This is a genomic window from Proteiniphilum sp. UBA5463 (assembly GCF_002427225.1).
Classification (GTDB): domain Bacteria; phylum Bacteroidota; class Bacteroidia; order Bacteroidales; family Dysgonomonadaceae; genus Proteiniphilum; species Proteiniphilum propionicum.
The window spans coordinates 166,976-223,976 of record NZ_DIQL01000056.1 but is presented as its reverse complement, the minus strand read 5'-3'; the positions used below and the strand labels follow the sequence as shown (position 1 = coordinate 223,976).

Genomic DNA, 57,001 nt, shown 5'->3' with positions numbered 1-57,001 from the left:
GCTAATTTTAAACCCTTGCTCGTCTTATTTTTTTGCTTTCTTTGCCACAGTTTAAACTTGTGAATGAATAAAATGCCTCATCAAGCCCGAATGCTTTAACAATGATAATCTTCTATAAGATCTCAATGGTACCAAGTGTTTCATTACAAGCATGCCGGAACCTTACTTTGCATTGGAGTAGTATACAAGATAAATAATGGTTTAGCTGCTTGATAGGGCCTCGCAAGTTATTAATTATTTCTCATTTTGGAGAGAAAATGGTTACTTTGCATAAACAAAACAACTAAATTGTTGTTATCAATTATCGGATGTGTTATCCGGTGATTTTAAACCGGCTTAACCGGCCGACAAATAGATATCAGATATGCAAGAATTAGATCAAAATCAAATATTAACAGATTTAACCAATCAGGATTACAAATACGGATTCACTACTGATGTTGAGACTTTTGTAATTGAAAAGGGATTGAACGAAGACGTAGTACGACTGATTTCAATGAAAAAGGATGAGCCTGAGTGGCTTCTGGAGTTCCGGCTGAAAGCCTATAATCAATGGCTCAGCATGAAGATGCCTGAATGGGCACACCTGAAGATACCGAAGATTAATTATCAGGATATCATATATTATGCAGATCCTACCAATAAAAAAAGTCCGAAAAGCCTTGATGAGGTGGATCCTGAATTGTTGAATACCTTTGAACGTCTCGGTATACCGCTGGAAGAACAGAAGCAGCTGACCGGTGTTGCCGTGGATGCGGTTATGGACAGTGTTTCCATCAAAACCACTTTCAAAGAGGTACTTGCCGAAAAGGGGATAATTTTCAGCTCATTCAGCGAGGCAGTGAAACATCACCCCGATCTGGTTAAGAAATATATGGGAACAGTTGTTCCATACAAGGATAATTATTTCGCTGCTTTAAACTCGGCAGTGTTTAGCGATGGGTCTTTCGTTTATATACCCAAGGGAGTACGCTGCCCAATGGAACTTTCCACCTATTTCCGCATTAACACCGCCAACACGGGACAGTTTGAACGTACACTTATTGTTGCCGATGACGACTCATACGTGAGTTACCTTGAGGGTTGTACTGCCCCTATGCGCGACGAGAACCAGCTTCATGCCGCCATCGTGGAGATTATAGCTCTAGAAAATGCCGAAGTTAAATACTCAACCGTACAGAACTGGTATCCGGGTGATAAAAATGGTAAAGGCGGCGTTTATAATTTTGTGACAAAAAGGGGTATCTGCAAAGGGAACAATTCTAAGATCTCCTGGGCACAGGTAGAAACCGGATCGGCTATAACCTGGAAATACCCTTCATGCATTTTAGCCGGCGACAACTCTGTGGGTGAATTCTACTCTGTGGCTGTCACCAATAATTTCCAGCAGGCAGATACGGGAACAAAGATGATTCATCTGGGAAAAAACACACGTAGCCGAATTGTTTCAAAGGGAATCTCCGCGGGAAGCAGCCAGAACAGCTACAGGGGGCTGGTAAAGGTGGCCAAAAAAGCTGATAATGCACGTAACCACTCACAATGTGACAGCCTGTTGCTTACCGACCATTGCGGCGCTCACACTTTTCCTTACACTGATATTCAAAATCCTACAGCCATTCTGGAGCATGAAGCTACAACGTCAAAGATCAGTGAAGACCAGATCTTCTATTGCAACCAGCGAGGGCTGGGTGAAGAAGAAGCTGTAAGCCTGATAGTGAATGGATATGTAAAAGAGGTAGTTAACAAGCTCCCCATGGAATTTGCTGTAGAAGCACAGAAATTACTCGAGATAAGCCTGGAAGGCAGCGTAGGGTAAAGTCGGTGTTTTGTTATCACCAGTCGACAGGTTTTTTTCCGTGAGCTTGGAGGTAATCATTTGCCTTGCTGAAATGTTTATTACCAAAGAATCCCCGGTGAGCAGAAAGCGGCGAAGGATGTGGTGATTTTAAAATTAAATGTCTGTTCGCATCAATTGTAGCACCTTTTCTTTGCGCATAGGCACCCCAGAGAATGAATACCAGGTGATCACGGTCTTCAGCTAAATGCCTGATTACTGCATCGGTGAACTCTTCCCACCCTTTTCCCTGATGCGATCCGGCACGATGTGCCTGAACCGTTAGGGTTGCATTCAGCAGAAGTACCCCCTGCTTTGCCCATCGTTCCAGGTTTCCTGAACGGGGAACAGGTTTTCCCAGGTCGCTCTCTATCTCTTTATATATATTTATAAGTGACGGAGGTATTTGCACCCCATTGTTCACAGAAAAGCATAAACCGTGAGCCTGACCCGGTTCATGATAGGGATCTTGTCCAACAATTACCACTTTCACTTCGTTGAAAGGACAACTGTCAAAAGCGTTGAAAATCAATTTTGCGGGAGGATAAATTGTTTTGTTTGAATATTCATGCTTAACAAAATCTGTAAGTTTCTTGAAATAAGGTTTTTTAAATTCCTTATCGAGCTGATACTTCCAGCTCTGTTCCAATTTCACATCCATACTTTATTCATGATTTAAGTTTCTAAAATTATCCATCGAACAAGAGTTCAGCATAATCATAATCTGATAATTACAACATACTCAAGCATTCCTTGGGTAAATCAGAAAGTTCAGCTAAATAAGAAAAACACCCTTTTGCATCGCTTCTTTCCTCATTTCATGTGGCCATAAGCTAGCCTGTATTTCACCGATATGTGCTTTGCGAAGATAGTACATACACAAGCGAGATTGCCCGATTCCGCCTCCTATAGAGAGTGGGAGCTCATTGTTAATAAGTCTTTTGTGAAAATATAACGAAAGACGATCTTCTTTGCCACACAGCTTCAGCTGCTGCTTCAGCGATCTGGAATCAACACGGATACCCATTGAAGATAATTCAACAGCTTTCTCCAGAACCGGATTCCATACCAGCAGATCGCCATTGAGCCCGGGATAACCTTCTGCATTTAAAGTGCTCCAGTCGTCGTAATCAGGTGCCCGCCCGTCATGAGGCTCACCATTGGACAGCGGTGCTCCTATTCCAATCACAAATACGGCACCATACTCCTTTGTGATAGCGTCCTCTCTTTGCTTAACATCCATTTCGGGATACTTCTGTAGCAACTCTTCGGCGTTGATAAAGGTGATCCGAGCAGGAAGCTGCGGTTTGATTGCAGGAAACAGCTCATAAACAAGGTATTCAGTACGTAGCATTGCAGCATATATACGCCTGACTATCTGTTTCAGAAAATCCACAGTCCGGTCCTTTTCATTTATTACAAGCTCCCAATCCCATTGATCAACATAGAGCGAGTGCAGGTTATCGAGTTCTTCATCGGCACGGATAGCATTCATATCGGTATAGATACCGAACCCCTCTTCAATTTCATATTCGGCAAGGGTTAACCGTTTCCATTTTGCAAGAGAGTGCACTATCTCAGCGCTCTTGTCGCCCATATCCTTTATAGGAAAACGTACAGGCCGCTCCACACCGTTCAGGTCATCGTTTATACCTGTACCGCTTTCCACGAAAAGAGGAGCTGTTACCCGGCGCAAACGCAGTTCTGAAGCCAGATTGACCTGGAAAAAATCTTTAATATTCTTTATTCCCAACTCTGTCTGTTTCAGGTTCAGGAGCGGTTTGTAATCCTTAGGAATTTGCAATTTTGACATATTTAATTTACCGTGAGTTACAATTTTGAAAGTACAAAGATAAAGTTTTTATTCATTTTGTCAAATAAAAACCTTTTAAAAAGTGCATAATGATAGTTTTAAGGCTAAATTAAAAACAAATATTATCAAAATCATCTAATTTACAATCATTTTTCCCACTAACTCTTTTATGGAGGAGATATTGTGCCTGTCGAGATAGTTATTGATACCTTCCACAACTTTCACCGATACTGCAGGATCGATGAAATTGTATGTCCCTATTTGCACCGCAACAGCACCGGCAAGTATGAATTCAATAGCATCCTGCCAGTTACTGATCCCCCCAATGCCGATAATGGGAATTTTTACTGCATTAAAAACCTCCCACACCATACGCAACGCAATTGGTTTGATGCACGGGCCTGATAATCCCCCAGTGACTGTAGAAAGCTTGGGTTTTCTGCTCTCTATATCAATAGCCATTCCAAGAAAAGTGTTAACCAGCGACACTGCATCGGCACCTTCATCTTCTACCGAACGGGCAATCCCGGATATATCGGTAACGTTAGGCGACAACTTAACTATCAGCGTTTTAGGAAATACCTTACGTACCTCCCTGGTTACGTGTGCTGCTGAAACACATGATGTGCCAAACGCCATACCTCCCTCTTTCACGTTGGGGCAGGAGATATTCAGCTCGATGGCAGGCATCTTTTCCAGATCGGCGAGCTTCTCCGCACAAGCCACATAATCTTCAATAGACGAACCCGATACGTTAACGATCATATGGGTATTGTACTCCTTGATAACCGGATAAAGATGTTCAACAAAATAGTCCACACCTTTATTCTGAAGCCCTACCGAATTGAGCATGCCCGATGAAGTTTCGGCCATTCTGGGGTAATCATTACCCTCACGGGGCTCAAGTGTTGTTCCTTTCACGAAGATTCCTCCAAGCCGCCCCAAATCAATAAAATCGGCATATTCCGTACCATAACCAAACGTACCGGAAGCAGTCATTACCGGATTTTTAAGCTTTAAATCTCCTATTTGTACCTCTAATCTAGCCATGTGAGTTCTTTTATGTTAAAAACAGGCCCTTCTGTGCAGGCACATACGTTTCCTTTTATAGTTTTTTCAATGCAGCATAGACAAGCTCCAAATCCGCATGCCATAAGATTCTCAAGTGAAGCTTCGCATCCTATGCCTTTATCGTGCGCATATCGTGCAACTGCCATCATCATTGGCTTGGGACCGCAGGTGTAGATAAAATCATACTGCTTCTCCTGCAACAGTGAGTGACTGGTTACAAATCCTTTCTCTCCCAGTGAACCATCTTCAGTTGTAAAGTAAACTGTGCCATAACGTTCAAAATCTGCTCTCTGCAAAATATCTTTTTCTGTACGACCTCCCAGTAAAAAAGATGGTTTAAATCCATTTTCTTTCATTTTTTTACCTAAAAAAAGCAGTGGTGCCGTACCTACCCCTCCACCTACAAGCAGATATTGCCCTTTCTTCAAGGGCATGGTAAATGAGTTTCCCAAAGGGTATATCATGTTTATGGTTCCGCCTGGTTTCGTTTCACATATCTTCCCTGTTCCCTCACCTGCTTTTTGTATAAGAAGCCAAATCTCGTTCTTTTCAATATCTACCAGGTTGATTGATATCGGCCTCCTTAAAAAGACTCGTGGTGAACTATCGACCAGAATCTGAACGAACTGGCCAGGGAACATTTCCGGTAATATTTCTTCGTTAGCCGGCGAAATCTTGATCAAATGATTTCTGTTGTTTAATGCTATATTGGAGCGAACAGTAAAATCGAGCACTTTCATACTATTTCAGCTATTTAATCTGAGAATACAAAAGTACATCTTAATTTTTATTTTCACAACGTTGAATCCAATAATCGATTTCATTCTGTTTACCCGGACATTCATACCAAGATCACTGGTGTGAAGACATAAATAGGGGTGAAATTAACCAACCTATCAATAGCAGGGCGACTCCCATCAGTGAGCCTGTTCCTGTAAATGAGAGGCTTGAATAAAGCATGTAACCGCAAAAGCATACAAACAGAATTGGTGTTACAGGATATGCCGGCACTTTAAACGGTCGTGTTACAAAAGGCTTTTTTCTCCTCAATACAAACAAACTCAACCCGGTAGACAAAAAGAAAAACCAAAATACAGGAGCAGTAAATTCAACCATAGACTCAAAACCATTGCGGGTAAAAGCTCCAAATGTGATAAGTAAAATAGATATAAAACCCTGTAATAGAAGTGAATTTACAGGCGCAGATTTCTCACTGTTCCATTTTCCCAGAAAAGCAATCGTTTCAAAATCCTTTCCAAACGCGTAGTTTGTTCTCGCACCGGTAAAAATGGTTGTATTCAATGAAGTTAGTGCAGAGAGTGAGACTAATACACCTATCATTACAACACCCTTTTCACCAAGTGTGGCCCTCATCATATCAACCCCTGCAGCTTCTGAAGCAGCCACGCCTTCAAGTCCCAGCACATTCAGAAATGCCAGGTTGATAAGAATATATATCAATGTGATAATAAAAATGCTGATAATCAGTCCCAGTGCAATATTACGACTGCCGGTCTTCAACTCGGAGGTGATATATGCAGCTTCATTCCAGCCACCGAACGTTAATAATACAAATATAAGCGCCAAGCTGATTGATGAGCCTGATAACCTGCTTATTTCCGGGTGGCCTCCCGGAATTTCCATTGTAACGGATGATTCTATAAATAATCCTGCCAGCACAATTATTAAAATGCCAATAAACTGCAAAAGAATCATAATCTTTTGCATTCCCACACCAAACTTAATTCCCAATACATTTATCAATGTAAGTGTAATAACGATTACAGCTGCATAAAAAGCTGATGAGAAAACGCCCAAAGGGAGCAGCTGGGACAAATAATCACCGGCAATAAAGGCTAGAATAGCAATGGAACCAGTTTGTGTTATAGTGATACGTGACCAGGCAAAAAGGAAAGAAAATTTTTCCCCGAAAGCCAATTTTAAAAAATTGTAGTCTCCGCCTGCATTAGGGAAGGTAGAACTCAGTTCAGAGTAACAAAACGCACCTAAAAGCGAAATTATTCCTCCAATAACCCACAATACCAAAAACCAAAAAGTGTCAGGGGTGTTGGCCGCAACCACTGACGGTGTTCTAAAAATCCCGGCACCAATCACTATGCCTATAATAAATACGATAGCATCAATAAGTCGCAACGATGGTCCCGGAGCTGCCATTGACCGGCTCTCCGTTTCGTTTATAAAGTTCACCTCACTTGAAGTTAAACACGATTGTGTACCCGGCCTCTTTACTTTCATCATGCAGCATTATTAACGATATACACATATTTACGGTTATTAAATAATATTTAGTACCGTCAATCCAAAGATATAAACATTCAATATACCTTGCAAGCATGGTTTTCGATTGTTTATCATATTTATAGCCCCATTTGAAAGTCGCGCGTATTTATATTAAAAAAGAATAGCCTGCAATCACACCCGGTCAGGAGTTAAGGTCTCAAAAGTATTATCGCTGTAGTAAATAATTATCCGGGTAACTTTTTTATCAATCATTTTGACCTGTTCAACATGCTTGTTTTCAGATATCTGATGGTAATTTACAGCATGTTTTAACTCAAAATCCTTAGGTTTTTCAACTATCTCAGGTACTTTATCAGGTTTTATTTCAACCTGATTGAATAAATCAGGATCTTTGGAAATTAATTCAGATTTATAACCATCTTTATACATTTTTCCCGTTCCATTAATCAACCATTCGGGATTTATGCAGTTTATCTCGCTCAATATTTTGGTAACCACATCAAGACTTGGATTATTTCTTCCGTTTAATATGTGAGAAATAATTGCCCTGTTGATTTGTAACTTGTCAGCAAATTTCGCCGGAGTCAGGTTCTCTTTTTCCATGATAAGTTTGATTCGATCTTTCATAAACAGGCCTTTTAAATGTTACACGATATATAGCAGCATGATTTTATTACAAAAGTAACGCCACAAATGTATAATAAAATATTTACAAATGAAAATAGGACGTGTTTATATTTGTAAATTACAATTGTTTGCGAACTGATTTACATTTGTATAGATACATTTGTACCCTGATTAAAATCCACCTATAAATATATAAATATTATATTTATATATTTGCCGTATAAAGCTGATATAATGTTCATTAAATATAAATTTAATCAATTATTTAACATCATATCTGCAAACAGTGCTTCCATCTATTATAAAACCTGATCCAAACATTCAATAAATCGCACTAATATATTCATCTATACCTATATATATAAATAAAAGAATGGTATATGGTAGTGTTAAATCGCTGAATATAGAAATGTAACTAAAGTAAAAGTGTAAACCTTCATGACGTGTAACATATGTATTGCATTCCTTTATTTACATTTGTTCCAACTGTCCCGGCTTACTTTTTACACATTTGTAATAAAAATAATGCTGATTGCAGTGTTAACAAATCTGTTTTCTCTGAGAATCCCATAAATCTGACATAGATATACATATGTTGAAAATTCGTTACTCTCAGCGATTTAAAATCGAGCCAAAAATTTGACAAATATTGTAATGTCTAAACAAAAATGTTATGCAAAAGCTAAACATTTGCGCGTCGAGACATAATCCAAATGAGTATATGTTTTCTTCTATTTCAACTAAATGCAAATAGTCACCTGGCGGAGTTATGAGATCTATACACTAATCGCCGCTCTTGGCGCAGCATAAATTGCCCAGTCACCTGGCGGAGTTATACGATCTATACCCGCCAGCTATATAAATAAAGTAGAATTTAAAAATCAGGAATAGTGGTTAAAAAGATGAGGGAAGCAGATCCCCTGAAGTTTTTCAGTTAGTTGTTTTATATATGAGTCTCCTCCGATAAGTCTTTTTTCTTGAAAATTTCACAAGATGGTCATTGATTTTCAATAAGTTGTAAACCGATAAAATTGGGTTTTGAAGTTTACGGAGAGGACTCATATATTGTTTTTACAACTGTCAAGTATCACCCCTGACCCATTTTGGAGAATCTCCGATGTGAGATATCTGTCAATGCATGATTTTATATACTAGTTCTTTCATCAACTCGCTCTGCGATGCCGACACGTTGTCTATCCCTTTGGAACGTGCATCATAGGTTCTTAGAAGAGAGATAATCTCCATTACTTTGTTAGCGTTGTAATTTCGTAATCCGGGAATATAATCGCGACGAACAATATAGAGTGACTTTATATTTAGAGCATTCATGATACTCTGTTCATTTTTCTGTGGAAGCCAAAAGCACTCAAGCAGGTTACTGAAATAATTGAATAGAACAGCCACCGTTGCCATCATTGGGTTATCCTTCTGATTTTTGCCGAAATAATCCATAATCCTGTTGGCAACAAGTTTGTTTTTTTCGATAATGGCATTCAGCAATTCGAAATTATTATAGTCCTTGCTGATACCAACATTCTTTTCTATCAGATCCGCTGTAATACGACTTGATCCTTCTGGCAACGAAACCTCCAGCTTCTGGAGCTGCGGAATAAGTTTGCTAATATCGTTACCTGCATAGCCGGCAAGCATCTGGGCCGATTTTTCATCAATTGTGATATCCTTCTCCCTTAGATAGGAAGTGACAAAAGCCGGTATCTGGTTTTCATATAGCTTCTTCGATTCAAATACAACACCTGCCTTTTCAATGCTCTTGGCCACAGACTTTCGCCTGTCAACCGTACCATGTTTGTAGTTAATCACAAGTACGGTGGTGGGCATAGGGTTTTTTGCATAAACCTCCAGGAGCTCAAACCTTTCCAGGTTCTGTGCCTCCTTCACAATAATGAGCTGATGTTCTGCCATCATAGGAAAACGGCGTGCAGTGGCAATGATATTATTTACATCAGAGTCAACGCCGTAAAAGGTAAGCATATTAAAGTCCTTTTCCGTTTCAGTAAGAACAGTTTCAGACAACAACTCTGTCAGCTCATCTATAAAATAGGACTCCTCACCCATAAACAGATAAACAGGACTGAAATTACGTTTCAGAATATCGTTGCGTATAGAATCATAAGAGGATTTGACAGATATAGCCATAATAATAATAATAATAATAAAAATTACCTGATGCAGGTTACCAGTCGAAACGTAAGTGTTTGATAGTGGATCCTTTGTTCATAATAGAAGAAAGCGATTTTATGCCTATCTTAACATGCTCTTCAACGAATTGCTCCGTTATCAGCTGATCGCTTTTTTCTGTCTTCACACCTGTTGAAATAAGAGGTTGATCAGACACAAGCAGAAGTGCTCCTGTGGAAATATGATTGGCGAAACCACATGTAAATAGTGTTGCAGTCTCCATATCTACCGCCATGGCCCGTATTTGCCGCAGATAGTTTTTAAACTCCTCATCATACTCCCATACACGGCGGTTGGTGGTATAAACAGTACCTGTCCAGTAATCGCGGTTAAAATCACGCACATTTGACGAAACTGCCCTAAGCAGGCTAAATGCAGGCAGTGATGGTACTTCCGGAGGAAAATAGTCGTTCGATGTTCCCTCACCACGGATTGCAGCAATGGGCAGGATGTAATCACCCAGGTCGCTCCTCAATTTCAATCCACCGCATTTCCCCAGAAACAAAACAGCCGTAGGTGCTATTGCACTAAGCAGATCCATAACAGTGGCTGCATTAGCACTACCCATACCAAAATTAATGATGGTAATCCCGTTTGCCGACGCGTTAGGCATATTGGCATCTGCTCCCACAATGGGTACATCGAAATAGCGAGCAAAAATCTCCACATATTTCTGAAAATTGGTCAGAAGAATAAATTTCGTGAATTCGTTCAACGGCCGTTTAGTATATCTTGGGAGCCAATTCTCCACAATTTCTTGTTTTGTTCTCATAAAAAAGCGGTAATTTTGTTTTATATGAAACCGTAATGATTAAATCATATGGACCGGTTAGTTAAACAAAGATACAAATGTACGAATTAAATTTACCATCATTTGATGCTAAAATCCGAAAAATCAACAACGGACATCAGATATTCGATCCCCTGCGTAGGAAATATGTGGCACTTACTCCCGAGGAATGGGTACGCCAACACTTTGTACATTATCTGATCACTGAGAAAAACTATCCTGCTTCGCTCATTGCAAACGAAACTGCAATAAAACTTAATTCACTCACGCTACGATGCGATACTGTAATTTATAATAACAATCTTAAGCCGTTGATGATTGTGGAGTATAAAGAGCCTGAAACAACCATCACCCGGGAGGTGTTCGATCAGGCTGCACGATACAGCAGTGTGTTGAGGGTGCCCTATATTGTTGTTTCCAATGGAATGAGACATTACTGTTGCCTGATTGATTATGAAAACCGAGCCTACAGGTACCTTATGGAAATACCTGGCTACAAAGATCTTATAAGTTATAATATTTGAAAAAGAATTATAACGTCTTCATGAATTTCTTTTGCAAATTACAACATCACCTCAGCAGTACACCTAAATGGTGTAATACTCTATGAAATTAAAAACAGTTGTTTAGCTGATTCAAGCTTGATATAGATCAACGATAAAAATCAATAACTCTCATCTTCCGAAGGGAAATCTGATGATTTAACGTCGTTTATGTATTTTTGCACAGCTGTGGTTATATCACCAAACAGATTGGCATAACGGCGCAGGAAACGCGGTGAAAAGCCCTTGTTTAGCCCTAGCATATCGTGCATCACCAAAACCTGACCATCAACGTGCTGACCGGCGCCAATACCAATTACAGGGATAGTGAGTTCAGACGCCACCCTTTTTGCCAATTCGGCAGGTATCTTTTCCAGAACAAGCGAGCAACAACCTGCTTCCTGAAGAAGAAGTGCATCCTCTATGAGCTTTCTGGCCTCATCATCATCCTGTGCACGCACTGCATAAGTCCCGTATTTATTTATTGATTGGGGCATAAGTCCCAGGTGTCCCATAATTGGTATTCCAGCATTCAATATGCCCTTTACCGCCTCAATAATCTCCTTGCCTCCTTCCAGTTTAAGGCAATCGGCCTGAGTCTCCTTCATTATTTTAACAGCGTTGGAGACAGCCTCATACGGGTTTCCCTGATAACTTCCGAAAGGCATATCTATTACCACCATGGCACGTTTTACTGCATTCATCACAGATTTACCGTGATATATCATCTGGTCTACCGTAATAGGAAGTGTGGTAGTGTTTCCAACCATAACATTAGATGCTGAGTCGCCTACAAGAATCACATCAATTCCAGTAAAGTCTATTACTGAAGCCATAGAGTAGTCATACGCCGTGAGCATTGATATTTTTTCTCCCCTCTGCTTCATCTCCAGAAGGCGATGTGTAGTTACTTTTCTCTTTCCACTGGCAGAGAGATAACCTTTTTGTTCTTCTGACATCTGATCTGAATTTTAAATATTGATTTCCAATGGTGCAAAGGTACCTTTTTTTACCGAAAAAGGTAAAAAAAAGCCGGGATTTTATCCCGGCCATCAGTTTAAAGAGATTCAATTATTTAAAACTTATACCCTAATGTTACCAACCCTCTGAAAGAGTTATTTTTTAAGGTAAAGGGAGTTGCGTCAATCACAAGTTCCTCCCTATTTTCCGTATAAAGGTTCGGAAACGGGTAGAGGTCGTCATTCTGGGTCTTGTAAACAAGTGCCAGATCGAGGAAGAAGTTTCTGTTGAAACGATATCCGAAACCGCCGGTAAAATAGTTCGCATCGCCCTCCATCCTGTAAATGGTGTTAGAGCCGGCAACAGCAGCATCGCCACTATTCCTGAATTCGGCCTTGTAAGGATTCTGCATCCATGCATATCCCAATCTGCCTGAGAATTGAGGAGTAAAGCGATATTCCATTCCTGCCTTAACAGTTGACGCAGGCCTGAAATCGACCGAGATATATTCATTATCGATATCATACCAGCTTGATGAAACCGAAGAGTTGGATGGAACAATCAACTTCATCTTACTATAATCAACAAGTTCATAATCCATGCTAACTATGAATCTGTTATCCAAAACGGCTGCAATTCCTGCTACCCATTTTCCAGGAGTCTTCATATCATAATTGTTGGAAAAAATAGCTGAATATGTTACATCGGGTTTATAATTCGGATCTGAAATATAAGCTCCCATATCATCATCAATCTGAGCGCTATATGTTTCAGTAAGTGCATACCATGTGGGTGTATGGTATGCAAGCCCAAGTCTCAATGTATTTGAGGGCCTGTAAATTAAACCTAATTTGGCACTTACTCCCGCGCCACTTGTCTTCAGCCAGTTTGTTAAAGTATATCCGCCATCTTTAAAATCTTCCAGATAATCGGAAACAAGCCTGTAGTATACATCTTTAACAGAGAGTGACAAACCGATGTTCAGAACATAATTGATGGTGGTACCAACAGTGAAATCATAATTATCAATATAGCCGCTCTCAGATGTTCTGATCTCGTTGAGGGCCCTCTCACCCTTTGTATTTACGGGATCGTAATAGGCTCCGTCATTCACTGGATCTATGAGGTATGAGTTATATCCCAGAACAGATAACCAGTTTTGTGTTTCAAACGGATCAGGCAGCTCATCACCCATCTTTAATTTGTCGGGATCAATTCCCGCGCTCCTGTCAGCAATATAATCAATTAATGTGCTGTTTGGACTTCCTAAAGCCGTAACTTTCTTATAGAACGATTTCATCTTATTATAAGAAAACCCAAAATTTATGAGAGGTGTCACATCGTTTCTTAAAGGGAAATAACCCACAAACCCAAGATTGTCGAAATTAAAATGGGTTTTGTTTGCATCGTTACTTCCAACGGTCGATTTCTCATTATACAGACTGAGCGTCCCTACTACCTCCGAACTGCGGTAAACTGCAATACCTGCCGGGTTGATGGAAATTGCTGTCTGATCACCTCCCAGTGCACCAAACGCTCCTCCCATAGATATGGCACGTGCGGTTCCGTGCAGGTCTTCGCGCGAGAACCTTTGTGCATCAACCTCTCCCTGTGCAAGCAGGGATGCCGAAAAAATGAGTAGTGAGAAAAATATATATGTGATTTTTTTCATACGATTTATATATTATATATACAAGATATGGAACTATCGGTAATCATGTTTCAGATATGAATGAATGATTTATATGATTCGTTAATTCTTTTAGCACAATTATTTTTTTAGTATATAAAAGGCTCCCTCATAAATATTACCTCTGCAATTTTCTGAGGCAGCCTTATTTTGTATTTACAGATATATTCTATACTGTTTACCTGCGGTTCCCGCTGGAACGCCCGCTGCTTCCACTTGAGCTCCGGCTACTACCTCCGCTGCTACTGCTGCTTCCACCAAAAGAGCCTGATGATGAGCTTCTGCTTGGAGCAGAATAGCTGGATGAGCTCCTCTCGGATGAACTGCTTCTGGAGGGTGCGGAGTAACTTTCTCTTCTGCTGCTTGTTGAAGAGCTTCTGTTATATGAACTCGAAGGAGCTGATGAGCTTCTCTGATATGTTCTTGAAGGAGTAGTGGCGTTCCTCTCGTATGACCTGCCTGAACTTCTTCCGCTATTGTATTCATTCGACCTGGAAGATTCTGCCGATCTGTTGACTGAGCTCGATCGGGATGTGGTTCCGGAACGGTCTATTACGCGCCCTGTCCTGGAATCGTACATCCTGCCTGAATTGTCAATTATTCTGGTTCTCGGAGCAGTAGATGATCCTCTGTTGTTGAGGGAAGTTGCTGTTCTTCCCGATACGTTACTTCGAGTGGATGTTCCTGAAGATCTGCCCGATACTACACCGCGTGTTGACATGCCGGAATATCTGCCTGAGAGGCCTGCCGTTGCAGAAGATGCCCTGTTAGCTGAGCTTGTTCTGTAAACGCCTGTGCTTCTTCCCGATCGATTTCTGGTCAGGCTGCTATAAAATCCGTCATAAAATCCGTGAGTGTAGCCTCCTCCGTAATACCATGGATCGTACCATCCGCCGCCATAATACCAAGGCGAATACCATCTGTTGTACCATGGGCTGTGCCATCCGTACCACCCGCCGAAACCGTAATACCACGGATCGTACCATCCGCCGTAATACCACGGGCTATACCATCCGCCATAATACCATGGATCATACCAAGGGTAATACCAGCTGTTGTACCATGGATAATAAGAACCCCATCCCATACCAAGGTAAATATTGGTACCCAATCCGCGGTTATTATAACTTTCATATATATCATCACCTACATATACAATAACTTCATCGGCACCTGTTATTTTGATGCTTGATTCCGGATCGTGAAAACGAACAATCCTATCTGTATATTCATAAGCTTCATATTCGCCGGAACTATCTGTATCTGCAGGCTCACCGTTATTATAACTGCCTCGGCGATTGTATTCGTCTATATCTCTGCCGTTAGCTGTCACATCCATATTAGATGCCTTACCCTGAACAATCACTACTTTCTTTTTCTGTTGCTCCTTTTTCTCTTTTTGAACCTTTACCGGTTCATTCTGAGCAGGATCGGCATAAATATCATCCCATTCCTGGGCGAAACCAAAGAAGGGTACTGCGACCAGCAAAACCGCGAGCATTATTTTTTTAGCTTTCATAGTTTCCCCTTTTTTATATTTGTTTGTAAATAATTTTTATCTCTCACATTCTGAGACTAAAATTCATCTTAATAGTTTAATAGATAAATAATTTTTTTCGATGTTGTTTTAAAGTCCCGGAATTATCAATTTCATAGTTCAGCAATTTGAAAGAGGCGACTCTTAAGAACTTTTATCAATATATCCCTCACTAATTTTTAAGATGTGAACAGTGATAAAACGTTGCATGGAAACAGGTTAAAAAAACAAAAACACTCACCTGTAAAATTACAGTTTCTGCTCACCTGCATGGTTGTAAGTTGTCATTTTAATAACAAGTTGTACTTTATCAGATCATGACTTCCAACCCATCGTATGCAAAGAAAATGTTGGATGGTAGATCGCGCTCAACTTCCGCATGCAGTCCCATTTCATGACTCATATGTGTAAAAAAAGTGCTCCTTGCACCTGTACTCTTAGCTATCTCCAAAGCCTGCTCCAACGTAAGATGAGAAACGTGTTCCTTCTTCCTAAGTGCACTTATAACAAGCATATCCAATCCCTGAAGTTTTTCATATTCCGGTTCGGGAATTGTTCTCACATCTGTCAGGTAAGCAAAATTGTGAATACGAAACCCCAGAATTGGCAACTTGTGATGCATCACACGGATTGGAGTCACTTTTACATCTCCAATGTAAAAATCCTCATTATAATTAATTCTCCCTATTGTAATATCAGGCACACCGCCATATTTATGTTGTGTGAAGCAGTAGGGCATTCTATCCCTGATGGTATTCTCAAGATGCTCTTCCATATAAAGATTCACAGATCCGAAAACTGAGTATGGCCTAAGGTCGTCAATTCCCCCTACATGATCGTAATGTTCATGAGTGATAAGGAGGCCATCGATTTTCCCAAAAGGGAGGGGTAGCATCTGCTGCCTGAAATCGGGTGTACAGTCAATCACAATTACCTTGCCATCTACCTCAATCCACACGGATGCTCTAAGCCTCTTATCGCGTAAATCGGATGATCTGCAAACCTTGCACTTGCAACCAATTTGTGGAACACCGGTTGAGGTTCCAGTACCTAAAAATATAACTCTCATATAATTATCACACAAAAAGCTACCACATTATAGAAAATAACGGGCAGCTTTTATTTATACATTGTCAGAACAAAGCCGGCAGATAAGCGTAGGTCCTATGGCTTAAGATTAGTACTCTCTTTCCAGAATCCAGAGATCATTGAAAGGGACCCCATAGGTTCTTCTCAGATAATCGGTGCTTCCTTTTGCAGAATAAGTACTGTAAATCTCGTCACGCCTGGCTGCTGCCTGATCCTTATTGTCATAACTGGCAACGATTACACGGTACATTCCCTGTTCATTTTGAGCCAGAATCACGTTATAACCTTCGTTTTCCATACGTGCCTTCAGTGATTCGGCATTCAGCTTCACGCTTAATGAGGCAATTACCACACTAAATTTTTTCAATCCTGCAGCATCGGTCGGGTAAACAGGTTCTACTTTTTCTTTTCTTACCGAAACCTCCACTGGAGGAAGAGGGCTAGCATCTTTTACAACCACTGCGGGCTGAGATGCAGTCTGCTGCATTTCTCTCTCTTTTGCGGCCTCATAAACTTGCTTATAAGCACTTTGTTTAGGTTTGCAGGATGTTCCTAAAACCAGCAGGGCGGCTAAAACCAATGCGAAATGGAATCTTTTCATTCGTGTTCAGTATTTGTTAATTGTTCACTACTTATAGTCGTTTCTCTTGATGGCATACTGGCAAGTCAACTTGTTTTCTGCACATTGCTTTACGTTATTATTTATACAAAGATAATAAAGATGCCGCTTATTGTACATTTGTGATTGTGAAAATAATTTAAATAGAGCCACCAGGTGGCTCCATTTAATCATTTCAGCATGTATTTAATATTTACACTCCTCATTCCTGTTCTTTTCGTAATGGAATATCTCCTAAGTTAAGCATCTCTGGCAATGAAGTCAGACAGGTTTCAATCGAACTGGTTTAGGCCTTATTTCAGTTATTTGTCCCTGAACAATGGTGTCGGTGAAAACCGTATCACGGTAGTTAGCCAGTGGATTAGCGATCATATGTACCTCCCATGTCCCTTCTGCCAGGCCTGTAAACATAAACATACCATCTGCTTCGGGAAGTGTCATGAAAGTATCTGTATCATGCACCACAGCTATGAATGCAGCAGCTTCAACTGGTTCCACAAATCCACGCAACTTACCTCCGAATGTTTCAGAAAATGCCCTTGCCACTGGATATATAAAATAGTTTCCGTTCAATTCACGTACAGACAGAGAGGCGTTTACATCAATAACAATACTGGATATTATATTTGCATAGAGCTCTGCATTAACATTATCTATAATTATCCCTTCCCTTATTTCGGGTGGCAGCTGCAGCGATATTGACTGTGAAGTATTGGAAATCATCCTGCTATTACTTCCGGGTATAAGTTTTATTTTTTGAAGTACTCCCCCCGCAGGAATGTACTGTTCCGCAAGCAAGACAGTTCTGCCGTTCATCAGTTTAAACAAGTTGTATTCACTTCCCTGAAAGCTGACAGGTATCCATTCGCCTTTACTGTTTTTAGAATCGTTGACAAACACCTCTATCCCATTTATATCAAGATAAAGCTCTTTAATGACAGGAGAAGCAGCATCAGTAAGCTTGATTCGCAGCCATGCGGCATTCTCACCGGGGTCATTATTCTGACAAGCAGTGATAAGCAGCAGTAAAAGAGCAACCAACAAACTATTTTTAATTGCGTTAAACAGCATAAGAAGTTGTTTATTTAAACATTTATAAAACACAAAGGTAAATAAATTCACTATCAGGAAGCAAAAAAAAAAACTATAGTACCCCCAATTAGGCAAATTTAATACATTATACGATATGGAGTCGATGTTTTTGTTTAAAAAACCTATATAAAACTTACCGGGAAAGTTGCACTTCTAAATTGAACTTAGCCTATATATCAGTAAATTAAATGTATTTTCAAATTATCTGGTTAGAAAATGCGGGAATTTCAGATATAAACAAACAAAAGCTTTTCTAATATGTTATATATTCAGTTTTCACATATGTTGGTGTTACCGCAAATCATTTCACTGGCAATGTTTTGGGTCAGATGTAAGAAGGCAATAGATGAAATAGCAGAACGTTTTTCATTTGACAGTAGCATTAAAGCATAGTTAAACACCTTATATTTAGATATATATATCGTATGAGTAAATTAGTACTTTACCTGATTACTGTTTTTTCGATACTTTCCTTTTCAGTTGCATGCAACCGGCAGCAAAAAAGCAAAAGTCATCTTGACTCACCCGGATCAACTGCCGGGGTAATATCTGACAACCCTGCTGTTAAAGAACGTATCGCTATGGAAATGCATGAAAAGCTAATGACCTATTTTAGTCCTGACTGGATGGAAAGAGAGTCGGATCCCGATCTTTATCCCGATTACTACGGTGGCTCATTTATTGACAACAGCGGCACTTTTGTTATTGCCGTAACAGCAAACAGAGAGGAGAGCAGGGAGAGGCTTTCAAAGGTTCTTGGTTCTGACGATTTCAAAATAGAGGTTGTTCAATATTCCTACCGGCAGATGATGCAGGTAATGGACAAAATTGATGAATTTCTTGTAAACAAATCTATTCCCGAAGATCATCCCGTGATGGTGCATTTTGCAGGAGCCTATCCCGATGTTATGATAAACCGCGTAAAAGTAATTCTTACGGAAGTGAATGATCAGGTAATAAATAGATTCAAAAAAGACATTTCCAACTCTCCACTTGTGGTTTTCGAGAAAGGGGAAATGCCTTCTTTAATGTAGTTTGCACTGTTATCACTTAACCTCAGCCCAGACAGAGGCAAGGGACAAGATTTCTGTCGCCGTAGGCATTATCCACACGTGCTACATTTACCCAGAATTTGTTCTCAGCAACAAACGGCAATGGATATGCAGCCTTACTCCTTGAGTAAGCATGCTTCCATTCATCGGCCACCACCTCGTATTCAGGATGTGGAGCATTCACAAGTACATTATCCTCCGGGCTATACTCACCGCGTGATACTTCCAATACTTCAGTGTGGATCTGCAGCATAGCCTCCACAAACCGGTCCAGCTCCGACAGGCTTTCACTTTCTGTAGGCTCCACCATAAGTGTTCCATGCACCGGAAACGAGAGCGTAGGGGCATGATAACCATAGTCGATAAGTCGCTTGGCTATATCAGTCTCGGTTATCCCTGATATCTCTTTCAGGCCCCGACAGTCAAGAATAAGCTCGTGTCCTACCCTTCCCTGTGCTCCGCGATATACAATTCCATATATATCGTTCAACCGTTCGGCCAGGTAATTTGCATTTAAAATTGCAGCTTCTGTGGCCTCCTTCAGACCGTCTGCACCCATCATACGAATATATGCATATGTGATTTCAAGTACGCCTGCACTGCCGTAAGGTGCTGCAGAAACCGTATTTGTATCTGATTGAAACATCACCGGATGGCCAGGAAGGAACTGAACCAGGTGTTCAGCCACGCATATAGGCCCCACCCCTGGTCCGCCTCCACCGTGTGGAATTGCAAAAGTCTTATGCAGATTGAGGTGGCATACATCTGCACCTATAGTACCCGGGTTGGTGAGTCCAACCTGAGCGTTCATATTGGCACCGTCCATATATACCTGTCCACCTGCTTCGTGAATAAGACGGCACATCTCTCTTATCTCAGTCTCAAATATTCCATGGGTAGAAGGATAGGTGATCATATATGCAGCCAGCTCATCTTTATATTGTTCAACCTTTTGGCGCAAGTCGTCCATATCAACGTTCCCTTTCGGATCACTTGCAACCGTAACCGGTATGAAACCGGCCTGTACCGAGCTGGCAGGGTTTGTACCGTGTGCCGAAGCAGGGATAAGCACCACCTTACGGTGCCCCTCGCCAATACTTTCAAGATAAGCAGCAATAGTAATCAGTCCCGTGTATTCTCCGGCAGCTCCGGAATTTGGCTGAAGGCTTGTAGCAGCAAACCCGGTGATCTCTGAGAGCATCCTCTCCAGCTCCTCAATTATCTGTATATATCCACCCGCCTGTTCTACAGGGGCATAGGGATGAATACGCTGAAGTTCGGTAAAGCCCAAGGGCAGCATCTCAGAGGCAGCGTTCAGCTTCATCGTACATGATCCGAGTGAGATCATGGAGTGTGCCAGAGAGATGTCTTTCCTTTCCAGCCTTTTAATGTAGCGCATAAGCTCTGTCTCTGTATGGTAACTGTTAAAGGTAGGATGAGCAAGGAACTCCGAACTTCTGAGCTGCTCAGCTTTCAGGGTTATTTTTTCCGGCAGTTCATCTATCATAAACACTTTTGAGCTTCCTGCAGCCATTGCGAACACAGCCAGCAGTTCATGCACACGGTAACTGTTTGTAGTTTCATCAATACTGATACCTATCTCCCCGCCTTTGAAGTAACGCAGGTTGATTGCTCTCATTTCGGCGTTATCACGAATATCCTGTGACGTGATGCCTTCGGGCAGGCCAACCTTTAGTGTATCAAAATATGTTTCATTGAGTTGTGTATATCCCATTGACACGAGCTCATCACTCACATGTGAAGTTGTTGAATGAATGCGGCGGGCAATCTTTTTTAACCCCTCCGGCCCATGATAAACGGCATAAAACGACGACATTGTAGCCAGAAGAGCCTGGGCCGTGCATATGTTCGAGGTTGCCTTTTCCCTTTTTATATGCTGCTCACGCGTCTGGAGCGCCAAGCGCAGGGCCTCTTTCCCATAGACATCTTTTGATATTCCGATAATACGTCCCGGGATGGAGCGTTTATATTCATTTCTGGTAGCAAAAAAGGCAGCTGAAGGCCCCCCGTAGAACATTGGAATACCAAAACGCTGACTGCTGCCAAAGGCAATATCAGCACCCCATTCTCCCGGAGGAGTAATCATCACAAGTGCCATCAGGTCGGTAGCCACAGCAACCATGCAATCGGCAGCGTGTGCCTTTTCCACAAACGTACGGTAATCATCCACGTTCCCATTGCTGTTTGGGTACTGAATTATAGCGCCAAAGAAAGATTTTTCTAAAGAGACAGTTCTGAAATCGCCAGTAACTATCTCAATACCTCTATATTTCATTCGCGTTTTTAGCACGGCAAGAGTTTGCGGGAAGATATTTTCATCGACGAAGAGTGTATCTGCATTATTCCTGACCTGGCCGCGGCTTCGTAATGAATGCATCATAGTAGCTGCTTCTGCGGCTGCAGTAGCCTCATCAAGCAACGAACAGTTTGAGAGCGGTAATGCCGTTAGTTCACTTACCATTGTCTGAAAGTTGAGCAGTGCTTCCAGGCGGCCCTGTGATATCTCAGCCTGATAAGGTGTGTATGAGGTGTACCAAACGGGGTTTTCAAACACATTGCGGTATATAGCCGCAGGAGTAACAGTATCATACCATCCCATACCGATGTAAGATGTGAAAATACGGTTTTGAGATGCTATCTGAGCAATCTCTTCGGCATACTCCGCTTCCGATAGAGCCTTGGGCAGCGACAGAGGCTCCGCCAAACGTATATCCGAGGGAATTGCCTGATTTATAAGTTCTTCCATAGACGACAATCCTATTACTCCCAACATCTTTTTTTTATCGGCCTCATTGATACCGATATGGCGGTTTTTAAATTGTTCCATTTCCATCATAATGAAATATACAGGTAAAATCTGTTTTTATATTATTGTTTATTATTAATAATTCTCGCTTCATGCAATAAATTAATTTTCACTTAAGGTGTCAGGTTGCAATTCCTGCAAAAGAGTTGTTCTTTTTTTCGAACCCTATTGTAGTAGCAGGCCCGTGACCGCAATAGACGACTGTTTCGTCAGGCAGCGAGAATAGTTTTGAATGAATACTATCAAGAAGCTCGTCATAACTGCCCCCGGGGAGATCGGTACGTCCAATGCTTGTGTAAAAGAGAGCATCTCCGCTGAAGACGCATCCTGCATCTTCACTGTAGAACACTACACTACCGGGTGAATGGCCTGGTGTATGTATCACCTTCAGTGATTGATTTCCAAAAGCGATAATATCCTGGTCATTAAGGTAATTTCCAATTTCAGGTTTATAATTTGAGTTTGAGTTAGGAATTCCAAACAGTCGTAATTGTCCTGGTATATCATTAAGCAAAAATTCATCAGCTTTGTGACACTCAAGAGTGAGTTCAAACTGTGAAGCAAGTGTGTTTACACCGAAAATATGATCGAAATGTAGATGTGTGTTCAGCAGGTGTTTTACCACAAAGTCATGGTCGAAAAGATAATTAAGCAATATCTCCTTCTCATCAGCATAAAAACAGGCTGCATCAATTACTACGCACTCTTTTGTTTCGTCTGACAAAACGTATGTATTCACTCCCAGTGGATTAAATTCGAATGTTTTTATCTTCATACAAATAAGATCAATATCCGTTCAATTCTCAAAGCGAAATTCTTACCACAAATATAAAGCTTTCTTTTGAATTTACCGGTTTTAAGCTAAAGATAAAATATTCAACATGTAGGGAAGGGCGCTTTTGCTTTTTGTACAGTATTTCAACCTGTGATGATTAAAGAAAGATAAAACATTCATCAGATAGGGACATATACCAATTTCTTCGTTTCAAAAAAAGGCTCTGAAAAATAGTCAGAAAGAGAGACTACTTCTGCAATCCTTTTAAAAGGGTGCAGTTCGGCTGTCAGGTCGCCACCTTTCAGGGAAAAGGCCCCGTTAGGAAGTGCATTTATATGTTCTTTGGAGATATTTTTGCGTGTAAGCCTTATAAGTTCCGGCAACGGCATCACTGCGCGGCTCACGATATAATGGAACTTCCGTTTCTCATCTTCAACCCGCGAATGTATGACATCTACATTTGCTAATCCCAACGACTTTGATACTTCGGCCGCCACCCTGATCTTTTTTCCTATACTGTCGAGAAGTAAAAATTGCACATCCGGGAAAAGAATGGCCAGTGGTATTCCCGGGAAACCTCCTCCAGTGCCCACATCCATAATGAACGTACCAGGTGCGAAGGATGTGTATCTGGCAATGGCCAGTGAATGCAACACATGATGCAGATAGAGATTATCAATATCTTTGCGGGATATCACATTAATCTTGGCGTTCCAGTCAGAATAGAGCCCGAAAAGAGCATCAAACTGTTTTTTCTGATTATCTGCAAGATACGGGAAATAGGCCTCAATAATCTTCACTGTAATCCGGCTAATTTATAAGCTATGCTGTTTTCTCTCAACAGTGACCGTATCAAACTGTAGGGAATAAATACCTGAGGTGCATCAAGCTGGTAAGCTGAATACTCCCCCTTGTTGTATGTATAAATAATCCCTTTGTCATTCAACAGGAAATTTTTGTTAGGAACAATTTCAAGGACACCAAAATAGCCCAGATCTTCCAGTTCCTCCACCGTTTTAACGTTGTTCTTATCCAGTAACGAAGCAATGATAAGGCTTTGCAATGCAATATCGTACCCGGCATTGAATATTTCGTTTTCGGTCACCTGTTGTCCCGTATTAAGATTAATCACGTAATTGCGATACGAATCGTACGATGTTGATCCCCCCTTGTTGTTTGACTGTCTTACCTGAAAGGCAAGCACTCCTGATCGATTAAATACGATTGAATCGGAAAGGCTTTCATAGTATGAGTAAAAAACATCTTCCGGGAAGTGTTCACTTTCTAAGAGGTCAATGCCTGGAATCAGGGTATTCATCTCCAACATATCAATCGCAGACTCCCGGTAGGTAGTTGCATCGTAGTTATAATTTTCGATATAATTATTCACATAGGCTTTAACCGCTTCTGCAGGTGCCAGCGAGTCATACGGTTGACCCAGCATGCTTTTGACAAAAAAACGCTGCAGGGTATCAAGACTTGCCTTACCGCTATTCACAGGGTAAACAAACTCCACCCTTATGTCGCAGTATGGTTTGGTTGTGTCTTCTTCCAGATAGCTGCGTTCAGCCACCATGATTGTGTCAAATCCGACACTGTTTTCAGTTTTGAACATGCTCCTTCCATTGTTGTTGCAAGAGAAAAACAATAACACTGCCATAACAGGCAGCAGGAAAACCTGCATGATATTTCGTTCCTCCATTGAGAAATATTTTATTATAATTGATACAAAATTACACTTTTTATCCGGATTATTAATTTATCATCCGATGAAAAATTGTTTTATTATTAATAACTGTGCAGGCAGGGGGCATACCTCCCCTATCATTTCTCCTTACGTACTGTTCTGCATAAAGCAGTTAAACTTGTTTTCATCCTCTACTCGTCCGGTTTACTTTAAAAACAGGTCCAGAATCAAGGAGAATTGCAGTAGTACGCTACCGTTTACAATGTCTGTATCAAATATATATCCAAATGCATTCACCAATACACCTATCATTATCCTTTCCGGGAAACGGGTATTTTTAATAATGCAATGGTCGAAACCGGCGTTCACCTTTACAAGCATACATCAGGTGCATTCACAATTCTGTCTATTAAGCCGCTCAATCTCTTGCGTTGTTAAATTCCTTAGTACCTGGATGATTCTAATTTTTGCACCAAAAATACAAAAAGAAATCAACAACTAAGTATCCGCCTGCAGACCATCTCGGCGCTGATTACCGCCATGGGGAGTCCCGCCCCGGGTGTGGTGGAAGCGCCCACGTAAAAGAGGTTTCCATACTCCTCATCGAAGTTCTTCGGACGGAGGCCGCCGATCTGACTTAGGCGGTGCGACAGCCCCAGTCCGCTCCCCATGTAGAGGTTGAACTGCTTCTCCCACTCCTGCGGGGTGTAGATGGTGCGTGTGACTATGTGGGGCATGATGTCTATGCCGATTCTTTTGGATAAGTCGGCCAGAATACTGTCGGCAATCTCGTCACGGTCGCTCCAGTCGGGCTTGTACTGCAGGTTGGGCACGGGACATATAAAGAAGAGGCTCTCGCATCCCTCCGGTGCGCATCCGGGGTTATGCTTTGAGATGGCGTTCACGTAGAAGTAAGGTTTCTGCAGCGAGTCGGGGTCCTTTAGTACGTTATGGGCATATGTCTCGAAGTTGGAGCCAAGGAAGTAGTTGTGCAGGTCGAGGCCCGGCAGCTTACGGTCGATACCGACATAGGCAGTAAGGTAGCCCATGGTCCACTCCATCTTTTGCAGCTTCGTCTCGGAGTACTTCTTCCTATGCAGCACGCGTCCCCGGAAGAGCGCCGCATCGGCGTTGACCAGGAAGATATCGGCTTCGTAGTGATTGCCCTCGCTGTCGGTAAGGCGTGTTATGCGGTCACACTCCACCTCTGCCGCGGTGACCTCGGTTTTAAAGAGGAAGGTGGCGCCTCGCTGTTTCAGCACATCTACTATCCCCTCCACTATCCGATACATGCCGCCCTCCACGTTGTGGTAGCCATCGTGCCGGAACTCGGTGTATGAGAGCAGGCTGTAGATAGCCATAGTGTCGAAAGGGGTGCGTCCCAGGAAAAATGCCACCAGCGAGACGATCTGCCGTGCCTCCTGTGAGTCGAAGTACTCCTTAACATGTTGCCAGAACATCTTCATCAGTACGGGGATATGCACCGGGTTGACCTTCATCAGGGCGACGAAGTAGTCGAGGTAATTGTCGAAATTACTACGGATTACAATGTCGAAGGTGTCGTGGAAGAGGACGCCCGACTTCTTAAGGTAGCGCTCCATCTTCGCCTCGAAACCGGGTTCGATGTCGCGGAACTGCTCTGCCAGCTTCCTGATATCCTTGTAGAGGCGGAAGTTGCGCCCATCGGCGAAGTGCACCGAATAGAGCGGATCCAGCTCCACGAATCGGAAGGGCATCTCCACACCGCAGAGCTTCAAAAAGTCGGTAAAGACGTAAGACATGCTGAAGAAGCTGGGACCGGTGTCGAAGGTGAACCCATCCTTCTCGATGCGGTTAAGCCTTCCTCCGGGGCAACTGTTCTTCTCGAGGAAATGCACATCGTATCCCTTGCTTTGCAGCAGCAGTCCGCTAGCGAGGCCACCAAGCCCCGTGCCGGTGATGATCACTTTCTTTTTCATTTTATATGGTTTGCTTCCAGGTTGCCATGTCACTGTTCAGGTAAGCCCGGTAGATGGCCTCCTTCTCTCCTGCTGTTACAAGAACGGAGCAGAGGGTAAAAATTAACAGAAAAACAACTAAAAGCTTCAAAATATGAACTTTAAATTTTTAAACATCAAACTATGAGTCCTCTCCGAAAACCTCAAAACCCAATTTTATCGGTTTGTAACTTATTGAATATCAACGATCATCTTATGAAATTTTCAAGAAAAAAGACTTATCGGAGGAGACTCAACTATGGGCCATTAAACGTTATATCGTTCCAGTGCCCGTTGTCGGGCGAAAGTGTGTCCGATCACCGGTGCGGGGTATTGTGGCGTTCCCAGCTCAGGGATCCAGCGACGGATATACTCTTGTCGTGGATCGAACCGTTTCTGTTGTTCCGCTGGATTAAAGATCCGGAACCAGGGCGCAGCATCGCATCCGGTACCGGCCACCCACTGCCAGTTACCGTTGTTGGCCGCCAGATCGTAGTCGAGCAATTTCTCCGCGAATCGGGACTCACCCCACCTCCAGTCGATGAGCAGGTGCTTGGTGAGAAAGCTGGCGGTAATCATCCGCACCCGGTTGTGCATGAATCCGGTAGCGTTCAACTCCCGCATACCCGCATCTACCAGCGGGTAGCCGGTGTTGCCATTGCACCAGAGGTAGAAATCCTCCTCGTTGTTCTCCCAGAGGACCGCCTCGTACTTCTTCCGGAAAGGCCCTTCCGTTACATAAGGGAAGTGCCAGAGTACCTGCATGAAAAATTCACGCCATATCAGTTCCTTCAGGTAGGCCTCGTTGAGTAGCGAGGCGCGCAGTACCAGTCGGCGGATGCTGACAGTGCCAAATCGCAGGTGCACACCCATGCGTGTTACACCATCCTGCAGCGCCGGAAAGTCGCGTGTGCGATCGTAGGTTGCGATCACTCCGTCGTCTGCCTCAGCAGGAGGAAAGCAGAAACCGGGATCATGGAACCCGGTCTCCTCTATTGACAGCACCGGAGGAATCTCATGCAACAGGTTGTCCAGCATTTCTTCCGAAGGATAGAATACCTGTTCCCCTACATGATACTTCAGCAGCCAGGCACGGGAGTAAGGCGTATAGACGATGTAAGGCTTACCCGCAGCGGTGAGGATATCCTCTTTATGGAAGATTACCTGGTCCTTGTATTGTCGGAACGGCACCCCTCTTCGCGCAAGTAGCTGTTCCACCTTTCGGTCGCGCGTGATGGCATAGGGTTCGTAGTCCTCGTTGCAGCAGACCGCCCCAATTTGGTAATCGGCCAGCAGCTTTTCGAAGATCTCTTCCGGCTTGCCCTGCAGACAGAGTACACCGGAGTTGTATTGTTGTCGCAGCCGCCTGTTCATCTTCTCAATCGCAGAAAAGATAAAGGCAACCCTACGGTCCTCTTTCTCCCTGAGTGCACCCAGTATCTCAGTGTCGAAGATAAAAAGCAGCAGCACCGGGCAACCGGAACGCAGTGCCTGCCAGAGGGCATGGTTGTCTTCCAGCCTAAGGTCGCGCCGCATCCAGCAGACGGTCACCGGATTTTCCTTTCGAGTACTTTTTATTACCGCATCAGCCAGTTTTGTTATTTTTTCGGACATCTATGTTTAATTAAATATGATTATTCACTTTTCACATGTTGCTTTTAATAAGAATGCAACTATATACTCCGCCCCTTCCAGCGGAACGTTTTTTTTCTTTTGTTGACGAGCGAGCGTAGTATAAAGACTCCCAGCATCAGTTGTTGCGGGAGGAACAGCAGCAGGTTGTAACCCGCCTTCAGACCTGCTGTCAATGATGCAGCAATTCGGGCGAGGAGGGTGGTAGCAAGCCAGAGCCAGAGTCCGTCACATCTCCCCGCGACGATGAAGACAATGAAGCCGAGAGAGGTGACCAGCCAGTAGAGGATCGCAGCCGGCGATGAGTTGCCGAAGAAGTATGTGACGTTCTTCGAGAAACCTTCCACCGCTTCCGGCAGGGAGCGATACATGCGGCAGCGTACCCCCTCAATGCCGGTGAGGCAGCTCACCCGCCTGCGTTCCCGCTTCAGATAGCGGGCAATCTCGATATCCTCCGCCCGGCTTTTCGGGAACTGCCGGTGAGGCTCAAGCTCTTCATAGGTTTTACGCTTGAACATCATAAACTGCCCGTTAGCAGCTGACAGCGAGGATAAACCCGATAGGCGCACCAGCGGGAGTGGCAGCAACGTGAGCAGGATAATCTGCATATTGGGCACGGTAATCTTCTCACCGATGGAGCGCATCTCCTGTGTAGGGAAGATGCTCATCAGGTCGCATTGCCACCGTTGCATATAGCACATGGAACGGTCGATCACTCCCTCTCCCACCCTAACATCGGCATCGAGGAAGAGGAGGTAGTTACCTGTTGCTTCCTTTGCCAGGCGGCAGCAGGCATGGTTCTTGCCAGACCAGCCGCCGGGCAATTCGCCACCGCGTATCAGCCGGATGCGGAAATCGTGTGCGGCAAACTCTTCTACAATCCTTGCGGTATCATCGGCGGACTGGTCGTCGAAGACGATGATCTCCCGGATACGGTCTGAGACAGTAACAAGATCGTTTAACAACCTGACAATGTTCGTCTCCTCGTCGCGCGCGGGTATCAGCAACGACAAGCTTGGCGGCTGTATTGCATCTTCACGCTCCGGCAGCCGCTCCCGGAAAAAGAGGTTAACCAGTGCTACCAAAAGTTGTATCAGCGCAAAGGCAAGAATAAGGCAGGCTATGTATTCCGTCATTCGGTCCGTGATGTTTGGAGGGTTAGACAATCGGAATAAAACCGGTTATAGGCTTCCTCCAGCGCTTCGCGGCGGAACTGCCCTTCATAATCGCGCAGGTATATGGTGAGTGATGGTTTCGGATGCGCCAGGTAGTCTATCATGTTGACCGACATAAGCAACTGAACCATACCTTCCCTACCCTGCAGGATGCGCTCGATTCCCTTCTCGAAGTGGAAGCTCTTGCAGTAGAGCGACTGCAACCTGCCCTGAGGGTATATTAGCACCATGTTGCCCTTATCTTGAAGCAGTGATGATGCATACCGGAGTGAATACAATGCCTCCCGGCTATTCCTCTTCACCGAAAAAGCTCCGGTGTAGTTGAAAAAGCGGAAACGGAGCAACTGATCTTCCTGCATCATGAAATGAATCTTGCGCTTTACCACCTCCAGCTTGAGGTACATCGCCCAGAAGCCGTCCCACCAACCAATGTGGTTACCGATCAGCAGCACTGGAAACCCCCGGTCCGCGAATGTACCCTCTACTGTCACTTGGTGGAAATGTCTTTTCAGCAACCAGCGGGTGTAGTGCTGGAAGAATGGGTAGATGAAGAAGTGGTGTCTTGAGCGAAGCATCTAAGTCTCTATTCGATATAATTGATAATACAGCGAATCAATTAATTAACAGTATAAACAGAAAGAAAAGCGTCTGCACTATGAAGAGCGGCAATGCCATCGGGTTGCGGTCGCTGACCTTCATCATGTAGCGTATTGTATGGAAGATGACAGCCAGCAGCCCCCACATAAGGTAGTTCTGTATGGGGATTACATCCTCTTGCCACGACCACATGTCCATCTTGGGAGCTACATGTTCCATGACCAGGTCATAACCCACCATCATCAGCGAGGGCCACACGATGCCGTCGAGCAGGTTACACTGCATCGGGGTGAAGATGGCCGATGTAAGATAGATCATCAACACCCAGCTGAGCCCGATAAACGGCGGTGTACCGGCAATCCTGGGTCCCAGTCCGCTACCGTAAAGGTAGCTGCCGAACAGCGCGCCGGTGTTGACTCCCCACATCTCAACCATGAAGCCGGCGGTGAAGACAAAGGTGTAAAAAACAATCCTTTTTAGCTGCCCCCCACTCCGGCGGCCGCTATCGTACCATATGAGCAGCAAGAACGAGAGCAGCAATACCAACGGCGTCAACAGCATAAAGGCCCCGTGCGTAAGGGGTATGCTGAACCCGACGACTCCCACTCCATAGATCACCACGATGCGGCGAACCATATTCTTCTCCTTGAGGGTATATTTTGTCATGTACCGGCTGAACGCTGAAAAATCAATTTAAACCACTCGGTGAAGCGACCTGAATACAGTCTCAACTCCTCATGCAGCGCCTCCGAAGTAACGTATCTCCACTCATCAACTTCATCGGGGTGTGGCCGTGGAACCTCATCGCTGGTCAGGGAGAAGACCCTGTCGTACTCATACTCGGTCAGCTCCTTATCCACCTTTGCCCGGTAAATGAAGTCGAAAAGATGCTCCAATTCTCCTTCGGCAGCGATACCCATCTCCTCCTGCAGCCTGCGACGGGCTGCATCGGCATGTGCTTCTCCCGGCCATGGGTGTGTACAGCAGGCGTTGGTCCAGAGGCAGGCAGAGTGGTACTTTCCAGCGGCACGGCGGTGCAGGAGCCAGTCGCCGGAAGAGTTAAATACCAGCACCGATACTGCACGGTGCAACGTAGGATGGCGGTGTGCTTCCATTTTCTCCATGGTCCCGACAGGATTGTCCTGCTCGTCGACCAATTGCACCAGGTTTTGTATTTCTGTCATATGATCTGCATATGTAATTTGTGTTTGAGGACGGCACCGGAAAGCAACCGGAACTTTTCGGCATTGGGGATTCGTATTCTTCTGGAAATCAATTCACAGGCAGGTGTTTCACGGATCTTGTCCAGTAAACGCACATAGTATCGGTAGGCAGTATGAACGGCAAGGCGTGAGTTGTCGGGCAACCGCCGAATCCCCTTGAGGGCCTCGGCAAAATCGGCCTTGATATCATCCACCAGCTCCAGTTTGGTTTGCTCATTAAAATGCTCCAAAGAAAAGACGGGAAAGTAAATACGTCCCAGCTCCAGCACATCGTGCCGCAAGTCACGCAGGAAATTGACTTTCTGAAAAGCTGAGCCAAGGCGCATAGCCGGCATCACCAGTTCTCCGAACAACTGTTCGTCATGGTCACAAAAAACCCTGAGGCACATCAACCCCACCACGTCCGCCGATCCATAGATATACCATTCAGTCTCGAGCCTGGTGGTATAAATCTTCTTCTCCAGGTCGGCACGCATGCTGGCCAGGAATGCCCGGACATAGGCATCATCGATGCCGTAGCGGTTGACGGTGAGCAAGAAGGAATTGATCACCGGGTTTGAACTTACGCCCTGCTCCAGAGCAAAATAGTAGTCCGCCTCGAACCGGTCAAGCAGAATTTTTTGGTCACAGCCGTGGAACGAGTCAACGATCTCATCGGCCAACCGCACAAAGCCGTATATACCGTGAATTGCTTCCCTAACAGGCGAAGGAAAGAGCTGTGTAGCAGAGTAGAAAGAAGTACTGTAGTGCCTAGTCACCTCGCGGCTCATCCCAAAGGATAGCTTGCAATATTTCAAATAGCCGGTGTCTTCTGTGATCATCTGTCAATATTTTTAAAAAGTGGTGCACCATCAGCTTGTAAATATCAGAGACAAATGTAATTTGTTTTTTGAAATTTCACAATCAACACATTAAATCCGCCTGCCATTTAACTATTTATAACTGATTTAAATACTATTGAGTAGGTATGCTGATTACTCCCCTGCCCTATCATTCGAATAGACAAAAGGAGCTCAGATCTGTACTGATCTGTTATGTACTAAATTAGATTTAAAAAACATATATACACAAATATTTTCTTTATGTTATACAACATATTTTTGAACATTATGTTAATCTGATGTTATCAGCTAAACTTCTTTTTGTCAATCATTCAACAAGTTCCATCAGGTCCCGGTAAATTGTTTTCACAAATATGTTTATTCATGGTAATTGTTTAACACGGAAAATATTTTACATCATTTATAATATTTTTTTACTTGACCACCTTTATTTGAATGCTGCTTGCACATGGCTATTGATATAAAGTTTTTATCACTATTGTGCCTCTACAAATTGTTATTTTCCAATAATTGTTGTGCTCCTAAACATTTGCATTAAATTTTAAAAGTGATGGGTTAATTTTCCTCTCATTTCGACAGTCGGCATAATAATGTTTATTAGCTGATTGATCGAGCAATAGAGCAATAAATTTATTTTATTATCTAGCAACAATTATATCAATTATGTTGATTAGCATAGTAACATGCCAGACATAATAAAAGAGGGGATGAATAATCCGACTATTCATCCCCCTCCGTTTTATTTTGAAATTGTAATATCAATAAGAATTTCCGTCTGTTTTAAGATCTTCAAGACTGAGTTTTTTCCTTTCAAGGGCCCTCCATGCGTAGAAAATATAGGCAACTACCACAGGGACAAAGAGAGATACTATTGCCATTACCGAGAGAGTGAATTCACTCGACGATGAGTTTTGCAGGGTTAGAGAACTCTGCAGGTCAATTGAAGAGGGATAGTAGGCCGTATTGTTATATCCTGCCACCAGAAACAACATGGTTACGGTAACTACTGTTCCTGCACCTGCAAACCATATACCTTTTTTGAATTTCAAATTGAAAACGGTATTGAAGATACCGTACAACACTGACACAACTCCCATTATAAAGAGCACCATCACTATCGGCATATCAATAAAATTGCTCAAATACTTCATTTTTTCCAGATAAACAACCTTTGTGACTGGGTTTAAAGCGTAACCTTCAGCCAAGAGTGTCCAAATAAGAAAAACAAGAAAAAACAAAACAAAAGGTACTCCATTATATAGGGTAAACCGGCGTGATCTCTTTTCCAGATCTTTATGATCGAGGCGATTCACAAAAAAGAGGCTTGCCAAAGTTCTTGAAAGGAACAATACCGCGAGTCCCAGGCTCAGGTTTCTTACATTGGCCAGCAGTTCTAGTCCATGAAGCGGATTTTGCCACTGGCTTATAACAGGGCCTGAACCTCCCAAAACAGCAATATTAGCTTTTCCTACAGTAAATTCCGAACCTGTGAAAAATGTTGCAACAACCACGCCAAGCAGAAAAGTACCTATCACTCCATTTAAAAACAGCAACATACGATAAGCACCTGCTCCAAATATATTACCAGGTTTGGATTGAAACTCGTATGATACTGCCTGCACGACAAAGCTGAAAAGGAGGATCATCCATGCCCAGTATGCTCCGCCGAAGCTGGTAGAATAGAAAAGAGGGAACGAGGCGAAAAAAGCCCCCCCAAAGGTTACAAGTGTTGTGAACGTATATTCCCATTTGCGTCCCAAGGCATTTACAAGAAGTTTTTTTTCATCCTCCTTTTTAGAGAGTGAATTAAGCATGGACTGTCCCCCTTGCACAAACATCAGAAACACAAGGAGCCCTCCCAGAAGTGACATTATGAACCACCAGTATTTTTGTAGAAAATCATATGTAATCATAGTTTTAATCTTTAATTCTGTTCAACCTTGTAAAATCAGTTATTTTTCGATACTAACTTATCCGGGCCTTTTTTAATCTGTTTTATCATAATTGTCACCTCTGCAACAAGTAATCCTGTGAATAACACTGCGAACAAGATAAAGGTGGTGATGACATTCCCCGGAGATACTGCTGAAGCAGCTGATTGTACAGGAAGTATATCCTGAATAGTCCATGGCTGGCGGCCTACTTCGGCTACCACCCATCCCAGCTGTCCCGCAATATATGATAACGGAATACTCCACAGGGCAACATACTGAAGCCAACTGGCTGTGCTCATGCTTTTCCTGTACAGGTAGTAGAGTATTACAAAAAAGAACAGTATAAAGTAGAAACCAATAACCACCATCAGATGAAAGCTGTAAAAGGTAAGTGGCACATTGGGAATAAGATCCTCACCTTTTTCCAGGTAACCATATCCGAAATGTGCATAGTTTTCCCTTAGAACAGTTTCATAATTGGCAGCTGCCACAGCAGCAGCTGCAGCTGCTGCTGAATTGCCAGAATTAATAGCTTCATTCTCCTCCTTTCTGGCTGCCTGATAATCTGCAAGCGTCTGAATAGCCTTCCTTCCACGGGCCTGTCTCTCTTCAAACGACAATGCCACTGTGCCGTCCTGAAGTATGTATCCTCCATCTACAATATCTTTTATTCCCGGGACGAAAGCATTAATATTTCTGTATCCAAGGAGTGATAAGAGCTTTGGTATCTCAAGTTTGAAAACGTATGGGTTCACATCATCGTTGTATGCTTTCTTGGCAGGATTCAACATACCGATAGCAACTAGCCCGGCGCCCGATTTTCCCTCATATAGGCCCTCCATGGCTGCAAGCTTCATCGGCTGTTTTTGTGATACCTGATAAGCTGAGCCATCACCCGTAACTGCAAGCATAACAAAGGCGACCAGCCCTACCAGTGAACTTATTTTCAAAGTCTTTATAGCAAAATCAACGTGCCTCTTTTTAAGAAGATACCACGAAGATATTCCCACTGCGAAACTGGCACCAACACCCCATGCTGAAAAGGTAGTATGAAGAAATTTATTATATGCTACCGGCGAGAAGGCTACTGCCCAGAAATCCACCATTTCGTTACGCACTGTTTCGGGATTAAATTCCATCCCTGCAGGATATTGCATCCATGCGTTTGCAACCAAAATCCAGTATGCGGATAAGGAGGCGCCGATAAAAACCAGCCAGGTTGATGCCAGATGCATCTTCTTGCTTACCCTGTTCCAGCCAAAAAACATGATAGATATGAATGTAGCTTCCATAAAGAAAGCAAAGATACCTTCTATAGCCAAGGGAGCACCAAATATATCTCCAACAAACCAGCTGTAGTTCGACCAGTTTGTCCCAAACTGAAACTCAAGGATAATTCCTGTTGCAACGCCTATTGCAAAGTTTATCCCGAAGATTTTCTGCCAGAACCTGGTAGCACTTTTCCATTTCTCATCTCCTGTTTTCACATAGATGCTTTCCATTATTGCCATAATAAGCCCCAAACCGATTGTGAGCGGTACAAACAACCAGTGGTATCCTGCAGTGAGAGCAAATTGCGCTCTAGACCAATTAACTGTAAACACATTTAGTAGATCCATAAATTGTATATTTTATTTAATTATTCCGCTTATGGCGCTTTTTCAATTAGTTCAGTACTCACGTGCCGCGCTTTGTCAGCATCGTTATTATACCTTGAGTTTAATAGATTCGGGAAGAAGAAAGGTTTTAAAATAAAGAACATGATGATTAGTTTTATGATAACCACTATCCACAATGTCTTTCCCAGACGGCTCATGTTTAGGAATCCGTCGCGAAACATTTTAAACCAGTTGAACTTTTCCGGGGGTTTGATTATTTCTATTTCCATAATTACTGTGATTTAAATTAGAGCAAAGGTCAAACTCTTTTGCCTTATGCTTAACTAAGAAATAGCCTGATTTATATAAGCCTCTATCAGCAACAGTTCCGGCCCCTGGTAAAATGGCTGTGCCATCAGCAATACATGTAAAATAACCTGAATTCATTTTACGAATAACTTTCATTCACATGGCTGTGCCGGCAGCATTACATGAAAAGCACCGGGATAAGCTTAAGCATGCCCCATTCCGCCAAGAGGCGGCAAAAACCCGAGATCGTTCTGAACACGAATAGAACCGTTATGTTGCTCAAACTTATCAATATTATCCTTCAGTGCCATCAACAACCGTTTAGCATGTTCAGGAGTGAGGATAATTCTCGATTTTACTTTTGCTTTTGGAACACCGGGGACGATGCGAATAAAATCAATAACAAACTCAGATGAGGAGTGGGCAATAACTGCAAGGTTAGAATATACACCCTGAGCTATCTCGTCGCTCAATTCAATTTGTATCTCGTTTTCTTTATTTAAATTTTCCATTATTGATTCGTATCAGGTTCATTTAACTTAGTTCTCTTCTCGCAATGGCATAAAACAAGCGAGAATTTCCCCTGCTCGTTTATATTAACGCTATCAGCGAAGTTAATATGTACAGCAAAGAAAAAGAAATTTTTGTTATCTGCAAAAAAACAGAAGATATTCTTAATAAATCTTTCACTATTTACTAAGAATATCTTTAATTGCGTTATGAATGCCTAAAACATGCTTATACCCTATTACTATACTTAGTTGGGTATTCTCAATTCAATTCAGTTTGGCTATTATTTCATTAAGTGAATCTTTTGCATCGCCCAAAAGCAGATGAAGACCTTCGGTTCGTCTGTAGAGAGGGTTGTCTACACCTGCATACCCAGGGTTGAGGTCGTAATTGCAGATAAAAATCTCCTTGGCCTGATCAACATTCAGTACCGGCATGCCAAAGATGGGTGTATCCTTTGCTTCACGGGCAGCAGGATTTATTACATCATTAGCACCAATAACTATGGCAACATCTGTTGTAACAAAATCATCATTTACTGCATCCATTTCAAACAGTTTTTCGTAGGGAACATCAGCTTCAGCAAGAAGTACGTTCATATGACCGGGCATACGTCCGGCTACAGGATGAATAGCATACTTGACTTCGGCACCGTTAGCCTCCAGAATGTCGGCAAGCTGGCGTACCAGGTGTTGAGCCTGAGCAAGTGCCATACCGTAACCGGGTACAATAATTACAGATTTTGCCGATTTCAATATCTCTTCGGTTGTTTTTTCTGACACCTCCACAGATGCCACCTCTATGGGTTCATGTTCATCATTGCCAGGAACCGCGGCACCAGTAATAACATCATGAGATAAGCCAATCTGATCAGGGATCTTTCCTGTAACCGCTATTTTTCCAGTAACCGATGTCTTGCCGGTGAGAATATCTTTCAGGCTCCGGTTCATTGCCCTGCACATAATCTGTGTAAGCAAAAGCCCTGAAGCCCCTACAATACCACCCACTGAGACAAGCAAGAGATCGCTGACCGCCATACCGGCAATGGCACCTGCAACACCGCTCAACGAGTTTAGCAAAGATATGGTTATGGGCATATCGGCACCCCCAACCCTAATGGCAAAAGCATATCCGAAAAGTAAGCTTACAATAATACTTACAACCAACGCTATCTCCACACCGAAGGAAATATTTTTCGAAAAAGCGGAAAAGATAGCTGTCATTATCAGAACAATCAGACTGAAGTTCAATATTGCAGAATGATTTTTCCAGATCACTGGCTTCTGAGGCAGAAGCTTATGAAGTTTGCCTGCTGCCACCAGGCTTCCGGTAAGAGTAACCAGGCCTATTATAATTGCCAGTACAGATGTTACATTAACAAAAACCAGATACTCTCCAGCTATAATTCCTATACCCAGGAGAGAGAGTATGCCCACCAGAGCAGAAGCAAGCCCCCCTACACCGTTGAACAACGCAACAAGCTGAGGCATCTGTATCATTTTTACCCTCACGGCAAATGCACCTCCAATGAGAACACCTACCAGCATAAAAAGATAAATACTCCACGACTCTAGAATATTATTGAAGAGTAATGTGACTATAATAGCTAAAAAAACGCTAAAAGCACTAATCAGATTTCCAGCGACAGCCGTCTTAACTCTGCTCATCAGCGAAATACCTAACAAAACGGCAACAGACAACAGTGCACAGATGATGATATAAACAGTACTGCTCATAATTTTTTCTTCTTTTTATCAAACATTTTAAGCATTCTGTGAGTCACTCCAAAACCGCCCACCACATTCACCGTCGCAGCAATAATGGCTATACCGCCCAACAATTGCCCCAACAGCCTACCTCCGCTGTCAACAGCTATAAGAGACAACCCTACTGCAGCCACTGCTCCAAGAAGGGTGATGCCCGACAATGCATTCATGCCTGACATCAAAGGGGTGTGCAGCAGGCTGGGTACATTTTTAATAATCAGGTAACCCACAACTGATGCGGCAATAAAAACCAGTACTAAAAAGATTGGATTCATAATTTTTCAACTGTTTAAAATGTAATTAAGCATCTGCTTAACCGCTAATGCATTTTTGATGTATATAACTTTTTTTGAATATTATAATCCCATAGCTTCACGTGCGCCCTCATGTACTACCTCGTGGTTATGAGTCACCAGAATCGATCCTGTTATCTCATCTTTAAGATCAAGCACTATCTGACCCTCTTTAATAAGATAATTCACCAGATTATAAACATTATTTGCAAACATCCAGGTGGAGCTTGCAGGTATTAAGCCGGGAATATTTTTTATGCCACCAATGGTCACATTGTGTTTCACCTCCTTTGTTCCGGCAGGGGTGATCTCGCAGTTCCCCCCCTGGTCTATTGAGATGTCAACTATTACAGAACCCTTCTTCATCTCTTTCACCATATTTTCAGTGATGAGTATTGGAGCTACCTTGCCGGGTATCAGCGCACTAAGAAAGATGATATCCATCTCACATAGTACTTTACTCAACGTCTCTCTTTCCTTCTGTATCCACTCTTCTGATAGCTTTTTAGCATACCCCCCTTCACCCATAGCCTTCTCAGCAGGTACACCCGAATCAATCACTTTGGCGCCAAGGCTCTTAGCTTGCTCATTTGCAGCGGGACGGATATCCATGGCATAGGTTACCGCACCCAGCCTCTTAGCAGTTGCCAGAGCCTGTAATCCCGCTACCCCTGCACCTATAACGAGTACATTGGCAGGTTTAAGCATTCCCACAGCTGTGAACATTTGCGGCATAAAGCAGGGAAGGTCATTTGCAGCCATTATCATTCCCTTATATCCGGCACACGTGCTCATTGAGGTGAGAGCATCCATATGCTGTGCCCTCGATATACGCGGAATACCATCAAGAGTAAGGCTCGTCACACCTGCTCCGGCAAGTTTTTTCACCATCTCATGATTTCCGGGAGAGGCAGGATGTATAAAGGTGATGAGATACTGTCCCCGGTGCATCATATCCACTTCGTGCCTGTTTTCTTTTTCGTTGAACAGCGGTTCTTTTACTTTCAGAATAAGGTCGGCTCTTTTAAATAGTTGCTTCGGGCCGGGGATCAGTTCAGCCCCTACGCCTGCATATTGCTCATCATAATAGTGGGAATTTTCTCCTGCTCCGGTTTCCACAAGGACCGTTAACCCATCCTTAACAAATTTTTTCACGGTTTCTGGAGTTGCAGCAACACGGGCTTCACCCCGCATAATCTCTTTAGGTATTCCTATAATCATAATAACTAAATTGTAAGTTAAAGTAAAATAATATTAGAATAAGTGATAGTTAACTTGAAAGATATTGTCCTCAACTGAATAATGATCTGTAAGCTGACTTATCGAAAGACAAAAATAGCAAAAATAATTTGTTTAACAACCGTTTTTGGTAATTATCAATCAGATGGATTTTGTTTTTTTCACCACCTGATAATCATTTTTAAACACTCTTTCGGATTATAATTTCTCTAATTACAGATTTAATCGTATTTTTGTGATAATATTTTGATAATTCTTAAAAATAAAAAACAATTAGTACAATGGTAAGTTATAAAGAATTGGGTCTTGTAAACTCAAGAGGGCTTTTTAAAAAAGCTATTGATGGCGGATATGCTATCCCCGCTTTTAATTTCAACAACATGGAACAATTGCAGGCCATTATATCTGCTTGTGTTGAAACCAAGTCCCCTGTGATTCTGCAAGTGTCAAGCGGTGCACGTAAATATGCCAACCAGACACTGTTGCGTTATATGGCTCAGGGAGCTGTTCAATATGCCAAAGAACTTGGCTACGAAATTCCAATTGTTCTACATCTCGACCATGGAGATAGCTTTGAACTCTGTAAAGATTGTATAGAAAACGGTTTCTCATCAGTAATGATAGACGGTTCTCACCTCCCTTATGAGGAAAATGTTGCATTGACAAAAAAGGTGGTCGATTTTGCCCATCAGCATGATGTTACTGTGGAAGGAGAATTGGGTGTACTTGCCGGCATTGAAGATGACGTGCAGGCTGAACACCACACATATACCGAACCGGATGAAGTTGTAGACTTTGTAAAACGCACCGGTGTAGACTCACTTGCAATCTCTATCGGCACCTCACACGGAGCCTTTAAGTTCACTCCCGAGCAGTGCACACGCAACAAAGATGGTGTACTGGTTCCTCCTCCTTTGCGTTTCGATATTCTTGAAGAGGTTGAAAAACGAATTCCGGGCTTCCCCATCGTTCTTCACGGATCATCATCCGTTCCGCCTCAGTATGTGGAAACCATAAACAAATATGGAGGTAAGCTGAATGACTCTATCGGCATACCCGAAGAGCAATTGCGCAGAGCTGCAAAATCGTCTGTATGTAAAATAAATATCGACTCTGACGGCCGTCTTGCTATGACAGCTGCCGTGCGTGAGGTATTTGCAACCAAACCGGCTGAATTCGATCCACGAAAATATCTCGGCCCGGCACGTGAAGAGTTGAAAAAGCTCTACATGCACAAAACTGAAAATGTATTGGGTAGCGCAGGAAAAGCGTAACAATCACTATACAGCATAACTGTAAAAAGAGGGTAAAACATAATGTGTTTTTACCCTCTTTTCATGTTTACTCTAAACCTGTCATTTTTATCTCCTTTATCTCCTTTATCTCCGTGAGATTGCCTCCACTTTTTTATTGAATGTGGTCTCTTTGAGCAAGTCATCAAGCGATATATGCATTCTGTAGCGCCAGTAATGCGAAGGATTGGCGGGCACATTAATCCTTTCGTCCGCAATATCGGGATTACGAAGCCTTTCATCTATCGACATCCAGTCCTGCAAGGGAAGAATGACCCACATGGCCGATGATTGGAGATGATGTTCAATAATCTGCAGGCAGATTGCTGTATTACATTCGGCCGGTGCGGTACCCTCTCGATGCAGTACCTCATTATAATAACGTTGTGTTAGTTCCCGGTTTTCAGTCCACCATAAACGGAGGGGCGACATATCATGTGTTGATGTAGTACAAACGGAGAGATAAGGAAGCTTTTGCAGGTCGGTGAAAGTAGCATGCTGATCTTTGGGCATTCGTTCAATCTCCAAGCTCAATATCTGCAATTCATGCATTACCGAAGGTACACAGTCGGGCACCATACCCAGGTCTTCTCCACATACCATCATCGGTGTAGATGAAATAAGCACAGGCAGTTTTTTCATTGCCTGTTCTCTCCAAAAATAGTTATGACGGTTGTAAAAAAATTCGACATAAAGGCGATTAAAAGCCTCTTTTACATTATCATCCAGATACTTGTACGAATAGGTGTATTGTGCCGTAATGCGCGGATGAAAACGATTTTGATCAAGTGGATCTCGAATAAAAAGGACCTCTGTACAAAGAGATAGAAGACCATCGCATATAAGTCGGCTTTTCTTGTCAGACTTACTATCAAATAGGTGTTTGATTTTTTTTTGAGAATCACAAAACGGCTTTAGCTTGAAACGCTGCCAACCCGATACCTCCAGGTAATTCTCCTTTACTTCTTTGGTATATTTATCAAAAATATCCGGTAAAAAATGTTCATGAATAAACGGTTTTACCATTCTCTCTTCATCGAAAGGAATACCTGCCCGGTTAATCTCTTCAGCCCAGTAGGGCAATGCCGGGTTAAAGTGGCCTAATAGTCCTTGTACGGCATCCAGAGGTATTTCCCAGATACGGAAAAATCCCAGGATATGATCGATACGGTATGCATCAAAATAGTCCGCCATTTTTTGGAATCGGCTTATCCACCATGCATACCCGTCCTCCTCCATCGCATACCAGTTGTAAGTAGGAAATCCCCAGTTTTGGCCAAAGAATGAAAAGTCGTCGGGCGGTGCACCGCTTTGCGTATCCATATTAAACAGATTGGGATTGGTCCACGCATCAATACTGTTTCTACTTATTCCGATAGGAATGTCTCCCTTGAGTGTTACACCTCTGCTGTGAGCATACTTCTTTACCCGGGAAAATTGTTTGTGAAGCAGGAACTGCACAAAGAACCAGTAATTAGTCTCATTTTTCGCTTCCGGATAAACTTCAAGCATCCGTTTCAAGCGGGCTTCATCGTAACTACTGAATTCACCCCAGTTTCTAAAGTCAGCCGTACTGTTTTTATCGCGCAGCAGACAGTAGCATGCATATGGAAAGATCCAGGCTTTATTCTTTTCATAAAATACGATGTATTCTTCCGAAGACAGTACTTCCCTACCATCCTGCACGAAGAGATCCCTGCTGTAACGTCTCTTGAGCTTAAGCACCTTTTCATAGTCCAACTTGGGTAGGCAGTTAAGATGTTCCGCCTCTTCCCTGTAATCTTTAAGCTTCTTCTTATCTTTTAAAGGATATTCCATGCACCCCAAATATATTGGGTGGAGTGCATAAATTGATATACCACTGTATGGATATGAGTCGCACCATGTGCCCGTGGACGTGGTATCATTCACCGGAAGCAGCTGAATAAGTTGTTGACGGGTAGCCACTGCCCAGTCTATCATCTTGTGCAAATCGGTAAAATCGCCCACTCCAAAGCTTTCGTTTGTTCTCAACGAGAAAACAGGTATTGAAGTACCCACTCCCTTATATGAAAAGTGATGATGATGATATTGCAGAGCCATCTCAGCAAAGAGCCTGTAGTTTTTATGAGCCTTTCCTGCATACAGAATGCGGTTTCCACCATCTTCCCAGTGAATGGCTTTTCCACTTTTTTTATCGAGAATGACAAACTTATAATAACATGTTTCGGGCAGTTCCTCAGCATCAAGCACTATCTGCCATTCGCCGTCATTCACGAGCGATAGTGTTTTGGCTTTTTTTAAGTCCCATCCGCCCAATGCCTCGCAATCGCCGCTCACGGAAAGGATCTGGTCCCTGCATACATAAGGACATGTTACATTCAATAAAACTGTTTGAGAGTAATATTCTGAGGGTAGAGGCTCTTTTTCATGAAAAAATATACTTTCTGTAAAAGCCGATGAGTATAAATAGGTGTGGTATGGCCTGTTTTTCCAAAGGTCCTGAACAAGATACTCTTTAATCTTTTCAATGACGTTAAGTCTTCGGTTGCTTCCCCATTCACGTCGAATGGTACTGTTCCCCTGCCTGATAAAATAGTAGTATTGAAGCTCCGCCGTTTCTGATACATTAATTTCCGTATACCACCTGTCGCCATCATTCGAAAGGACAACAGCATCGGTTTCATTATAATTACCCAGTTCGGGAATAGAACCACAGAGGCATACCGACTGACCCCATGTGGTATGATAATCAATTTGAAAAGTAAGAAGTACCATTCTGTTTCTTTCGTTTAGTAAGATTTTCTTCTTTTTTAACGTATTATGCGTATTAAATTATTTTAGATTCAGAACAAATCTACAACTATTAGTCAACGAAAGAAGTGATTACATGCAACTTTTACTCATAAAACAGTGCAAACGATTGCGACAAAACATATCTCTTGCTACACTATAATACTTCCTGCCCTCCCCAAGCGTGCCCGAAACGATGGCGATAAAACATGTTTTTTGTAGCACCAACCGTCACATTTTCACATTTAGAAATACAACAATCACTAATTCGCGCATCAAATATAATCAGCTGCCAGAACAATAATGGCAGCTTTAAGTTAAATAAAAAGAAGGATAAGCAGTTGCGCCGTAATTACTCTGAGAAACATCGTAAGTGGATATACGGTTGCATAACTCACTGAAGGCACATCATTTCCGGCTGTCGCATTTGAATATGACAATGCTGGCGGATCGGTCATACTGCCTGCAATCAATCCCATAAGTGTAAAATAGTTCAGCTTACATACCTTTCTTCCTATAGTACCAATTATCAATAATGGAATCACGGTGATGATAGCGCCATAGCCAATCCATTTGTAGCCACCATTAACTACTGTTTCTACAAAATTCTCACCGGCACCCAATCCCACGCAAGCAAGGAAAATTGCAATACCTATCTCCCGTAACATCAGGTTTGCACTCATAGTGGTATATGTAACAAGCTTGTATTTAGGGCCGAATTTACTTATCAGAATTGATATGATAAGCGGGCCGCCTGCAAGCCCAAGTTTCACAGGCTGAGGAATACCGGGTAACATAAAAGGGATGCTTCCCACTAATACACCCAGTGCTATTCCCAGAAATATTGATATAAGATTGGGTTCTCTAAGCCGTTTCAGAGAGTTTCCAAGAAATTTTTCAACGTTGGCAATATCTGACTCAGCCCCTACCACCGTTACACGGTCACCCAACTGCAGCTGGAGCCTCGAATCGGCAATAAGGTCGACACCGGCGCGATTCACACGTGTAATATTTACTCCAAAAATATTTCTCAATTTCAGGTTACCTATTGATCGGCCGTTGATCTCGGATTTGGTGATGTTAATTCTGCGGGAAACAAGTTGTGAATCGAGCTTATTCCACTCCTCCCTACCCATATCTATAAGCTTTCCTATGAGAGCTTCAATAACATCAATATTCTTAAGGTTTGAAACAACCATAATTTTGTCATCCTCATTCAATATTGTTTCTGTACGCGGTACCGCCAGTCCATTTGTCTGTGAGTGTAAAACCCTGGAAATCACAAATTCCTTGTCAATAAGTGTTTTTACTTCATGTATATTCTTTCCGAAAATGGCGGGATTCTTAACCTGAAGCGAGAACATATGTGCTTCATTCATTTTGGATTCGCTGTTTTCATCGAGCCTTTTATTCTCTTTGTGAAGATCAATTTTGAATATATATCTGAAAAATACAATACTCATTATTATCCCCACTACTCCAAGCGGATAGGTCACGGCATATGCTGTGGCAATAGAAGGATCGGTTGAACCGGTAATATCGGTATATGTTTGCTGAGCCGCACCCAAGCCAGGTGTATTGGTTACAGCACCCGAAAGGATACCCACCATGGTTACAATGGGTATTCCATTAACAAGATGAATAACGTATGCTGTTAAAACTCCAAGTATTACAACACCCGATGCCAGCAGGTTCAGTGTCATTCCTCCCTGCTTGAACGAAGAAAAAAAGCTGGGGCCCACCTGCATTCCAATGGAATAGATAAAAAGGATAAGCCCAAACTCTTTCAGAAAGTGCAATACCTCACCGTTAACCTCCAGTCCAAGATGTCCTAAAAATATACCAAGAAAAAGTATCCATGTTGTCCCCAGCGATATACCAAATATTTTTATTTTCCCCAGTAATAAACCTCCGGAAATAACAAGAGCAAGAACTAATATTGAATGCGCAATCCCAGAACCTGTAACTAACTCTACTAACCACTCCATTTGTAAATAACCTAAATAATATCAATTTTTTAAAGTTGCGCAAAGGTAATACTTATTTTATTTAATTCAAAAACGAAACGAAACAGCAACCCATTGATCCATCACCAAAAAGTGCTGATATACTAAGCCGTATTCTTCGCTTTTGGCGCGGATGGCAGGGATATCCTCTGCGAAGAACCCGCTCATAACAATCTGTCCGCCAACATTTAGCACGTTAACATATAATGGAAAATCCCTTAAAAGAATATTCCTGTTGATATTGGCTAAAATTACATCATATGTTTCAGAGCCTAACAACCCGGCACCTCCCTGCAACACTCGAATGTTTTCAGTACCGTTCAGTTGCACATTCTCAAGAGCATTGTTATAGGCCCACTCATCTATATCGATAGCTGTAACGCGCTCAGCCCCTTTCATCGATGCTAATATTGCCAGCAAAGCCGTACCGCATCCCATATCAAGAACCGATTTACCTGCCAGGTTCATGGCTAGAATCTCTTTCATCATCAAACCGGTGGTCTGGTGATGGCCGGTTCCGAAAGCCATCTTAGGATCGATAAGAATGTTGTATTCATACTCCTTTTCCGGCCGGTGGAAAGAGCTATGGATGCATACCTTTTCATCGATTACAATAGGCTGAAAATAGTTTTTCTCCCACTCTTCGTTCCAGTCTTTATCTTCCATTGCATGGGATGAATAGGTGATTGTTGCTTCCATGGGAAATTTCGAAAGAAGATCATCAATCTCTTTCTCCGAAAACAGGGTTGCCGGTAAGTAGGCATCCAAACCTCTGTTTGCCGGAACAAATGTCTCAAATCCAATCTCAGCCAGAAGTGCTGCCAGAACATCGGTTATAACCTCATTTGCCGGATTACAATCAAATTGTACCTGAATATACTGCATAATATTTTATTTTATAATAATAGAAAGCGTTTTGGTTTTTTACTCAAAAATCTTGCTCACTTTGTTGACTTTCATAAACTTAATAGCCAAGCAAATGTCTCGATTTGCCATATATAAATAATTGCCGGCAGAATTGGTTTTGCCGAAAATCAGTAATCTTTATCCAGTATTGTCTGGTGTCGAAATAAACATTTACCTAAGTATTATCATTTATAAACTATTTGATATTTTGGGCTTTAGGAGCAAGTTCTTCTGCTGAATGCAAAAATCTAATCTGTACTTCTCGTCTCAAAAGCAGTTTTTCAGCCATAAAAATGAGACTACAAAATTAAACAACTTTTCCTTATGTCTTATATAAAAACGGAGCTACATGGAAAAGTTACTGTCACCAAAAAAAGTAAAAAACCCGATACTTGTACATAAAATTTGTTTATAAGTGTTACAATTTACACCATTTCTATAAATATAAATCCAGAATTACTTTTTTTGTCTTACTTTTATCAACCCAAATGAATTTTTACGATGATGAGAACCTTATTTACAATCACTTTTTTAGTGGGCACTTTCTCAATCCTATTATATGGGCAGAGTGCCAACGTACAAAAGCTCATTCAGGAAGGTGTGGAACTGCACGATGCGGGTGAATATAAGAGCGCTATCGGGAAATACAGAAAAGCTCTTGAAATTGATCCAAAAGATATTCATGCAACCTATGAACTGTCATTGTCATATCTGGCACTTAATGATTATCAAAATGCATCGAAATTCAGTACTGTAGTAATTAATTCAAAGAATAAAGAGCTTTCAACCGGTGCTTACGCTGTAAAAAGTGAAGCACTGGCAGGAATGAACCGGCTGGAAGATGCCATCAATCTCCTTGAAGAAGGATTAATAAAAAACGGTGATGAATATCTACTTCATTTCAATTTGGCTGTTAACCATTACAAAAAAGGAGATATTGAAAATGCAATCGGACATATAAAAAAATCAATCGACCTGGATAAATCGCACAGCGACGCCTTCCTTCTTAACGCATATGCTTTGAACGACAAAGGATTATGGGTCCAGAGCATACTCTCGTTCCAGATGTTTCTTCTGCTGGAACCAGACAGCAAGCGTTCTAAAAACGCGTTCGAGGAGATGTTGCGCACCATGCGAATAAAAATTACTGAAGAGCCCTTGGAAAGATCTTTTATTCAACAGCAGTTGATTCGTAAAACAACCAAATCGTCGAGTCATGGAGAAATTCCTCCACTTAGCATAGAGGAAGGATTAAACCGAAATTTTGTTTACCATGCCATCATCACTGCTCTTGATTCATTGAAAAATACACCTGAAGAAGAAAGTGAATTTACACTTTTCAAGACTGTCAACAAAGAGATTATGCAGGTCATTGATAAAGAAAGCAAGAGAGATAATAATAGTTCTAAAGAGGGAGTATTATGGACGTTTTACATTCCCTTTTTCTCACATATATTTCAATCTGATTATTATGACACATTCTGCCGCTATATCAGCGTTTCGTACTACCACGATTCATATGAATGGTGGCAACAAAATACCGATATCGCACAGAATTTTATTACATGGTTCGAAAAAGGTGATAACATCTGAGATAAATATTACAAAAAATTTTTATCTTTAGATTGAATTCCGCAAATATGGAAATAAATAACGAGGAACGGCTACTGGAAGAGTTGCGCAACCCGCGCACAGCTCGTAAAGCGTTTGCCGGTATTGTGTCTGAATACAGCGAAAGGCTTTACTGGCAGATACGAAAAATGGTTTTGTCTCACGATGATGCCAACGATATCCTTCAGGATGTGTTCATAAAAGCCTGGACAAATCTTGATCATTTCAGGGGTGAGGCCAAGGTTAGTACCTGGTTATATCGTATTGCTATTAACGAAAGCATCACCTTTCTGAACAAAAAGAGAAGCCAGAATAACGTTTCCATTGACGATGATGACTCTTTTCTGCTAAACACGATAGAAGGAGACGAATATTTTGACGGTGATAAAGCACAATTACTCCTGCAGAAAGCCATCCTTACCCTTCCCGAAAAGCAACGACTTGTTTTTCAGATGAAATACTTTGACGAGATGAAATATGAAGATATGTCCGACATACTTGGTACTTCAGTTGGCGCCCTGAAAGCATCGTACCATCATGCTGTAAAGAAAATTGAAAAATTTTTGGACAAAACACATTAAACCTTTTACCTATCGTTAAGTCTATTTATCAGTACAGCGAAAAAATAAAAGGTATGGAAACCAAATTTAACAAATTAAAAGAAATAGATAAAACTAAAACTCCTTTTAAAGTACCCGAAAATTATTTCGCACAATTTAATGAAGAAATAATAAATCGCCTGCCGGAGAGGGAGATTATAAAACCACAGGTTATTACCATGTGGGATAGGGTAAAACCCTGGGTTTATATGGCTGCCATGTTCGTGGGTATGTATGTTGTCATAAATTTTTTGATTAAAGAAAAAAATAAGAGTAGCAATATTGCAGACTATCAGAATGTTCCGGAACAAACACTCACCGGATCGCCTCAAGTTGATAATTATTGGTCAACTGTTCAGATAACCGAAGAGGAATTCTATCAGTATCTGGAAGAACAAATGATAAATGACGGCTACTTCGATTACATGTACAAACAATATTATTTAAACTAATAATTATCATACATCTTTTAAAGGATTTTTGTTATGAGAAAAAGTATTGTATTGCTTTTTTCGGTGCTGATGCTTCCGGTATTCTCCTTTACAATATCTGCCCAGAACAGAAAAATGAACATGGCTGATTACGAAAAGAGAAAAATGGAATATATAAAGAAGGAAGCCGGACTAACTCAGGAAGAGGCAAATAAATATTTCCCTCTGAACAATGAGTTGACACAAAAGAAGTTCGATCTGCATAAGCGCCACAGAGATAAAATTGATCGTATTAAGGATAACAACAACATCTCAGAGGAAGAATACAGAAAGATGCTGGATGACGATGTGGATGTAAAGCTCAGAGAAGCAGCACTTGACAAAGAGTATTCTGCAAAATTCGAAAAGGTGCTTTCTCCCGAGAAGCTATATAGAGCTCAGCAAGCCGAGAGAAGCTTTATCCAGAAAGAGGTAACTAACTTCAGAAGCGGACAGGGAAGCCGGGGAAATAAATAGATGAAGATGAATTAATAAGAGAGCTTCACGACACCAAATCATGAAATTGGATAGGAGAAAAACAAAACAGGTTTTCCTCCCATTTTATTTTACAGTATCTCAAACCACCGGTATCAACCAGTTCTTTGTATCGAGCTGTTCTACGAATACCATTTCCTGCAACCGTTAAAAAATAATTGTCTATAAATGTCTGACAGACAATTCATAGACAATCAAACTACTCCAGCACGTTGATTATGTGCGACTTACCAAACCATGTGGAGTTGGAGGGATTCGAACCCTCGTCCAAACGAGGAAGCAATCTGCTTTCTACATGCTTATCTTCATTTTATTTGTCAGGAAAGAGCGCGACTGAAGCCATCATACTCAATCCTTATCTTCTAATTTTTCGGAAAGGAGCCGAAGCCTCTCCAATCCTATCTCCGATTTGCCTGCACCACCTGATCGGAACGCTTCGAAGCCACAGCTTCCGGGTGATGTCTTGTTCCGCCACCTTGTGGCAGAATTAAGCGATTAACCTACTGTACTTCGGTTACGCAGCAAGAGCGTAATTATTATTGCCAGTTAATTGTTTGACGTTTGAGATTAAAGTGCAAACCGACAACGCACTGCATGCTTACAAACCTCTTCTACCCGCTGTCAAAACCGGTCAACCCCATTAAATATTATAACACATAAATACCAGTAGCTTAATAACAGTTCACTTGCTGTTTTGCAACTATGGTTTTATGTTGATCTTTGAAACCCGGCCAGTAACTGAGACACAAAATTAATCAAATAGTTTAATTCCTGCAACAGATTTATTCCGTAGAAATATTTTTCAGTTAAATACATTTCCATTAAAAAGATTTGTTATACTTTTACCGGCAGAATAATTTATAAGATTAATTAAAAGATTTTTTAGGATTCAAAAATGCTTATATCCGTTGTTACTGTTTGCTTTAATGCTCAGAAGGTGATAGAAAAAACCATTCAGAGCGTGATAGATCAAAATTTTTCAGATAAAGAGTACATTGTAATAGATGGATCATCTTCCGATAGTACATTAGAAATTATAGAGAAATATCGTGATTCAATAGATATTCTTGTTTCTGAGAAAGACGATGGCATTTATCATGCTATGAACAAAGCTGTAAATAAAGCATCGGGAGAGTGGGTCATTTTTATGAATGCAGGAGATATTTTCGCTAATGCCAATGTCCTTGAATATGTAAGCGGTTTCCTAAAAATGCCTGCAGATGTTTTTTATGGTAATATTTTGACGGAAAGAGACGGCTCTCATATTTTAAAAGAGGCACCCTCCGAAATCAAAAACATTCACCGGATGCCGTTTTGCCATCAGGCTGTTTTTACCCGTACTTCACAACTTAAAAAATATCCGTTTGATGAAAAGTACCGACTGTCGTCTGACTTTAAATTCTATAAAAAATTGATTTTGGACAAAGTTATCTTCAAAAAGATTGATATCCCCATTGTTGTTTACGATAAATCGGGACTATCGCACACTCAACGTGTAAATGGATTATCAGAGAATATAGCTATAGTGATGGAACTAGACGATTTTAAAACCAAATTAAAATTGCTTCCACGACTTTTTTTCGTAAAATACTGGAATCAGCTAAGAATAAAAAAACATTAGCCCCCCTTCATGTTTGCTTGCAATAAATGAGTAAATAGCCATATTAGCATAAAACAAGCTTGTTTGTTATAGGCAATAGCAAAACGAGCTGAACAAAGTTAAAAAAATAACTTCACTAATAGGTTCAGATGCAACTGTAATACATTAGAAAGTTTAATAAAATAGAGATCAGCTAACTTGAAATAGTTTTGTTAATGTTTAAGTAAATCATAGACCTCCATTAAAGATGATGCAATTCTATCATCCCTGAATTTTTCAGCATGTTCTTTTCCTTTTGCAATCATCCGGTTACGAACGATATTGTCCGTAAGGACACGCTCAATTGCTTCTCCCAGTTCATCGGCATCCAAAGGATCCACGTAGATGGCTGCGTCTCCGCCGGTCTCCTCAAAACAACTTCCACGCGAGGTGATAACCGCGGTTCCAGTCGCTAAAGCCTCCAATACCGGAATACCAAATCCCTCAAAAAGAGAAGGGTAAATAAAAGCTGCGGAAGCACTATATATTGCAGGTAAGTCAGCTGTATCAACATTATGACGGAATATTACCTGTTGTTCCATTTTATAATCACTGATTATTTTCTTTAGTTCATCCATATAGTTGCTAGGTTTTCCCACAATCAGAAGTGGTATTTCCAGCGACTTGCGATGGAGTGCTTCAATAATGAGCCTCGCATTTTTACGTTTTTCTATAGCTCCCACATACAACAAAAAAGTGTTTGTCAACCGATAAGCTTTACGAACTGCCTGTTTCTTGTCATTATCAACTGAATTCCAAAAGATTGAGTTACAACCTTGATAAACTACAGATATTTTCTTTTCATCTGCTCCAAAAAAATCAATAGCGTCACGCTTGCTTTGCTCACTAATGGCAATAATCCTGTCAGCATTACGACAAGAGTATTTATTTTTTTGTTCAAATATTTTCCGATAGTAGTAAGGATAAAGCTCAGGATATCGAATAAAAATGGCATCATGGAAAGTAACAACCGATCTTGCACCGGTACGTTTAATACCTATAGGCAGCTCTTGGCTCAGGCCGTGAAAAATATCAATTTTATATTTTTTTATGTCACTGCAAATTTCCATACTGCGCCAAAAAGAGGGAATTGTTTTCCCTATAAGAGATTCAGGCCGCAATTCTCTGACATTTTTCAGCATAGAAACCGCAAATTTATGACTCTCTTTCGGATTAAAGAGCAAATATTCATTTTTCGGAAAATTTTCCGTCAGCAGCCTCAGGGTATCGCGACTGTAATTACCAAGACCGCGTGTGTTGTGGAAGAATCGCTTAGCATCAAACCCTATTCTCATATTATTCTCATAATTTTAGAATATATCAAGTTGGAGCTTATACTTTTAAGACATGCCAAATCTCCCCTGGCACATGTTTTGTTCCCATAAACCGAACAAGGACGGCACTCCAGATCTATCTGCACGGCATTTCCAGGAGATTGCTTAAATCCGTAAAAGCCAAAACAAGGGTGAGTTGCCCCCCAGACTGAAATCACCGGGATGCGCACGAGTGATGCCAGATGCATGTTTGCCGAATCCATGGAAATTAATACGTTTAGCCTCGACATCAGATATAGCTCCTGTTCGAGTGTCAGAATTTCTGTAACTGAAATTGTGTTGTACTTCTCATGCCATCCCGATAGCAACTCCATTTCCTGCTCATTTCCGAACAGGTAAATGTTAATATTATCCAGTGCTGACAGTCTGCTAATAAGCTGCTCCATCTGATCAAGTGGATACATTTTTGTGTTGTGTTTCGCAAAAGGGGCAATGCCTATATTTTTTAAAGCAGTATTAAAGGGAAAAGAATCCGGTAAAGAGACTTGACTTGGCCTGTGGCTGAAAAAAGACTCAAATTGCATCTCTGCAGGATATCCCAACTTAGAAAAGACATCATGATATCTCTCTGTAGTATGTTTCAGAGGATGAATCGGGCTCTTGCGTGAGAGAATAGCTTTTTTTTCGCCTCTTCCCTTATCTATATGTTTCACTTTTATATTTCTGAGAATAAAGATTACACGCAACAATTTGCTTCGTATCACATCGTGCACATCTGCTACCTTGTCAATATTTAATTTCACGAGATCCTTGGCGAGCCTGAAAATTCCAAAAACCCCTTTGTAGTCATTTAAATCAATTCCTATTGGCTCCAAATTACTTAATAATCCTTTGAAAAGGGGTTCGAAGCGCTTATTTGTAAGCACAAAAAAGTGATCACCCGGATAACTTCGTGCTACCGAATATGCTTCGGGAACAAGCATTGTTACATCTCCGAAGGCCGAAAAACGGATAATCAAAATATTTGCCATAAACTTTAAAGCTTTTTGACATTTTTAGCATATAGTACAGGATTAAGCGAAGGATCATTGTACATTTTCATCTGCCTGTAAACCTTCATATATTTTTTTCCTTGTTTAATCTCATCAAGAAGGTTATCGATTGCTGAAGAGAGATCAACCCGTTGTTCCAACAATACATCAAGTTTGCCGCGACAACTGTCCAGGTGATCAGGATCAGTATCGATACGAAGAGTCTGTTCGCGCATATGGTAAATCTTCACCGCCAGAATAGATAGGCGGTCTATTGCCCAAGCAGGACTCTCAGTGTTTATTGAAGCATTAGGCAACGTTTTTACGCCGTTGTATAAATGATAAAAATATGTATCAATCTTCTCAACTAAATCTGTTCGCTCCTGATTAGAACGATCAATCCATCTCTTTATCTCCAACGCCTTAACCGGGTCTATCTCCGGATCCCTAATTATATCCTCAAGATGCCATTGAACTACATCAATCCAATTCTTTTCATATAGATAATTATCTATTGTTTCAGGTTGAAATGGATTGTTCATAACTGAAGTTACATCATTTTTAATATGATAATCCTCAGTGGCTCGATCAAAAATAAGATTAGCGTTGTTGCAAAAATTTCTCTTCATTGTCTTTAAATTTAGTATTCGCAAAGATAACTACCCTTTTTATAAAAAATATCTTTTTTGCAATTTCATACGATTATTTAATTTCCTTTATGCTGTTTGAAATATGTGGTGTCGATTCGAGAGAATTCTTAACAGGTATTACAACATGTAATGGAATTAGTTTCAAATTCTAATAATTAATTACATTCAGAATCACAATAAGGTGACTTTTTCCACTGACAAAGTTATACAATATTTTTATCTTATGAAGCAGGGAGGATGTTTTAACTGTTTAATAATTACTTTAGATGATAAAAAAGTAGTATTTTTGCAAATGATTGTACACTTTATAAGGATTCCTCATAAATAATGAATAAAATTGTAGCAAAAGATAACCTCTCCGACAGAGTAGTTCGATTTGAGGTTGAGGCTCCGCTGATTGCGAAAAGCCGTAAACCAGGCCACTTTGTAATTGTACGTGTAGGTAAAAAAGGGGAACGCGTTCCTTATACCATTGCCTCGGCCGACCCTAAAAAAGGCACTATTACTCTTGTAGTACAAAGAGTAGGCAAATCGTCCGAAAAGCTTTGTCTACTAGAGTCAGGTGATTACATCACCGACATGGTGGGACCGTTAGGGAAAGCTACTCACATCGAGAACTTCGGCACGGTAGTCTGTGCTGGTGGAGGTGTTGGAGTAGCTCCAATGCTTCCCATAATTGAAGCTATGAAAAAAGCAGGGAACAGAGTCGTTTCCGTACTGGGAGCCCGTACCAGGGAGTTGATTATCCTTGAAGAACAGGTTCATGAGCATTCCGATGAAGTGGTAATTATGACCGACGATGGTTCTTATGGGGAGAAGGGACTGATTACCGCCGGAGTGGAGAAAGTAATAAAACGAGAGAAGGTGGACCTGTGCGTAACCATCGGTCCCGCCATCATGATGAAGTTTGTGTCGGAACTGACAAAAAAATACAATATACCCACCGTGGCATCACTCAACACAATTATGGTGGATGGCACCGGAATGTGCGGTGCATGCCGTGTAACTGTTGGTGGGCATACAAAATTTGTTTGTGTCGATGGTCCCGAGTTCGATGCACATCAGGTAGACTTCGACGAGATGCTTATGAGATTAAGAGCCTACGACAAATAACTCAAACACTTGCATCTGTCTTTTTGAATCTTGAAAAGTGAGCAATAAAAAATATGAATGACTATTTAAAAAATGAGCGGTCGCAAGAGTGGCGTGAGACTTTGCGTAAGTCTATGAAGAACAAAGGCCGTACTGACATTCCTCGTGTGAAGATGCCTGAAGTGGATCCGGTGTTACGCAGTCGCACCTACGATGAGGTAAACTTGGGACTGACCAAAGTGATGGCTGTTAACGAAGCTCATCGTTGTCTTGATTGTATTGATCCCACCTGTATAACCGGATGTCCCGTTGAGATAAATATTCCCAAATTCATTAAAAATATTGAGCGTGGTGAATTTCTGGAAGCGGCCAAAGTGCTAAAGGAGACCAGTGCGCTTCCAGCAGTTTGCGGACGTGTATGCCCTCAGGAACGGCAGTGCGAAAGCAGATGTTTCTACAATCTGAAGCTGAAAAAAGAGCCGGTAGCCATTGGTCATCTTGAGAGGTTTGCAGCCGACTACGAACGTATTAGCGGAAATATATCGATACCGGAAACAGCTCCAGCCAACGGTATAAGAATAGCGGTCGTGGGCTCCGGCCCTGCCGGGCTGGCTTTTGCCGGTGATATGGTTAAACTGGGGTACGACGTTACTGTCTTTGAGGCGCTCCATGAGCTGGGAGGCGTTCTGCGCTACGGAATCCCCGAATTCCGACTGCCAAACAATATTGTGGACATTGAGATTGACGGGCTTAAAAAGATGGGAGTAAAGTTTGAGACAAACTGTATAGTTGGCAAAACTATCTCTCAGAAAGATCTCAAGCAGGAAGGGTTTAAAGGCATTTTCGTGGGAAGTGGTGCCGGATTGCCCAACTTTATGAATATTCCCGGTGAGAACCTTATTGGTGTAATGTCGTGTAACGAATACTTAACCCGGGTGAATCTCATGCAGGCAGCAGACCCCGATAGCGACACACCTGTCTATCACGGAAAGAAGGTAGCCGTTATAGGCGGCGGCAATACCGCTATGGACGCCGTACGCACTGCACGGCGCCTGGGTGCCGAGAGAGCAATGATTATCTACCGCCGTTCTGAAGAGGAGATGCCGGCAAGGGTGGAAGAGATAAAACACGCAAAAGAAGAAGGCGTAGAGTTCTATACATTGCACAATCCTCTTCGCTACGAAGGTGATGAACGCGGGCGTGTTCAGCGCATGCTGCTGCAACGGATGAAGCTGGGCGAACCCGATCAGTCGGGCCGTCGCCGCCCCATATCAATTGAAGGTGATACTGTATGGCAAGAGGTTGACGAGGTAATTGTGAGCGTGGGTGTTTCTCCAAATCCGCTTATTCCACAGTACTTCTCGGGTATAGAGATTACTTCCCGGGGTACCATAATAGTAAACGAAACAACCTTGCAGACTGCCGATGAGATGATCTTTGCAGGCGGTGATATAGTCCGCGGCGGAGCCACAGTTATTCTTGCAATGGGCGATGGCAGAAAGGCAGCCACCGGAATGGATAAATATTTAAAAAGCCAGTTATGAAAATAATGGCTGATGCACATATCCCTTTTCTAAAGGAAGTTGCCGAACAGTTCGGCGAGG

The 57,001-nt window shown here is 42.0% G+C and carries 51 protein-coding genes and 1 other RNA gene (1 of these 52 only partly in view); 12 read left to right on the top strand and 40 right to left on the bottom strand.

Annotated elements, in window-relative coordinates:
• Positions 1-364: 364 nt before the first annotated feature.
• A complete protein-coding gene (gene sufB / locus B3B27_RS10600) occupies positions 365-1,816 on the top strand; it encodes a Fe-S cluster assembly protein SufB (protein WP_238866704.1) in 1,452 nt (483 codons plus the stop codon).
• A 16-nt stretch (positions 1,817-1,832) separates the two neighbouring features.
• Here the strand turns inward: sufB and ung are convergent, their stop codons facing one another.
• The 8 genes from ung to B3B27_RS10560 all read right to left on the bottom strand — a co-directional run bounded on the left by ung (position 1,833) and on the right by B3B27_RS10560 (position 10,578).
• Positions 1,833-2,495 (bottom strand): uracil-DNA glycosylase, encoded by a 663-nt coding sequence (gene ung / locus B3B27_RS10595; RefSeq protein WP_238866705.1) that lies wholly within the window; start codon positions 2,493-2,495, stop codon positions 1,833-1,835.
• A gap of 114 nt (positions 2,496-2,609) precedes the next feature.
• Positions 2,610-3,647 (bottom strand): aspartate--ammonia ligase, encoded by a 1,038-nt coding sequence (gene asnA, locus B3B27_RS10590; protein ID WP_286847406.1) that lies wholly within the window; start codon positions 3,645-3,647, stop codon positions 2,610-2,612.
• Between the two features lie 135 nt (positions 3,648-3,782).
• A complete protein-coding gene (locus tag B3B27_RS10585) occupies positions 3,783-4,697 on the bottom strand; it encodes a dihydroorotate dehydrogenase (RefSeq protein ID WP_238866709.1) in 915 nt (304 codons plus the stop codon).
• Complete coding sequence (locus B3B27_RS10580; protein ID WP_238866711.1) at positions 4,685-5,458, bottom strand: dihydroorotate dehydrogenase electron transfer subunit; 774 nt, start codon at positions 5,456-5,458, stop codon at positions 4,685-4,687. Before B3B27_RS10580 ends, B3B27_RS10585 begins: the two co-directional genes overlap by 13 nt.
• A gap of 112 nt (positions 5,459-5,570) precedes the next feature.
• On the bottom strand, positions 5,571-6,977 hold the full coding sequence (locus B3B27_RS10575; RefSeq protein WP_238866712.1) for an APC family permease: 1,407 nt from the start codon (positions 6,975-6,977) through the stop codon (positions 5,571-5,573).
• A 174-nt stretch (positions 6,978-7,151) separates the two neighbouring features.
• Positions 7,152-7,583 carry a helix-turn-helix domain-containing protein gene (locus tag B3B27_RS10570; protein WP_286833283.1) on the bottom strand — a complete coding sequence of 144 codons (432 nt, stop codon included), beginning with the start codon at positions 7,581-7,583 and terminating at the stop codon, positions 7,152-7,154.
• A gap of 1,155 nt (positions 7,584-8,738) precedes the next feature.
• Positions 8,739-9,764 carry a DNA polymerase III subunit delta gene (gene holA / locus B3B27_RS10565; protein ID WP_238866715.1) on the bottom strand — a complete coding sequence of 342 codons (1,026 nt, stop codon included), beginning with the start codon at positions 9,762-9,764 and terminating at the stop codon, positions 8,739-8,741.
• Between the two features lie 37 nt (positions 9,765-9,801).
• Positions 9,802-10,578, bottom strand: coding sequence for an AMP nucleosidase (locus B3B27_RS10560; RefSeq protein ID WP_238866718.1), 777 nt, complete (start codon positions 10,576-10,578; stop codon positions 9,802-9,804).
• Between the two features lie 77 nt (positions 10,579-10,655).
• Here B3B27_RS10560 and B3B27_RS10555 point away from each other — a divergent pair, with 77 nt between their 5' ends.
• Complete coding sequence (locus B3B27_RS10555) at positions 10,656-11,120, top strand: type I restriction enzyme HsdR N-terminal domain-containing protein (RefSeq protein WP_238866720.1); 465 nt, start codon at positions 10,656-10,658, stop codon at positions 11,118-11,120.
• Between the two features lie 140 nt (positions 11,121-11,260).
• Here B3B27_RS10555 and panB read toward each other — a convergent pair whose 3' ends face one another.
• The 6 genes from panB to B3B27_RS10525 all read right to left on the bottom strand — a co-directional run bounded on the left by panB (position 11,261) and on the right by B3B27_RS10525 (position 18,104).
• Complete coding sequence (gene panB / locus B3B27_RS10550; RefSeq protein WP_286847405.1) at positions 11,261-12,097, bottom strand: 3-methyl-2-oxobutanoate hydroxymethyltransferase; 837 nt, start codon at positions 12,095-12,097, stop codon at positions 11,261-11,263.
• A gap of 116 nt (positions 12,098-12,213) precedes the next feature.
• Positions 12,214-13,770 (bottom strand): OmpP1/FadL family transporter, encoded by a 1,557-nt coding sequence (locus B3B27_RS10545; RefSeq protein WP_238866724.1) that lies wholly within the window; start codon positions 13,768-13,770, stop codon positions 12,214-12,216.
• 196 nt (positions 13,771-13,966) lie between these two features.
• Complete coding sequence (locus B3B27_RS10540) at positions 13,967-15,307, bottom strand: hypothetical protein (protein ID WP_286847404.1); 1,341 nt, start codon at positions 15,305-15,307, stop codon at positions 13,967-13,969.
• 328 nt (positions 15,308-15,635) lie between these two features.
• Positions 15,636-16,394, bottom strand: coding sequence for an MBL fold metallo-hydrolase (locus B3B27_RS10535; RefSeq protein WP_238866728.1), 759 nt, complete (start codon positions 16,392-16,394; stop codon positions 15,636-15,638).
• 108 nt (positions 16,395-16,502) lie between these two features.
• Positions 16,503-17,015, bottom strand: a complete 513-nt coding sequence (locus B3B27_RS10530; protein ID WP_238866730.1) for an SPOR domain-containing protein — start codon at positions 17,013-17,015, stop codon at positions 16,503-16,505.
• Between the two features lie 279 nt (positions 17,016-17,294).
• Positions 17,295-18,104: a DUF4382 domain-containing protein gene (locus tag B3B27_RS10525; protein WP_238866732.1), complete on the bottom strand. Its 810-nt coding sequence runs from the start codon at positions 18,102-18,104 to the stop codon at positions 17,295-17,297.
• Positions 18,105-18,550: 446 nt separating this feature from the next.
• Between B3B27_RS10525 and B3B27_RS10520 the strand changes: the two genes are divergently transcribed.
• The gene (locus B3B27_RS10520) at positions 18,551-19,159 is read left to right on the top strand and encodes a hypothetical protein (protein ID WP_238866734.1); all 609 of its coding nucleotides are present in this window, start codon (positions 18,551-18,553) and stop codon (positions 19,157-19,159) included.
• Between the two features lie 22 nt (positions 19,160-19,181).
• Here the strand turns inward: B3B27_RS10520 and gcvP are convergent, their stop codons facing one another.
• From gcvP to B3B27_RS10425, 19 genes are all read right to left on the bottom strand, one after another.
• Positions 19,182-22,031, bottom strand: coding sequence for an aminomethyl-transferring glycine dehydrogenase (gene gcvP / locus B3B27_RS10515; protein WP_238869476.1), 2,850 nt, complete (start codon positions 22,029-22,031; stop codon positions 19,182-19,184).
• A 94-nt stretch (positions 22,032-22,125) separates the two neighbouring features.
• On the bottom strand, positions 22,126-22,779 hold the full coding sequence (locus B3B27_RS10510) for an MBL fold metallo-hydrolase (RefSeq protein ID WP_238866736.1): 654 nt from the start codon (positions 22,777-22,779) through the stop codon (positions 22,126-22,128).
• Between the two features lie 179 nt (positions 22,780-22,958).
• Positions 22,959-23,579, bottom strand: coding sequence for a 16S rRNA (guanine(527)-N(7))-methyltransferase RsmG (rsmG, locus tag B3B27_RS10505; protein ID WP_238866738.1), 621 nt, complete (start codon positions 23,577-23,579; stop codon positions 22,959-22,961).
• On the bottom strand, positions 23,576-24,481 hold the full coding sequence (locus B3B27_RS10500) for an RsiV family protein (RefSeq protein WP_238866740.1): 906 nt from the start codon (positions 24,479-24,481) through the stop codon (positions 23,576-23,578). Before B3B27_RS10500 ends, rsmG begins: the two co-directional genes overlap by 4 nt.
• A 476-nt stretch (positions 24,482-24,957) precedes the next feature.
• Positions 24,958-26,424 (bottom strand): phytoene desaturase family protein, encoded by a 1,467-nt coding sequence (locus B3B27_RS10495; protein ID WP_286847401.1) that lies wholly within the window; start codon positions 26,422-26,424, stop codon positions 24,958-24,960.
• A gap of 285 nt (positions 26,425-26,709) precedes the next feature.
• Positions 26,710-28,056 carry a cryptochrome/photolyase family protein gene (locus tag B3B27_RS10490; RefSeq protein ID WP_286847398.1) on the bottom strand — a complete coding sequence of 449 codons (1,347 nt, stop codon included), beginning with the start codon at positions 28,054-28,056 and terminating at the stop codon, positions 26,710-26,712.
• 59 nt (positions 28,057-28,115) lie between these two features.
• Positions 28,116-29,210, bottom strand: coding sequence for a glycosyltransferase family 2 protein (locus B3B27_RS10485; protein WP_238866746.1), 1,095 nt, complete (start codon positions 29,208-29,210; stop codon positions 28,116-28,118).
• On the bottom strand, positions 29,207-29,824 hold the full coding sequence (locus B3B27_RS10480; protein WP_286847395.1) for a lysophospholipid acyltransferase family protein: 618 nt from the start codon (positions 29,822-29,824) through the stop codon (positions 29,207-29,209). Before B3B27_RS10480 ends, B3B27_RS10485 begins: the two co-directional genes overlap by 4 nt.
• A 37-nt stretch (positions 29,825-29,861) precedes the next feature.
• Positions 29,862-30,512 (bottom strand): carotenoid biosynthesis protein, encoded by a 651-nt coding sequence (locus B3B27_RS10475; RefSeq protein WP_286833276.1) that lies wholly within the window; start codon positions 30,510-30,512, stop codon positions 29,862-29,864.
• Complete coding sequence (gene idi / locus B3B27_RS10470) at positions 30,509-31,030, bottom strand: isopentenyl-diphosphate Delta-isomerase (RefSeq protein WP_286847393.1); 522 nt, start codon at positions 31,028-31,030, stop codon at positions 30,509-30,511. The genes B3B27_RS10475 and idi overlap by 4 nt, the downstream gene beginning before the upstream one ends.
• Positions 31,027-31,890 (bottom strand): phytoene/squalene synthase family protein, encoded by an 864-nt coding sequence (locus tag B3B27_RS10465; protein WP_286847391.1) that lies wholly within the window; start codon positions 31,888-31,890, stop codon positions 31,027-31,029. The genes idi and B3B27_RS10465 overlap by 4 nt, the downstream gene beginning before the upstream one ends.
• 779 nt (positions 31,891-32,669) lie before the next feature.
• A complete protein-coding gene (gene cydB / locus B3B27_RS10460) occupies positions 32,670-33,824 on the bottom strand; it encodes a cytochrome d ubiquinol oxidase subunit II (protein WP_238866757.1) in 1,155 nt (384 codons plus the stop codon).
• A gap of 35 nt (positions 33,825-33,859) precedes the next feature.
• Positions 33,860-35,464, bottom strand: a complete 1,605-nt coding sequence (locus B3B27_RS10455) for a cytochrome ubiquinol oxidase subunit I (protein WP_238866758.1) — start codon at positions 35,462-35,464, stop codon at positions 33,860-33,862.
• Between the two features lie 29 nt (positions 35,465-35,493).
• Positions 35,494-35,733: a DUF4492 domain-containing protein gene (locus tag B3B27_RS10450; RefSeq protein ID WP_238866760.1), complete on the bottom strand. Its 240-nt coding sequence runs from the start codon at positions 35,731-35,733 to the stop codon at positions 35,494-35,496.
• Positions 35,687-35,908, bottom strand: coding sequence for a hypothetical protein (locus tag B3B27_RS10445; RefSeq protein WP_286847390.1), 222 nt, complete (start codon positions 35,906-35,908; stop codon positions 35,687-35,689). Before B3B27_RS10445 ends, B3B27_RS10450 begins: the two co-directional genes overlap by 47 nt.
• Positions 35,909-35,955: 47 nt before the next feature.
• On the bottom strand, positions 35,956-36,264 hold the full coding sequence (locus B3B27_RS10440; RefSeq protein ID WP_238866764.1) for a DUF3467 domain-containing protein: 309 nt from the start codon (positions 36,262-36,264) through the stop codon (positions 35,956-35,958).
• Positions 36,265-36,528: 264 nt separating this feature from the next.
• The gene (locus B3B27_RS10435) at positions 36,529-37,998 is read right to left on the bottom strand and encodes an NAD(P)(+) transhydrogenase (Re/Si-specific) subunit beta (RefSeq protein ID WP_238866766.1); all 1,470 of its coding nucleotides are present in this window, start codon (positions 37,996-37,998) and stop codon (positions 36,529-36,531) included.
• Positions 37,995-38,303, bottom strand: coding sequence for an NAD(P) transhydrogenase subunit alpha (locus B3B27_RS10430; protein WP_238866768.1), 309 nt, complete (start codon positions 38,301-38,303; stop codon positions 37,995-37,997). Before B3B27_RS10430 ends, B3B27_RS10435 begins: the two co-directional genes overlap by 4 nt.
• An 81-nt stretch (positions 38,304-38,384) precedes the next feature.
• The gene (locus tag B3B27_RS10425; protein WP_238866770.1) at positions 38,385-39,542 is read right to left on the bottom strand and encodes an NAD(P) transhydrogenase subunit alpha; all 1,158 of its coding nucleotides are present in this window, start codon (positions 39,540-39,542) and stop codon (positions 38,385-38,387) included.
• Positions 39,543-39,841: 299 nt separating this feature from the next.
• Between B3B27_RS10425 and B3B27_RS10420 the strand changes: the two genes are divergently transcribed.
• Entirely contained in the window at positions 39,842-40,834 is a 993-nt protein-coding gene (locus B3B27_RS10420) for a class II fructose-bisphosphate aldolase (RefSeq protein WP_238866772.1), read from the top strand.
• 105 nt (positions 40,835-40,939) lie between these two features.
• Here the strand turns inward: B3B27_RS10420 and B3B27_RS10415 are convergent, their stop codons facing one another.
• From B3B27_RS10415 to prmA, 3 genes are all read right to left on the bottom strand, one after another.
• Entirely contained in the window at positions 40,940-43,609 is a 2,670-nt protein-coding gene (locus tag B3B27_RS10415; protein WP_286847388.1) for a 4-alpha-glucanotransferase, read from the bottom strand.
• 332 nt (positions 43,610-43,941) lie between these two features.
• Positions 43,942-45,612: a putative transporter gene (locus B3B27_RS10410; protein ID WP_238866777.1), complete on the bottom strand. Its 1,671-nt coding sequence runs from the start codon at positions 45,610-45,612 to the stop codon at positions 43,942-43,944.
• A 66-nt stretch (positions 45,613-45,678) separates the two neighbouring features.
• Positions 45,679-46,515, bottom strand: coding sequence for a 50S ribosomal protein L11 methyltransferase (gene prmA, locus B3B27_RS10405; protein WP_286847386.1), 837 nt, complete (start codon positions 46,513-46,515; stop codon positions 45,679-45,681).
• 522 nt (positions 46,516-47,037) lie between these two features.
• Between prmA and B3B27_RS10400 the strand changes: the two genes are divergently transcribed.
• From B3B27_RS10400 to B3B27_RS10385, 4 genes are read left to right on the top strand one after another with little or no spacing between them, the layout of a single operon-like run.
• Positions 47,038-48,129, top strand: a complete 1,092-nt coding sequence (locus tag B3B27_RS10400; protein ID WP_238866781.1) for a tetratricopeptide repeat protein — start codon at positions 47,038-47,040, stop codon at positions 48,127-48,129.
• A 47-nt stretch (positions 48,130-48,176) separates the two neighbouring features.
• A complete protein-coding gene (locus B3B27_RS10395) occupies positions 48,177-48,728 on the top strand; it encodes an RNA polymerase sigma factor (RefSeq protein WP_238866783.1) in 552 nt (183 codons plus the stop codon).
• 53 nt (positions 48,729-48,781) lie between these two features.
• Positions 48,782-49,198: a hypothetical protein gene (locus B3B27_RS10390; RefSeq protein ID WP_238866785.1), complete on the top strand. Its 417-nt coding sequence runs from the start codon at positions 48,782-48,784 to the stop codon at positions 49,196-49,198.
• A 33-nt stretch (positions 49,199-49,231) separates the two neighbouring features.
• Positions 49,232-49,693 carry a hypothetical protein gene (locus B3B27_RS10385; RefSeq protein WP_238866786.1) on the top strand — a complete coding sequence of 154 codons (462 nt, stop codon included), beginning with the start codon at positions 49,232-49,234 and terminating at the stop codon, positions 49,691-49,693.
• A gap of 255 nt (positions 49,694-49,948) precedes the next feature.
• Here the strand turns inward: B3B27_RS10385 and ssrA are convergent.
• Positions 49,949-50,350, bottom strand: a transfer-messenger RNA (tmRNA) gene (gene ssrA, locus B3B27_RS10380).
• A 256-nt stretch (positions 50,351-50,606) separates the two neighbouring features.
• On the opposite strand from ssrA, the gene B3B27_RS10375 reads away from it, so the two are divergent.
• Entirely contained in the window at positions 50,607-51,332 is a 726-nt protein-coding gene (locus B3B27_RS10375) for a glycosyltransferase family 2 protein (RefSeq protein WP_286847385.1), read from the top strand.
• Positions 51,333-51,523: 191 nt separating this feature from the next.
• Here the strand turns inward: B3B27_RS10375 and B3B27_RS10370 are convergent, their stop codons facing one another.
• Genes B3B27_RS10370 through B3B27_RS10360 form a run of 3 tightly spaced genes read right to left on the bottom strand, consistent with a single transcriptional unit; the run spans position 51,524 to position 54,284 of the window.
• On the bottom strand, positions 51,524-52,645 hold the full coding sequence (locus B3B27_RS10370; protein ID WP_238866788.1) for a glycosyltransferase family 4 protein: 1,122 nt from the start codon (positions 52,643-52,645) through the stop codon (positions 51,524-51,526).
• Positions 52,642-53,655 (bottom strand): glycosyltransferase family 9 protein, encoded by a 1,014-nt coding sequence (locus B3B27_RS10365; protein WP_238866789.1) that lies wholly within the window; start codon positions 53,653-53,655, stop codon positions 52,642-52,644. Before B3B27_RS10365 ends, B3B27_RS10370 begins: the two co-directional genes overlap by 4 nt.
• A gap of 5 nt (positions 53,656-53,660) precedes the next feature.
• Positions 53,661-54,284, bottom strand: a complete 624-nt coding sequence (locus B3B27_RS10360) for a DUF4254 domain-containing protein (RefSeq protein WP_238866790.1) — start codon at positions 54,282-54,284, stop codon at positions 53,661-53,663.
• A gap of 348 nt (positions 54,285-54,632) precedes the next feature.
• Between B3B27_RS10360 and B3B27_RS10355 the strand changes: the two genes are divergently transcribed.
• The 3 genes in view from B3B27_RS10355 to pdxB are tightly spaced (at most 53 nt apart) and all read left to right on the top strand, a layout consistent with a single transcriptional unit that may run on beyond the window.
• Positions 54,633-55,418, top strand: a complete 786-nt coding sequence (locus B3B27_RS10355) for a sulfide/dihydroorotate dehydrogenase-like FAD/NAD-binding protein (RefSeq protein ID WP_238866791.1) — start codon at positions 54,633-54,635, stop codon at positions 55,416-55,418.
• A gap of 53 nt (positions 55,419-55,471) precedes the next feature.
• The gene (gene gltA / locus B3B27_RS10350) at positions 55,472-56,941 is read left to right on the top strand and encodes an NADPH-dependent glutamate synthase (RefSeq protein WP_238866793.1); all 1,470 of its coding nucleotides are present in this window, start codon (positions 55,472-55,474) and stop codon (positions 56,939-56,941) included.
• Positions 56,938-57,001, top strand: partial view of a 4-phosphoerythronate dehydrogenase PdxB gene (gene pdxB / locus B3B27_RS10345; protein ID WP_238866796.1) — the beginning only. Its footprint extends 1,055 nt past the window's final position; the window shows 64 of its 1,119 coding nt (coding positions 1-64); it begins with the start codon at positions 56,938-56,940; its stop codon lies beyond the right edge, outside the window. Before gltA ends, pdxB begins: the two co-directional genes overlap by 4 nt.

What these genes read in the sequence shown, in the direction of transcription:
- sufB (WP_238866704.1), top strand. Translation starts at nt 365, where the DNA reads ATGCAAGAATTAGATCAAAATCAAATATTAACAGATTTAACCAATCAG.
- ung (WP_238866705.1), bottom strand. Translation starts at nt 2,495, where the DNA reads ATGGATGTGAAATTGGAACAGAGCTGGAAGTATCAGCTCGATAAGGAA.
- asnA (WP_286847406.1), bottom strand. Translation starts at nt 3,647, where the DNA reads ATGTCAAAATTGCAAATTCCTAAGGATTACAAACCGCTCCTGAACCTG.
- B3B27_RS10585 (WP_238866709.1), bottom strand. Translation starts at nt 4,697, where the DNA reads ATGGCTAGATTAGAGGTACAAATAGGAGATTTAAAGCTTAAAAATCCG.
- B3B27_RS10580 (WP_238866711.1), bottom strand. Translation starts at nt 5,458, where the DNA reads ATGAAAGTGCTCGATTTTACTGTTCGCTCCAATATAGCATTAAACAAC.
- B3B27_RS10575 (WP_238866712.1), bottom strand. Translation starts at nt 6,977, where the DNA reads ATGATGAAAGTAAAGAGGCCGGGTACACAATCGTGTTTAACTTCAAGT.
- B3B27_RS10570 (WP_286833283.1), bottom strand. Translation starts at nt 7,583, where the DNA reads ATGGAAAAAGAGAACCTGACTCCGGCGAAATTTGCTGACAAGTTACAA.
- holA (WP_238866715.1), bottom strand. Translation starts at nt 9,764, where the DNA reads ATGGCTATATCTGTCAAATCCTCTTATGATTCTATACGCAACGATATT.
- B3B27_RS10560 (WP_238866718.1), bottom strand. Translation starts at nt 10,578, where the DNA reads ATGAGAACAAAACAAGAAATTGTGGAGAATTGGCTCCCAAGATATACT.
- B3B27_RS10555 (WP_238866720.1), top strand. Translation starts at nt 10,656, where the DNA reads ATGTACGAATTAAATTTACCATCATTTGATGCTAAAATCCGAAAAATC.
- panB (WP_286847405.1), bottom strand. Translation starts at nt 12,097, where the DNA reads ATGTCAGAAGAACAAAAAGGTTATCTCTCTGCCAGTGGAAAGAGAAAA.
- B3B27_RS10545 (WP_238866724.1), bottom strand. Translation starts at nt 13,770, where the DNA reads ATGAAAAAAATCACATATATATTTTTCTCACTACTCATTTTTTCGGCA.
- B3B27_RS10540 (WP_286847404.1), bottom strand. Translation starts at nt 15,307, where the DNA reads ATGAAAGCTAAAAAAATAATGCTCGCGGTTTTGCTGGTCGCAGTACCC.
- B3B27_RS10535 (WP_238866728.1), bottom strand. Translation starts at nt 16,394, where the DNA reads ATGAGAGTTATATTTTTAGGTACTGGAACCTCAACCGGTGTTCCACAA.
- B3B27_RS10530 (WP_238866730.1), bottom strand. Translation starts at nt 17,015, where the DNA reads ATGAAAAGATTCCATTTCGCATTGGTTTTAGCCGCCCTGCTGGTTTTA.
- B3B27_RS10525 (WP_238866732.1), bottom strand. Translation starts at nt 18,104, where the DNA reads ATGCTGTTTAACGCAATTAAAAATAGTTTGTTGGTTGCTCTTTTACTG.
- B3B27_RS10520 (WP_238866734.1), top strand. Translation starts at nt 18,551, where the DNA reads ATGAGTAAATTAGTACTTTACCTGATTACTGTTTTTTCGATACTTTCC.
- gcvP (WP_238869476.1), bottom strand. Translation starts at nt 22,031, where the DNA reads ATGGAAATGGAACAATTTAAAAACCGCCATATCGGTATCAATGAGGCC.
- B3B27_RS10510 (WP_238866736.1), bottom strand. Translation starts at nt 22,779, where the DNA reads ATGAAGATAAAAACATTCGAATTTAATCCACTGGGAGTGAATACATAC.
- B3B27_RS10500 (WP_238866740.1), bottom strand. Translation starts at nt 24,481, where the DNA reads ATGGAGGAACGAAATATCATGCAGGTTTTCCTGCTGCCTGTTATGGCA.
- B3B27_RS10495 (WP_286847401.1), bottom strand. Translation starts at nt 26,424, where the DNA reads ATGAAAAAGAAAGTGATCATCACCGGCACGGGGCTTGGTGGCCTCGCT.
- B3B27_RS10490 (WP_286847398.1), bottom strand. Translation starts at nt 28,056, where the DNA reads ATGTCCGAAAAAATAACAAAACTGGCTGATGCGGTAATAAAAAGTACT.
- B3B27_RS10485 (WP_238866746.1), bottom strand. Translation starts at nt 29,210, where the DNA reads ATGACGGAATACATAGCCTGCCTTATTCTTGCCTTTGCGCTGATACAA.
- B3B27_RS10480 (WP_286847395.1), bottom strand. Translation starts at nt 29,824, where the DNA reads ATGCTTCGCTCAAGACACCACTTCTTCATCTACCCATTCTTCCAGCAC.
- B3B27_RS10475 (WP_286833276.1), bottom strand. Translation starts at nt 30,512, where the DNA reads ATGACAAAATATACCCTCAAGGAGAAGAATATGGTTCGCCGCATCGTG.
- idi (WP_286847393.1), bottom strand. Translation starts at nt 31,030, where the DNA reads ATGACAGAAATACAAAACCTGGTGCAATTGGTCGACGAGCAGGACAAT.
- B3B27_RS10465 (WP_286847391.1), bottom strand. Translation starts at nt 31,890, where the DNA reads ATGATCACAGAAGACACCGGCTATTTGAAATATTGCAAGCTATCCTTT.
- cydB (WP_238866757.1), bottom strand. Translation starts at nt 33,824, where the DNA reads ATGATTACATATGATTTTCTACAAAAATACTGGTGGTTCATAATGTCA.
- B3B27_RS10455 (WP_238866758.1), bottom strand. Translation starts at nt 35,464, where the DNA reads ATGGATCTACTAAATGTGTTTACAGTTAATTGGTCTAGAGCGCAATTT.
- B3B27_RS10450 (WP_238866760.1), bottom strand. Translation starts at nt 35,733, where the DNA reads ATGGAAATAGAAATAATCAAACCCCCGGAAAAGTTCAACTGGTTTAAA.
- B3B27_RS10445 (WP_286847390.1), bottom strand. Translation starts at nt 35,908, where the DNA reads ATGAAAGTTATTCGTAAAATGAATTCAGGTTATTTTACATGTATTGCT.
- B3B27_RS10440 (WP_238866764.1), bottom strand. Translation starts at nt 36,264, where the DNA reads ATGGAAAATTTAAATAAAGAAAACGAGATACAAATTGAATTGAGCGAC.
- B3B27_RS10435 (WP_238866766.1), bottom strand. Translation starts at nt 37,998, where the DNA reads ATGAGCAGTACTGTTTATATCATCATCTGTGCACTGTTGTCTGTTGCC.
- B3B27_RS10430 (WP_238866768.1), bottom strand. Translation starts at nt 38,303, where the DNA reads ATGAATCCAATCTTTTTAGTACTGGTTTTTATTGCCGCATCAGTTGTG.
- B3B27_RS10425 (WP_238866770.1), bottom strand. Translation starts at nt 39,542, where the DNA reads ATGATTATAGGAATACCTAAAGAGATTATGCGGGGTGAAGCCCGTGTT.
- B3B27_RS10420 (WP_238866772.1), top strand. Translation starts at nt 39,842, where the DNA reads ATGGTAAGTTATAAAGAATTGGGTCTTGTAAACTCAAGAGGGCTTTTT.
- B3B27_RS10415 (WP_286847388.1), bottom strand. Translation starts at nt 43,609, where the DNA reads ATGGTACTTCTTACTTTTCAAATTGATTATCATACCACATGGGGTCAG.
- B3B27_RS10410 (WP_238866777.1), bottom strand. Translation starts at nt 45,612, where the DNA reads ATGGAGTGGTTAGTAGAGTTAGTTACAGGTTCTGGGATTGCGCATTCA.
- prmA (WP_286847386.1), bottom strand. Translation starts at nt 46,515, where the DNA reads ATGCAGTATATTCAGGTACAATTTGATTGTAATCCGGCAAATGAGGTT.
- B3B27_RS10400 (WP_238866781.1), top strand. Translation starts at nt 47,038, where the DNA reads ATGATGAGAACCTTATTTACAATCACTTTTTTAGTGGGCACTTTCTCA.
- B3B27_RS10395 (WP_238866783.1), top strand. Translation starts at nt 48,177, where the DNA reads ATGGAAATAAATAACGAGGAACGGCTACTGGAAGAGTTGCGCAACCCG.
- B3B27_RS10390 (WP_238866785.1), top strand. Translation starts at nt 48,782, where the DNA reads ATGGAAACCAAATTTAACAAATTAAAAGAAATAGATAAAACTAAAACT.
- B3B27_RS10385 (WP_238866786.1), top strand. Translation starts at nt 49,232, where the DNA reads ATGAGAAAAAGTATTGTATTGCTTTTTTCGGTGCTGATGCTTCCGGTA.
- B3B27_RS10375 (WP_286847385.1), top strand. Translation starts at nt 50,607, where the DNA reads ATGCTTATATCCGTTGTTACTGTTTGCTTTAATGCTCAGAAGGTGATA.
- B3B27_RS10370 (WP_238866788.1), bottom strand. Translation starts at nt 52,645, where the DNA reads ATGAGAATAGGGTTTGATGCTAAGCGATTCTTCCACAACACACGCGGT.
- B3B27_RS10365 (WP_238866789.1), bottom strand. Translation starts at nt 53,655, where the DNA reads ATGGCAAATATTTTGATTATCCGTTTTTCGGCCTTCGGAGATGTAACA.
- B3B27_RS10360 (WP_238866790.1), bottom strand. Translation starts at nt 54,284, where the DNA reads ATGAAGAGAAATTTTTGCAACAACGCTAATCTTATTTTTGATCGAGCC.
- B3B27_RS10355 (WP_238866791.1), top strand. Translation starts at nt 54,633, where the DNA reads ATGAATAAAATTGTAGCAAAAGATAACCTCTCCGACAGAGTAGTTCGA.
- gltA (WP_238866793.1), top strand. Translation starts at nt 55,472, where the DNA reads ATGAATGACTATTTAAAAAATGAGCGGTCGCAAGAGTGGCGTGAGACT.